The sequence below is a fragment of the Sphingomonas sp. UYEF23 genome, assembly GCF_040546165.1.
In the GTDB taxonomy this organism is placed as follows: domain Bacteria; phylum Pseudomonadota; class Alphaproteobacteria; order Sphingomonadales; family Sphingomonadaceae; genus Sphingomonas; species Sphingomonas glacialis.
Map to the genome: position 1 here is coordinate 337827 of NZ_JBEPNG010000002.1, position 53684 is coordinate 391510.

Consider the following 53684-nt stretch of genomic DNA (forward strand, 5'->3'; position numbering starts at 1 on the left):
TCGATCCGGTGCGGCTTGGCGGCGTCGAGCAGCGCCTGCCACAGTTCGGCATTCTTGACGGGCTGCTTCGCGGCGGTCTTCCAGCCGTTCTTCTGCCAGCCCTTGATCCACTTGGTCAGCCCATCCATCACGTAGCGGCTGTCGGTCGACAGCGTTACGCGGCAGGGGCGCTTGAGCGCGTTGAGCCCCTCGATCGCCGCCATCAGCTCCATTCGGTTGTTTGTGCTGGGATTTTCACCGCCCGACAGTTCCTTTTCGGTCGCGCCCGAACGAATCAGCGCACCCCAGCCGCCGGGGCCGGGATTGCCCTTGCACGCGCCATCGGTGGCGATTTCGACGCGGGTCATTTCGGCGGCAGTATCGGTCATGGGAAGAGGTCGTCCGTGGCATAGGTCTGGAAGCGCCGCAGATAGGCCAGCGGATCCTTGCGTGTCACCAGCGCATCGGCCGGGGTGTTGAGCCAATCCCACGCGCGCGACAGGAAGAAGCGCAGGCACGCGCCCTTGGCGAGCGTGCCGAGCTGGCCGCGTTCGGCATCCGACAGGCCAAAGCTCGCATCATAGCCGTCGATCAGCGCCGCGCCGACCGCGCGATCGACCGAGCGGCCCTCGGCATCGAACGACCAGGCGCTGTGCAGGATCGCGACGTCGAACGCACGGATATCGGTGCAGGCGAAATAGAAATCGATCAGCCCGCTGACCTGATCGCCGCGCATCAGCACGTTGTCGGGGAACAGATCGGCGTGGATCGTCGCGGTCGGCAAGTCGCTCGGCCAGTCGCGCAGCACCGTGTCGAGCATCGTACTTGCGTCGGCGTGGAGCCCCGGCGCGATCGAATCGAGCTCCGCGCCGCAGCGTTCGAGCAACGGCTGCCACGTTGCGACGCCCATCGAATTGGGGCGCTCGCGCGTGAAATCGGCGAGCGCGGCGTGCATCCGGCCCATCGCCTGCCCGGCGGCAAACGCTTGCGCCGGGGTCGGGTGCGTCACCGATACGCCCGGCAGGAACTGGATCAGACAGGCAGGGCGCCCCTCCAGCATCTGAATCGCGGTGCCGTCGCGGTCCTTGATCGCAGGTGGTACCGGATTGCCGCTTGCGGCGAGATGATCGAGCAGATCCATGAAATAGGGCAGGTCGCCGCCTTCGACGCGCTTTTCGTAGAGCGTCAGGATGAAGCGGTCGGTCGTCGTGTCGACGAGATAGTTGGTGTTCTCGACCCCCTCGGCGATGCCCTTGGAGGAGACCAGCTCGCCGACGGCATAGCGCGCGAGGAAGGCGGCCAGCAGTTCGGCCGAGACGGGAGTGTAGACAGCCATCGGTCAGGCAGCGGCGACGGCGTCGAGTTCGCGCGGCAGCTTGAAGATGATCGTCTCGCGCTTGGTCTCGACCTCTTGCTCGCTGACCGCATAGTGTTGGCCGAGCAGATCGACGAGTTCGCGCACCAGCAGTTCGGGGGCAGACGCACCCGCGGTGATGCCCAAAGTCTTGACGCCATCGAGGAAGCCGAAGTCGAGGTCGGCGGCGCGTTCGATCAGCCGCGCGGGCGTGCCCTCGCGCTCGGCGACTTCGACGAGCCGCACCGAATTGGACGAATTGGGCGCGCCGATCACCAGCACCGCGTCGCACGCATGCGCGATCGCCTTGACCGCGGTCTGGCGATTCGACGTGGCGTAGCAAATGTCCTCGCCGCGCGGCGAGAGCATCGACGGGAAGCGCCGCTGCAAGGTCGCCACCACTGCGGCGGTGTCGTCCATCGACAGCGTGGTCTGCGTCAGGAAGGCGAGGCTGTCGGGGTCGGCGGGGGCATAGGCCTCGGCATCGGCGACGGTCTCGATCAGCGACATCGATCCCTCGGGCACTTGGCCGAAGGTGCCGATGACTTCGGGATGCCCGGCATGGCCGATGAACACGATGTGCCGCCCCGCCTCGACCAGCCGCTCGGCCTGGCGATGCACGCGCGAGACGAGCGGGCACGTCGCATCGAGGAAGATCATGCCGCGTTCGGTCGCCTTGTCGGGGACCGCCTTGGGAACGCCGTGTGCCGAAAAAACGACGGGTACACCCTCGGGCACTTCGTCGAGTTCCTCGACGAACACCGCACCCTTGCCGCGCAGCATGTCGACGACGAAGCGGTTGTGGACGATTTCGTGGCGGACATAGACCGGCGCGCCGTATTTCTCGATCGTCAGCTCGACGATCTGGATCGCTCGGTCGACCCCGGCACAAAAGCCTCGCGGGGCGGCGATGATCAAATCGAGTCTAGGCTTGGAAGCGGGCACCATCAGGCATGGAGCCTACGCGATTGCTTGCGCGGGCGGAAGGCGGTTCCTATGGTGAAGTGCCCTCTGTGCCGAGAATTCTCATCGGCCAGCGGATTCCTTTTGCATGAATAAGGTGCGTGCCCCCGTGACACTCCGGAAATCGACCATCGCCGCTCCAGTGTTCCTGCTGTCGGCGCTTTCGCTGCTCGCGGGGTGCAAAACGACGGGCGACTTCGACGAAACCGGCGGCATCACCGCGATCCGCAGCGCGTGCCCGAGCGTCGCTGTCCCAGCGCATACCGGCGACATCACGCTGTTCGATCCCGTCACCAGCCGCGATTCGAGCGCGATCGACGTGACCGCGGTGCTGACCAATGTGCGTTCGACCTGCGACGATACCGGTGCCGACGTTGTGACCACCGTCACCTTCTCGGTCGAGGGGCGGCGCGTCCGCACCGAGGCGGCGCGCGACGTGACGCTGCCGTATTTCGTCACGGTGGTGCAGGGCGGCAACGCCGTCGTCGCCAAGCGCATCGGCCGTTCGGTGCTGCACTTCGACGCTGGCCAGGCGCGCGCCGTCGTCCAGGGGACGGGCACTGCGACGGTATCGCGCGCGGCGGCGACCCTCCCGGACGATGTCCGCAAGAAGCTGACCGAGAAGCGCAAGGCCGGCGGCGACGATGCCGCGGTCGATCCGCTGAGCCGCCCCGAAGTCCGCCAGGCGGTGCTCCGCGCGACCTTCGAGGCGCTGGTCGGATTCCAGCTGACCGACGATCAGCTGAAATATAACGCGACGCGGTGATCTGGCGCGTTGACTCGCTTGCTGCAGCGCGTCAAACCGAATTGGTCGATGCAGGGCAACCTGGATAGGCACGCGCGGGAGAGTGCCCGGGGGTCCGCAAGGATCAGCCGGGCCGCCGAAGGAGCAACCGCCCCGGAATCTCTCAGGCAACCGGACCGCGCGGGCTAACGACACTCTGGAAAGCGCTTCCGCCGCGTTGGTGGGGCCACCGAAGGGGTAAGCCTGCAATACGCAGGTCAAAGCTCTCAGGTATCCGTGACAGAGGGGGCGGTGTGGGTATCGGCGCAATCGCGTCGAGCCGCGCCGTAGTCCCAGCACGGAAGGCCCGACATGAGCGACACCGAGATTCCCGACGAGATCGCGACGCAGACGCTGCCGCTCGACGCATGGCACCGCGCGCAGGGCGGGCGGATGGTCGAATTCGCCGGCTATCACATGCCCGTCCAGTATGAAGGCATCATGGCCGAGCATCTGTGGGTGCGCGAATCAGCCGGGCTGTTCGACGTCAGCCATATGGGCCAGCTCGTCTTCCGTGCAGAAGGTGGCGCCGATGTCGTCGCCGCGCTCGAATCGCTGCTCCCGGCCGATATTGCCGGCCTTGCCGAGAACAAGCAGCGCTACTCGCTGCTGCTCGCCGAGAATGGCGGCATCCTCGACGATCTGATGGTCACGCATCTGCCGCGCGAGAGCCCGTTCGCCGCGGATGACGAAGCGGCCGAACCCGCCGAGCCCGCAGGCTGGTCGCCGCTCGACGCGTCGCCGACCGATCCCGACGCGCCGACCTTCTATATGGTCGTCAACGGCGCGACCAAGATCGACGATATCGCGCATTTGCTCGAATTCCTGCCCGATGGCATCGCGATCAACCATCTCGAGGAGCAGGCCTTGCTCGCGCTGCAGGGGCCCAAGGCGGTCGATGCGCTCGCGCGGCTGGTGCCGGGCGTCGAGCAGATGGTGTTCATGACCGCGGGCGCGTTCGAGTGGAACGGCGTGCCACTGTGGATCAGCCGCTCGGGCTATACCGGCGAGGACGGCTTCGAGATTTCGGTGCCGGGCGAGCATGTCGTCGCGCTTGCCGATGCGCTGATCGCCGAGCCCGAGGTCAAGCCGATCGGCCTTGGCGCGCGTGATTCGCTGCGGCTCGAGGCAGGGCTGCCGCTCTACGGTCACGATCTCGATCCCGAGACGACGCCGGTCCAGGCCGATCTCGGCTTCGCACTGTCGAAGCGTCGCCGCGAGGCGGGCGATTTCATGGGTGCCGAACCGATCCTCGCCGAGCGCGCCGCCGGTGCGGCGTCAAAGCGCGTCGGCCTGCTGATCGCCGGTCGCCAGCCGGTGCGCGAGGGCGCGACCGTCGTCGATGGCAGCGGCGCCGACATCGGCCGCGTCACCAGCGGCGGCTTCGCGCCGAGCGTCGGTGCTGCAATCGCGATGGCCTATGTGCCTGCCGAGCTCGCGACGCCAGGCACCACCGTTTCGCTGTCGCAGCGCGGGAAGGTCCACACCGCGACTGTCACCGCAATGCCCTTCATTCCCCACCGCTACGTTCGTGCAGGAGGCAAGTGATATGAGCCGTTATTTCACCGAAGACCATGAATGGGTCGATGTCGATGGCGATATCGGCACCGTCGGAATCTCCGAATATGCGCAGAGCCAGCTCGGCGACATCGTGTTCGTCGACGTTCCCGAAGAGGGCAAGGCATTGACCAAGGGCGACGACGCCGCCGTGGTCGAATCGGTCAAGGCCGCGTCGGACGTCTATTCGCCGGTGTCGGGCACCGTGATCGAGGGGAACCCCGCACTCACCGAAACGCCGGGCCTCGTCAACGAGGAGCCCGAGAGCGATGGCTGGTTCTTCAAGCTGACGCTGTCCGATCCGGACGAGCTGAGCGGCTTGATGGACGAGATCGCCTACGCGGCGTTCGTCAAGAAGCTTTAAGATGCGTCGCCCCGGCGAAGGCCGGGGCCGCTGGGTTGTCTTGCCCGGCGCGTGATCCAAACCTAGCGGCCCCGGCCTTCGCCGGGGCGACGGGAATTCTGATGCGCTACCTGCCCCTGACCCAAATCGATCGCGACGCGATGCTCGGCGTGATCGGCGTCGCGACGATCGACGATCTGTTCGTCGACGTGCCCGAAGCCGCTCGCCTCGAGGGCCCGATCCCCGGCCTGCCGATGCATGCGAGCGAGATGGCGGTCGAACGCCACATGACCGCGCTGTCGCGGAAAAACCTCACCGCGGGGGAGGTGCCCTTCTTCCTCGGCTGCGGCGCGTACAAGCATCATGTGCCCGCTTCGGTCGATCACCTGATCCAGCGCGGCGAGTTCCTAACCGCCTATACGCCGTACCAGCCCGAGATCGCGCAGGGCACGCTGCAGATGCTGTTCGAGTTCCAGACGCAGGTCGCGCGCCTGCTCGGTACCGATGTCGCCAATGCTTCGATGTACGACGGCTCGACCGCCTGCTGGGAGGCGATCGGCATGGCGCGGCGCATCACCAAGCGCGGCAAGGCGCTTCTCTCGTCGGGGCTCCACCCGCATTACGTCTCGGTCGCCAAGACGATGGCCAAGTTCACCGGCGATGCGCTCGAGACCTCGGCGCCGACGCTGGGCGCGGACACCGATGTCGAGGCGCTGATCGCGGCGATCGACACCGATACGTCGTGCGTCGTTGTGCAATATCCCGACATTCTCGGCCGCATCGCCGACCTGAAGCCGCTCGCCGATGCGTGCCATGCGAACAAGGCGCTGCTGATCGCCGTCGTGACCGAGCCGGTCGCTTTGGGCGCGATCAAGGCGCCGGGTGAGATGGATGCCGATATCGTGGTGGGCGAGGGACAGTCGCTCGGCGTTGGCCTGCAGTTCGGCGGGCCTTACGTTGGCCTGTTCGGCTGCAAGGAAAAGTACGTGCGCCAGATGCCGGGCCGGCTGTGCGGCGAGACGCTCGATGCCGATGGGCGCCGCGGTTTCGTGCTGACACTCAGCACGCGCGAGCAGCATATCCGCCGTGAAAAGGCGACGTCGAACATTTGCACCAATAGCGGGCTGTGCGCGCTGGCGTTCTCGATCCACATGACCCTGCTCGGCGAGGCTGGCCTGCGCCAGCTCGCGGCGATCAACCATGCGGGCGCCGTGGCGGCGGCCGAGCGGCTGTCGCAGGTGCCGGGCGTCGAGCTCGTGACGACGAGCTTCTTCAACGAATTCACGCTGAAACTGTCCAAAGAAGCACGCCCGATCGTGCGCACGCTCGCCGATCGCGGGATCCTTGCGGGCGTGTCGCTCGGGCGGCTCTATCCGGGTGAGGATTCGCTGGCGAACGGTCTCGTCGTCGCCGTCACCGAGACGACCACTGCGGAGGACGTCGAAATCCTTGCCGCTGCGCTTCAGGAGGTACTGGCATGAGCATCAACGCAAGCGGATGGCGCCCCGAAGCGCCGATCTCGGGCGGTAAGGCTGCGCCCACGACCACCGGCAACAAGGCGCTGATGCTGGAGGAAGCGCTGATCTTCGAGATCGGCGATACGACGACCACCGGCGTCGATCTTGTCGAACCCGTCGCCGCCACCTCGCGGCTGGGCGACCTGGCCCGTACCGCGCCGATCGGCCTTCCTGGTTTGTCCGAGCCCGAGACCGTCCGCCACTACACGCGCCTGTCGCGCCAGAATTACGGGATCGACCTCGGCTTCTTCCCGCTCGGCTCGTGCACGATGAAGCACAATCCGCGCCTCAACGAGAAGATGGCGCGGCTCCCCGGTTTCGCCGACATCCATCCGCTTGCACCGGTGCAGAGCGTGCAGGGCGCGCTCGAGGTGATCCAGCAGCTCGCGCACTGGCTCGTCACGCTCACCGGCATGGACTCGGTCGCGATGAGCCCCAAGGCGGGCGCGCATGGCGAGCTGTGCGGCGTACTTGCGATCCGCGCCGCGCTCGAGGCGCGCGGGGAGGGGCATCGCAAGATCATCCTCGTCCCCGAGAGCGCGCACGGCACCAATCCGGCGACCGCGGCGTTCGCGGGCTATAGCGTCGAGGACATCCCCGCGACCGCCGACGGCCGCGTCGATACCGAGAAGCTGATCGCGCGACTCGGCCCCGACGTGGCGGGCGTGATGATCACCAACCCCAACACTTGCGGCCTGTTCGAGCGCGACATGCGCGTGATCTCGGACGCGGTGCATGCGGCGGGCGGTCTGGTCTATTGCGACGGCGCCAACTTCAATGCGATCGTCGGGCGCGTGCGTCCGGGCGATCTCGGCATCGATGCGATGCACATCAACCTGCACAAGACCTTCTCGACTCCGCATGGCGGCGGCGGGCCCGGCTCGGGGCCGGTGGTGTTCTCGAAGGCGCTCAGCCCCTTCGCGCCGCTGCCGTTCGTCGAGAAGACCGACGATGGCTTCCACCTCGTCGAGGAGGAAACCGCGGGCGAGCATCATGCCGGCGCATTCGGCCGGATGGTCGCGTTCCATGGGCAGATGGGCATGTTCACCCGCGCGCTGACCTACATCCTCAGCCACGGCGCCGATGGGCTGCGGCAGGTGTCGGAAGATGCGGTGCTCAACGCGAACTATATCCTGCGCAGTCTCGACTCGACGCTCGAGGCGCCGTTCGGTGGTTCGGGGCCTTGCATGCACGAGGCCTTGTTCTCGGATAATGGCCTTGCCGACGGCTTCTCGACGATCGACGTTGCCAAGGGGCTGATCGACGAGGGCTTCCACCCGATGACGATGTATTTCCCGCTCGTCGTCCACGGCGCGATGCTGATCGAGCCGACCGAGACCGAATCGAAGGCCGCGCTCGACCAGTTCATCGTGGCGCTCCGCTCGGTCGCCGAGCGGGCGAAGGCGGGTGACGTCAGCCTCAAGTCCGCGCCGCATTTCGCGCCGCGCAGCCGGCTCGACGAAACGCTGGCGGCGCGCAAGCCGATACTGGTATGGAAGGACCCGGGACTCGCGCAAGCCGCGGAATAACGGGGGGAATATATGCAGATGCATCAGGTTCAGGCCAGCTGGCAGCAATATGCCATCATGGCCGTGGTCTTCGTCATCGTCTTTGCGATCCGCGGACGGAGCCTGATGCGCGTGCGGCCGCTCAAGATCGAGCAATTGTGGATCGTGCCGGCGGTCTATGCGCTGGTCGTCGCCTATCTGTTCGTCCGCTTCCCGCCGAGCGCGCTCGGTTGGGCCGTCTCGGCACTTGGTCTGGTGATCGGCGGGGCGATCGGCTGGCAGCGCGGCAAGACAATGCGGATCCATCTCGATCCCGCGACCGGGCTGCTGATGCAGAAGGGCTCGATCTGGGCGCTGGCGATCATCGTCGTGCTGATCGCGGTCAAGACCGTCGCGCAGGCCGAGGGCAGCGCGCTGCATTTCGACGTCAGCGTGCTGGTCGACGGGTTGGCGGCGCTGTCGCTCGGCATCTTCGCGGTGCAGCGGCTGGAGATGTACCTGCGCGCCAAACGCCTGCTCGAAGGCGCCCCCGCTTGAGCGAGCCGTGGATCCCGGCCGAGGCGGGCGTCGAAGCCCGGCGCCATGCGCCGGCAACCTTGCGCAACCGGATGACGATTGCGGACACGCTGCGCGGCGTGTTGCCGCTGTCGGGGAGCGTGCTCGAGATCGCGAGCGGATCGGGCGAGCATGCCGCCTATTTTGCGGGGGAGTTTCCCGCGCTCGACTGGCAGCCGAGCGACCCCGACGCCGCTGCGCGCGTGTCGATCGCGGCGTGGTGCGAGGGGATCGAGAACGTCCTGCCGCCGCTCGAGATCGATGCGGCCGCCGCTGCGTGGCCGGTCGATGGCGCCGATGCGGTGCTGTGCATCAACATGGTGCATATCAGCCCGTGGGAAGCGACGCTCGGGCTGATGGCGGGCGCGGCACGGCTGCTTCCGGCAGGAGCGCCGCTGATCCTGTATGGCCCGTTTCTCCAGTATGACGTGCCGACGGCGGAGAGCAATCTGGCGTTCGACGAGTCGCTCCGCGCGCGTGATCCGCGGTGGGGGATTCGCTCGGTCGATGCGGTACGCGAGGCCGCTGCGGGGTTCGTGCTCGAGCAGACGATACCGATGCCCGCGAACAATCTGTTGCTGGTGTTTCGGCGCGCCGGTTAGCTAACGCGCCCGTCCGGTCGCCCCGAGCGTGCGGAAAGCCTGCGCTCGACTCCCGCGCGCTCGCGCGGGGAGGGCAGGGCTTCGACAGGCTCAGCCCGAACGGAGGTGGGGCCGCCGGCCCGGATCGAGATCACCCGGGGGTGACGCCGCCGCTTCTCCGCGCTATCCGCGCCAGCATGATCAAGCATGCACTCCCCGTCACCCGCGAGGCCGATTTCTCGGCCTGGTACCAGTCCGTCATCGCGGAGGCCGATCTCGCCGAGGAATCGGGCGTGCGCGGCTGCATGGTGATCCGGCCGTGGGGCTATGGCATCTGGGAGCGCATCCAGCGCTTGCTCGATGACCGGATCAAGGCGACCGGTCACGAGAATTGCTATTTCCCGCTGTTCATCCCGCTCTCCTATTTCGAGAAGGAGGCTGATCACGTCGAGGGCTTCGCCAAGGAGATGGCGGTCGTCACGCATCACCGGCTGGTGAGCGACGGCAAGGGCGGGTTGATGCCCGACCCGACCGCCAAGCTCGAGGAACCGCTCGTCGTGCGCCCGACTTCGGAGACGGTGATCGGCGCAGCGTTCGCGCGCTGGGTGCAGTCGTGGCGCGACCTGCCGGTGCTGATCAACCAATGGGCCAATGTCGTCCGCTGGGAGATGCGCACGCGGATGTTCCTGCGCACCTCCGAGTTCCTCTGGCAGGAGGGGCATACCGCCCACGCGACCGCCGAAGAGGCGCGCGAAGAGACGCTCAAGATGCTCGAAGTCTATCGCAGCTTCGCCGAGGATTGCCTCGCGCTGCCGGTGGTGGCGGGCGAGAAGCCCGAGAATGAGCGCTTCCCCGGCGCAGTTTCGACCTACAGCATCGAGGCGATGATGCAGGACGGCAAGGCGCTCCAGGCGGGCACCTCGCACTTCCTCGGCACCAATTTCGCGGCTGCGCAGGATATCAAGTTCCAGAATTCGGAGGGCGTGTTCGAGCTCGCCAACACGACGAGCTGGGGCGTGTCGACGCGGATGATCGGCGGCGTGATCATGGTGCATGGCGATGACGACGGCCTGCGCGTGCCGCCGCGGATCGCGCCGTGGCAGGTGGTGATCGTGCCGATGCTGCGCGATGGGCCCGAGGATGCTGTGGTTGTCGATTATTGCAAGGCGCTACAGGCAGAGCTCGCGCAGCAATCGGCGCTGGGCGAGCCCGTGCGCGCGCTGCTCGACCTCAAGTTCGGCAAGGCGGCGACCAAGCGCTGGGGCTGGGTCAAGAAGGGCGCGCCGATCGTGATCGAAGTCGGCGGGCGCGATGTCGCGGGCGGCAACGTCTCGATGATCCGCCGCGACCGGCTGTACCGCGCCGACGGCAAGCTCGACAGCGCGATCGTCGCGCAGGGCGATTTCGTCGCTTCGGTCTCGGCGACGTTGAGTGAGATCCAGGCGTCGCTCCACAGCGAGGCGCGTGCGCGGCTCGAAGCGAGCATTGTTCCGGGTGCTGATTTTGCGGCGCTCGAGACGCATTTCGCCGAGGGCGTGAAGAACCCGGGCTGGCTCGAAGTGCATTGGTCGAAGCCGACCGGCGCAGCGCTCGACGGTGTCGTCGAGCGGCTCAAGAAGCTCAAGCTCACCATCCGCAACGCGCCGATGGCGCAGGACGCGATCGACGGCACTTGCGTCTTCACGGGCGAGCCTGCGGTCGAGCGGGTGCTGATCGGGCGCTCCTACTGAGGCTTCAGCGTCGCGAAAACGCGAAATCCGGTTCCCCGGCGAAGGCCGGGGCCCAGACGTGATGGCCAACGTCATCACGCGCAACGCCAGCGTTGACCGCCCGCGACTATGCCACGGCCTTCGCCGGGGAACCGCATGCTATCGAGTCTAGAGCTTCTCGAACGCGGCCCCGACATGCGCTTCGCCGCGGGCTTCGGCGAGCTTGACCTGGCGGTGGCGCTCGGCGGCGGAGGCGCGCTTGGTTGCGTCGATCGTCTCGGCGCAGGCGGGGCAGGCGACGCCATCCTCATAGAGCGGCGAAAGGCGGTCCTCCGGGCTGACCGGCATCCGGCAGCCGCGGCACAGTGCGTGCGTCCCTGGCGTGAGGCCATGGCCGACCGCGACGCGCTCGTCGAAGACGAAGCATTCGCCCTGCCAGCGGCTCTCGGACTCGGGCACGTCCTCGAGATATTTCAGGATGCCGCCGTCGAGGTGATAGACCTCGCCGAGACCCTCGGCCTTGAGGAAGGCGGTCGATTTCTCGCAGCGGATGCCGCCGGTGCAGAACATCGCGATCTTCTTGCCCTCGAGTTCGGCGCGGTGCGCGCGCGCCCAGGCGGGGAAATCGCTGAAGCTCGCCGTCTCGGGGTCGATCGCGCCGGCGAAGGTGCCGACCTTCACTTCATACGCGTTGCGGGTGTCGATCACGATCGTGTCGGGCGAATCGATCAACGCGTTCCAGTCGGCGGGTTTGACATAGGTGCCGACGCCGCCGAGCGGGTCGATGTCGGGTTCGCCCATCGTCACGATCTCGCGCTTCAAGCGGACCTTGAGGCGGTGGAACGGCATCGTCTCCGCGTGGCTGTATTTGGGGGTGAGCTCGGCGCAGTCGGGCAGGGTGCGGATGTGCGCGACAACCGCGGCGATGCCGGCTTCCGCGCCGGCGATCGTGCCGTTGATGCCTTCGTTCGCCAGCAGCAAGGTGCCGCGCACGCCATTGGCGGTGCAGAGATCGAGCAGCGGCTGGCGGAGCGCTTCCGGGTCGGGGAAGCGCGCGAAGCGGTACAGCGCGGCGACGGTGATGGGGGAGGGGGCAGTCATAGCACGGCCCCTCTAACGCGTTTCAGGCACTAGGTGAACAACACCCATCCGTTCGCCCTGAGCCTGTCGAAGGGCCCTCGCCACAGGCGAACGCGCGCCAGGGGAGGGCTGCCCTTCGACCAGCTCAGGGCGAACGGGTGGGGGAAGCAGGCCGGGTTACGCCGCCTTCAACGACTCCATGTCGATGACGAAGCGATACTTCACATCGCTCTTCACCATCCGGTCATAGGCGGTATCGATGTTCTGGATGTCGATCATCTCGATATCCGCCGTCAGGCCGTGCTTGACGCAGAAATCGAGCATTTCCTGCGTCTCCTGGATCCCGCCGATCAGCGAGCCAGCGATCGAGCGACGCTTGAACACCATCGCGCCGATGCTCGGCGAGGGATGCGGCGTCTCGGGGACGCCGACCAGCGTCATCGTGCCGTCGCGCTTGAGCAGGTTGAGGAACGGGTCGAGATCGTGGCTTGCCGCAACGGTGTTGAGGATGAAGTCGAAGCTGTTGCCATGTTCACCCATCGCGGCTTCATCCTTCGACACGATCAGGTCGGTCGCGCCCAGCCGCTTGGCATCCTCGCGCTTGCTCGGCGAGGTGCTGAAGACATAGACGTCGGCGCCCATCGCCTTGGCGATCTTGACACCCATGTGACCGAGCCCGCCGAGACCGACGATGCCGACCTTCTGGCCCGGACCGACCTTCCAGTGGTGCAGCGGCGAATAGGTGGTGATGCCGGCGCACAGCAGCGGGGCGACGGCAGCGAGATCGGCCTCGTCATGCCCGACCTTGAGCACGAAATCCTGCTTCACGACGATATGGTCGGAATAGCCGCCGAAGGTGTAACCGCCCGAGCGGGTGTCCGGCGCGTCATAGGTGCCGACGAAACCCGTGGTCTCGCAATATTGCTCCTCGCCGTCGGTGCACGACGGGCAATGGCCGCAGCTGTCGACCATGCAGCCGACGCCGGCGAGATCGCCGACCGCGAACTTGGTGACGTCGCTGCCGACCGCCGAGACGCGGCCGACGATCTCATGCCCGGGGACGCACGGATAGTTGACCGAGCCCCACTCGCCGCGCGCGGTGTGGAGGTCGGAATGGCAGACCCCGCAGAACAGGATGTCGATCGCGACGTCGTCGGCGAGCAGGTCGCGCCGCTCGAACGAAAAAGGCGCGAAGGGCGCGTCGGCGGATGGCGCCGCGAACGCGTGGGCGGTGGTGGTCATGGGGGAGTCCTCGGATTTGGAAACGGAATGTCGAGGCCCTCAAGATCGGGTTGTGTACCGCTCGTTACAAGGCGCCTTGCTGCACTGCGGCAGAAAAGAGCTCATCCCAATGCTCGGCAAAACGCGCCTGCGCGGCATCGGACAAGTGAAGTCCGAGCTTGCTGCGACGTTTGAGCACATCGTCGGGGGTGCGCGCCCATTCGCGGTCGTGGAGCCAGCGCGCCTCGACTTCGGTCAGGCCGCCGCCGAGGTCCGGCCCGAGCTCGTCGGCGCTCGTCACGTCGGCCAGCATCTCGGCCAGCATCGCGCCGTAAGCGTGCGCCATCCGCTCGGCGCGGGCATCGCCGAGGAACGGCCAGGTCGCGCGCACGCTCGCGAGGAATGTCTCGAAATCGGCGATCGCGCCGCCGGGGAAAACGCGCGCACGGGTCACCGGGTGCGCGGTGAAGCCCATCGGCGTCGCGAGCTTCTCCATCGCTTCCTCGGCGAGATGGCGCGCGGTGGTGATCTTGCCGCCGAAGATCGAGAGCAGGGGCGGGCCATTGGTGTCGAGCTCGAGCACGTAATCGCGCGTCACCGCCTTCGCCTCGCTCGCGCCGTCGTCGTAGAGCGGGCGCACGCCCGACCAGGTCGAGGTGACGTCGGCGGGGGTGATCTGCTTGCTGAAGTGGAGGTTCACCGCGTCGCAGAGATAGGCGATCTCGGCATCGTCGATCTGGGCGTCCTCGGGCGCATCGACCGGGATGTCGGTCGTGCCGATCTCGGTGAACTCGCCCTGATAGGGGATGGCGAAAACGATGCGGCGGTCGGGCTGCTGGAGGATGTACGAATGCGTCCCCTCGAACAACTTGGGGACGACGATATGGCTGCCCTTGACGAGTCGCACGCCCGACGCGGCGTTGACGCCGAGCTTGCCGAGCATCTGGTGGACCCACGGGCCTGCCGCGTTGACCATCGCACGGGCGCTTACCGTACTCCCATCGGAGAGCGCGGCCTGCCACAGCCCATCCTCGCGCCGCGCCGACTCGACTGCGGTGCCGACTCGCACGTCGGCGCCGTTGGCGGCGGCATCGATCGCGTTGAGCACGGTCAGCCGCGCATCGTCGACGAACGCGTCCGAATAGACGAACCCCGTCGCAGCGCCCTTGAGCGGTGCGAGATAGGCGGTGTCGGTCTTGCGCAGCCCGCGCGAGCGCGCCAGCGTCATCTTGCCGCCGAGGAAATCGTAGAGGTAGAGCCCGAGCCGAACCATCCACCACGGCCGCACCGCATTGGTCTGCGGCAGCACGAAGCGCATCGGGTGGATGATGTGCGGTGCCGCCTTCACCAGCCGCTCGCGTTCGCGCAGTGCCTCGGCGACGAGCTTGAACTCGTAATATTCCAGATAGCGCAGGCCACCATGGATCAGCTTGGTCGAGGCCGACGAGGTATGCGCGGCAAGATCGTCGCGCTCGACCAGCAGCACGCTGAGCCCTAAGAGGGATGCTTCGCGCGCGATCGCGCAGCCGTTGATCCCGCCGCCGACGATGAGCAGGTCATAGGGTGATGGTGTCATGCGACTGGCCTTACCAGCATGATCGGCCCATCGGAAGCGCCGAAGATTGCAGCCGTGTGCGGTTGACCCAAACCGAGTCGCATTGTATGCGCACCCCCGCTCGACCGGAGTTTTGCTCCGGGACGGTGCTTGAACATTGCTGGATGCATTCCAGGGCCCGGTGGCGGTTTCGCTGCCAACGGCCCTTTTTGTATTCCCCGAATTGTTCTGGGGGGGCGTCAAGGCTCCAGCAAAGTAACCAACAGTCAAGGTGAAGAGATTCAATGCCGACAATCAACCAGCTGGTCCGCAAGGGCCGCGATCCGCAGAAGGCCAAGTCCAAGGTCCCTGCAATGGAGCAGAACCCGCAGAAGCGCGGCGTTTGCACCCGCGTCTACACGACGACCCCGAAGAAGCCGAACTCGGCTCTGCGCAAGGTGGCCAAGGTTCGCCTGACCAACCAGCGCGAAGTCATCAGCTACATCCCGGGTGAGGGTCACAACCTGCAGGAGCACTCGGTCGTGCTGATCCGCGGCGGTCGCGTTCGCGATCTTCCCGGCGTGCGCTACCATGTCCTGCGCGGTGTCCTCGATACACAGGGTGTCAAGGATCGTCGCCAGTCGCGTTCCAAGTACGGCGCCAAGCGTCCGAAGTAAGCCGGTCGGCTCGATAGCCGATCATCGAATGGCTGAAGTTTAGAAGGAAATTGAAATGGCACGTCGTCGTCGCCCAGAAAAGCGTATCATCCTCCCCGATCCTAAGTACGGTGATGAGGTCCTCTCGAAGTTCATGAACTCGGTTATGCTCGACGGTAAGAAGTCGGTCGCAGAACTGATCGTGTACGGCGCGATGGAAACCGTCGAAGCCCGTGCGAAGAAGGATCCCGTCGCGGTGTTCCATGACGCGCTCACCAACGTGAAGCCCGGCATCGAAGTCCGCAGCCGCCGTGTCGGTGGTGCGACCTATCAGGTCCCGGTCGAAGTGCGCCCCGAGCGCGCCCAGGCTCTGGCGATTCGCTGGTTGATCTCGGCTGCCCGTGCGCGCAGCGAGAACACCATGTCGGCCCGCCTCTCGGGTGAGCTGATGGACGCCGCCAACAACCGCGGCAACGCGGTCAAGAAGCGCGAAGACACGCACCGCATGGCCGAGGCCAACCGCGCGTTCTCGCACTACCGCTGGTAAGCTAGCGCTCGCTGCAATCGTAACCTATATCGTGGGGAGCCGGACCATCCGGCTCCCCACATCGCTAAGGAAGCACTGACATGGCCCGCAGCCATCCGCTCGAACGCTATCGCAACATCGGCATCATGGCGCACATCGACGCCGGCAAGACGACGACGACCGAGCGTATCCTCTATTACACCGGCAAGTCCTACAAGATCGGCGAAGTGCATGAAGGCACCGCGACGATGGATTGGATGGAGCAGGAGCAGGAGCGCGGGATCACGATCACGTCGGCTGCGACGACCTGCAAGTGGCGCGCCAGCGAAGGCAAGGGCGAAGAGCACCTGATCAACATCATCGACACCCCGGGCCACGTCGACTTCACGATCGAAGTCGAGCGTTCGCTCCGCGTGCTCGATGGCGCGGTTGCGTGCTTCGACGGCGTTGCCGGCGTTGAGCCGCAGTCCGAGACCGTGTGGCGCCAGGCTGAAAAGTACAAAGTGCCGCGGATGTGCTTCGTCAACAAGCTCGACCGCACCGGCGCCGACTTCTATTTCTGCGTCCAGTCGATCATCGATCGCCTCGGTGCGCGTCCGGCCGTGCTGTATCTCCCGATCGGCATGGAAGGCGGCTTCAAGGGCCTCGTCGACCTCGTCGAGGACCGTGCGATCATCTGGCTCGAAGAGAGCCTCGGCGCGAAGTTCGAATATGCCGAGATCCCCGAGGATCTCGTCGAGAAGGCCGCCAAGTATCGCAGCGACCTGATCGAAATGGCTGTCGAGCAGGACGACGCGCTGATGGAGGCTTATCTCGAGGGCAACGAGCCGTCGACCGCCGACCTGAAGAAGCTGATCCGCAAGGGCACGCTCAACTTCTCGTTCGTGCCGGTCGTTTGCGGTTCGGCGTTCAAGAACAAGGGCGTTCAGCCCTTGCTCGACGCCGTCGTCGACTATCTGCCTTCGCCGCTCGACGTCCCGGCCATCCAGGGCCTCAAGCTCGACGGCACGACCGTCGACGAGCGTCCTTCGTCGGATGAAGCGCCGTTCTCGGCGCTCGCGTTCAAGATCATGAACGATCCGTTCGTGGGTACGCTGACCTTCGCGCGCATCTACTCGGGCAAGCTCGAGACCGCGTCGCAGGTCACGAACTCGGTCAAGGACAAGAAGGAAAAGGTCGGTCGCATGCTGCTGATGCATGCGAACGAGCGCGAGGACATCCAGGTGGCCTATGCCGGCGACATCGTCGCTCTGGCAGGCCTCAAGGACACGACGACGGGCGACACGCTCTGCGCGATGAACGCTCCGATCATCCTCGAGCGGATGGAATTCCCCGAGCCGGTGATCGAGCTCTCGGTCGAGCCCAAGACCAAGGCCGACCAGGAGAAGATGGGCGTCGCGCTCAATCGTCTCGCACGCGAAGATCCGTCGTTCCGCGTTTCGTCGGACGCCGAGTCGGGCCAGACCATCATCAAGGGCATGGGCGAGCTCCATCTCGAGATCCTGGTCGACCGCATGAAGCGCGAGTTCAAGGTCGAGGCAAACGTCGGCGCGCCGCAGGTTGCTTACCGCGAATATCTCGGCAAGCCGGTCGACGTCGACTACACGCACAAGAAGCAGTCGGGTGGTACCGGCCAGTTCGGTCGCGTGAAGGTCAAGGTCACGCCGGGCGAGCGCGGTTCGGGCATCGTCTTCAAGGACGAGATCAAGGGCGGTAATATTCCGAAGGAATATATCCCGGCGATCGAGAAGGGCTTCCGCGAGACGGCGGCTACGGGCTCGCTGGTCGGCTTCCCGATCATCGATTTCGAGATCCTCGTCTATGACGGCGCCTACCATGACGTCGACTCGTCGGCGCTGGCGTTCGAAATCTGTGCGCGTGGCGCGATGCGTGAAGTCGCGCAGAAGGCCGGCATCAAGCTGCTCGAGCCGATCATGAAGGTCGAAGTCGTGACCCCGGAAGATTATCTGGGCGACGTCATCGGCGACATGAACAGCCGTCGTGGCCAGATCCAGGGCACCGATACGCGCGGCAACGCGCAGTCGGTGGACGCGATGGTCCCGCTGGCGAACATGTTCGGCTATGTGAACGCGCTCCGCTCGTTCACCCAGGGCCGCGCGAACTACTCGATGCAGTTCTCGCATTACGAAGAAGTCCCGGCCAACGTCGCGGACGAGGTCAAGGCAAAGCTGGCGTAATTGCAAGCCCTGGCGCCCGGTTGGGCGCTAGGGCTAGCGTATCCCGAAATAGGTCGCTATGGGCCCGCGTTCGCGTGGAGCTCTGAAGGCCGCGAGCGAATCAATAAGGTAGGAAATCATGGCGAAAGCAAAGTTCGAGCGGAACAAGCCGCATCTCAACATCGGCACGATCGGCCATGTCGATCATGGCAAGACGTCGCTCACGGCTGCGATCACCAAGGTGCTCGCCGAGACCGGTGGCGCCACGTTCACCAGCTATGCCAACATCGACAAGGCTCCCGAAGAGCGCGAGCGCGGCATCACCATCTCGACCGCACACGTCGAGTATGAGACGCTGGCACGTCACTACGCGCACGTCGATTGCCCGGGTCACGCCGATTATGTGAAGAACATGATCACCGGCGCGGCACAGATGGACGGCGCGATCCTCGTCGTTTCGGCGACCGACGGCCCAATGCCGCAGACCCGCGAGCACATCCTGCTCGCACGCCAGGTCGGCGTGCCGACGATGGTCGTGTTCATGAACAAGGTCGATCTCGTCGACGACGAGGAAATCCTCGAGCTGGTCGAGATGGAAATCCGCGAGCTTCTCTCGAAGTACGATTTCGACGGCGACAACATCCCCGTCATCCGCGGTTCGGCTGTTGCAGCCCTCAACGACACCACGCCTGAGATCGGCCATGACGCCGTCCTCAAGCTGATGGAAGCTGTCGACACGTACCTGCCGCAGCCCGAGCGTCCGCTCGACAAGCCGTTCATGATGCCGATCGAGGACGTGTTCTCGATCTCGGGTCGTGGTACGGTCGTCACCGGCCGCGTCGAGACCGGCATCGTCAAGGTTGGCGAGGAAGTCGAGATCGTCGGCATCAACGACACGCGCAAGACCACGGTCACGGGCGTCGAAATGTTCCGCAAGCTGCTCGACTCGGGTCAGGCTGGCGACAACATCGGCGCGCTGATCCGCGGCGTTGGTCGTGAAGAAGTCGAGCGTGGCCAGGTCCTCTGCAAGCCCGGCTCGATCAAGCCGCACACGGCGTTCTCGTCGGAAGTCTACGTGCTGTCGAAGGACGAGGGTGGCCGTCACACGCCGTTCTTCGCCAACTACCGCCCGCAGTTCTACTTCCGCACGACCGACGTCACCGGCACCGTCGAGCTGCCTGAGGGCACCGAAATGGTCATGCCTGGTGACAACATCGCGCTCGGCGTCAAGCTGATCGCACCGATCGCCATGGACGTCGGCCAGCGCTTCACGATCCGCGAAGGCGGCCGTACCGTTGGTTCGGGCATCGTCTCGGGCATTTCGGCCTAAATTTTCTAGCAATAGAAAAAAGTGCAGCCCGCGCCTCGATGAGAGGCGCGGGCTGTTGCTTTTTATGGAAGGGCCCTGTAGTGGCCCGCCTCCAGTTTTGGTTTTAATCAGTAGAGGCGGCCATTCAGCCGTCATCCCCGGCGCGAGATGCCGGGATGACGAATGGGTGAGTTGCCCCGCTCTTTCGCATCGGTAGGGACTATGGACAGCAATATCCGCATTCGTCTGAAGGCATTCGATCATCGCGTGCTCGACCAGGCTACCGGCGACATCGCCGACACTGCCCGCCGCACCGGCGCGCTCATCCGTGGCCCCATTCCGTTGCCGACGCGCATCGAGAAGTTCACGGTCAACCGCGGCCCGCACATCGACAAAAAGTCGCGCGAGCAGTTCGAGGTCCGTACCTACAAGCGCATGCTCGACATCGTTCAGCCGACCCCGCAGACGGTCGACGCGCTGATGAAGCTCGACCTCGCCGCAGGCGTTGACGTCGAGATCAAGCTCGCGTAATAGCGCGCCTCCACGAGATTCGGTGACACCTTCGGGTGGCGCCAGATAGATGGGATACCGCCGGATTTATCCGGGTCTGCGTCCCCCGACACGCTCCACCGCCAACGCGGGGAGCACCAGCCCGGGTCGGGGCCGCAGTATAAAATGAGTTTGGGCTGAGTACGCACCCTTCGGAATGGTCCGAGGGGTGCCTCTGCATTGAATGGAGCATTGATCATGCGCACTGGCGTGATCGCGAAAAAGATGGGGATGACCCGCTGGTTCCAGGACGACGGGCGCCACGTGCCCGTGACCGTTCTGGCGCTGGAAAATCTTCAAGTTGTGGCCGTTCGCGAGGCCGATCGAGATGGGTATGTTGCAGTCCAGCTGGGCGCAGGTACCGCAAAAGCAAAGAATGTCGCCAAGCCGCAGCGTGGCCACTTCGGCAAGGCCGAAGTCGAGCCCAAGGCGAAGCTGGCGGAATTCCGCGTGAGCGATGATGCCGTGCTCGAAGTCGGCGCGACCATCTCTGCCGATCATTATGTTTCCGGCCAGATCGTCGATATCCAGGGCGTGACCCAGGGTAAGGGCTTCCAGGGCGGCATGAAGCGTTGGGGCTTCGGCGGTCTGCGCGCGACCCACGGCGTTTCGGTCTCGCACCGTTCGCTCGGTTCGACCGGTCAGCGCCAGGATCCGGGCAAGGTCTTCAAGAACAAGAAGATGGCCGGGCACATGGGCGACAAGAACCGCACCCAGCAGAACCTCGAAATCGTCTCGACCGACGTCGAGCGTGGCCTCATCTTCGTCAAGGGTTCGGTCCCTGGCTCGAAGGGCGGCTGGTTGCTGGTCAAGGATTCGGTCAAGGTCGCGCGTCACGCCGATGCGCCGTACCCCGCCGGCCTCCGCCAGGTTGCCAACACCAACGACACCGCTCCCGCCGAGACGCCTGCTGACGTCGCGACCGTGGACGCGACCGACGGCCAGGAGGGCTGATCATGAAGGTTACATCTCAGTCTTTCGACGGCGCAGCCGGCACGGAAGTCGAGCTCAACGACGAGGTCTTCGGTCTCGATCCGCGCGCCGACATCCTGCACCGCGTCGTCACCTGGCAGCTCGAGAAGCGCCGTGCGACCGCAAGCGGCACGCGTGAGCGTTCCGACGTTGCGCGTACCGGCAAGAAGTTCGGTCGCCAGAAGGGCGGCGGTACGGCACGTCACGGCGATCGCCGCGCTCCGATCTTCGTCGGTGGTGGTAAGGCGCACGGTCAGCGGACCCGCGACTTCAACCCCGGCCTGAACAAGAAGATCCGCGCGCTCGGTCTTAAGATGGCGCTGTCGACGCATGCACAGGCCGGTACGCTGGTCGTCATGGACAGCCTTGGCGTTGCCGAGAACAAGACCAAGACGCTGATCGCGGATTGGGCCAAGCTCGGCACCGGCAAGACCGCGCTCGTCATCGACGGCGACATGGTCGACACGAGCTTCGCACTGGCTGCGGGCAACCTGCACACGATCAACGTGATGCCGGCGGCTGGCGCCAATGTGTACGATATCCTGAAGCACGACACGCTGGTCCTGACCCGCGCTGCCGTCGAAATGCTGGAGGCGCGCTTCAATGGCTAAGCCAAAAACCGGGATCGACGCACGTCATTACGACGTGATCGTTGCTCCGCACATCACCGAGAAGGCGACCTTGCTCTCCGAGCATAACGCCGTCGTGTTCAAGGTCACCAACGACGCGACCAAGCCGCAGATCAAGGCTGCAGTGGAAGCGCTGTTCGACGTGACCGTTCTGGGGGTCAACACGATCGTCCAGAAGGGCAAGACCAAGAAGTGGAAGGGCGCGCCCTACACCCGCTCCGACATCAAGAAGGCGATCGTGACGTTGAAGGACGGCCAGTCCATCGACGTGACGACGGGGATCTGATCCGATGGCACTGAAGCATTATAACCCGACGAGCCCGGCACGCCGCGGACTCATCCTCGTCGACCGTTCGGCACTGCACAAGGGCGGCCCCGTCAAGGCGCTGACCGAAGGCAAGCGCAAGACCGGTGGCCGTAACAACAAGGGCCACATCACGTCGCGCGGCATCGCCGGCGGTCACAAGCAGCGCTACCGCATCATCGACTTCAAGCGCCGTAACTGGGGCGTCGATGGCGTGGTCGAGCGGATCGAATATGATCCCAACCGCACCGCGTTCATCGCGCTGATCAATTATGGTCAGACCGCCGATGGCAAGGAAAACGTGGCCTACATCATCGCGCCGCAGCGCTTGGCCGTCGGTGACAAGGTCATCGCGGACAAGAAGACCGACGTGAAGCCGGGCAACGCGATGGAGCTGGGCCAGATGCCGGTCGGCACGATCGTCCACAACGTCGAGATGAAGCCGGGCAAGGGCGGTCAGATCGCACGTTCGGCAGGCACGTATGTGCAGGTCGTCGGTCGCGACAAGGGCATGGTCATGGTCCGCCTCAACTCGGGCGAGCAGCGCTACCTCCATGCGAACTGCATGGCCACGGTCGGCGCCGTGTCGAACCCCGACAACGGCAACACCAACCTCGCCAAGGCAGGCCGCAGCCGCTGGTTGGGCATCCGCCCGCTGACGCGTGGTGTCGCCAAGAACCCGGTCGACCATCCGCACGGCGGTGGTGAAGGCCGTACCTCGGGTGGCCGTCATCCGGTTACGCCATGGGGCAAGCCGACCAAGGGTGCGCGCACCCGTCACAATAAGTCGACGGATAAGATGATCATCCGTTCGCGTCATTCGACGAAGAGGAAGGGCTAAGATGGCTCGCTCAGTCTGGAAGGGTCCCTTTGTGGACCTCCACCTGCTCAAGAAGGCAGAAACCGCGCAGGAAACCAATGCGCGCGGTGCGATCAAGACCTGGTCGCGTCGCTCGACGATCCTGCCGCAGTTCGTGGGCCTTACGTTCAGCGTCTATAACGGCCGCAAGTTCGTGCCGGTCTCGGTCAACGAGGACATGGTGGGCATGAAGCTCGGCGAGTTCGCGCCCACCCGATACTTCCCCGGCCACGCCGCGGACAAGAAGGGCAAGCGCTAATGTCTAAGGCGAAATCCCCCCGCAAGGTCGGCGAGAAGGAAGCCCTCTCGGTCGGCACGCAGATCCGTGGTTCGGCGCAGAAGCTGGGTCTCGTTGCAGCGCTCATTCGCAACAAGCCGGTTGGCCAGGCGATGAACATCCTGCAATTCTCGACCAAGGGCATGGCGATCGAAGCGCGCAAGGTGCTGGCCTCGGCCATCGCCAACGCCGAGAACAACCATAACCTCGACGTCGACTCGCTCGTCGTCTCGGAAGCCTCGGTCGGCAAGTCGATCGTCATGAAGCGGTTCGCCACGCGCGGCCGCGGCAAGTCGACCCGCATCCTCAAGCCCTTCAGCCGCCTGCGCATCGTCGTTCGCGAAATGGAAGAAGAAGCGTAATGGGTCAGAAATCGAACCCCATCGGTCTGCGCCTGCAGATCAACCGCACCTGGGACAGCCGCTGGTATGCCGAGGGCGCCGATTACGGTCGTCTTCTGCTCGAAGATCTCAAGATGCGTGCGTTCATCATGAAGACGCTGCCGCAGGCAGCGATCTCCAAGGTGGTGATCGACCGTCCGGCCAAGCTGTGCCGCGTCTCGATCTTCGCAGCACGCCCCGGCGTGATCATCGGCAAGAAGGGCGCAGACATTGAAAAGCTGCGCCGCCTGCTCGGCAAGATGACCACGTCCGACGTGAGCCTCAACATCGTCGAAATCCGCAAGCCAGAAGTCGATTCGAAGCTCGTCGCACAGGGCATTGCCGATCAGCTCGAGCGTCGTATCGCTTTCCGCCGCGCCATGAAGCGTGCGGTCCAGTCGGCGATGCGTCTCGGCGCAGAGGGCATCCGGATCAACTGCGGTGGCCGTCTCGGCGGTGCTGAAATCGCGCGTTCGGAATGGTATCGCGAAGGTCGCGTTCCGCTCCACACGCTGCGCGCCAACGTCGATTATGCCGAAGCGACTGCACACACCGCCTACGGCGTGTGCGGCGTGAAGGTCTGGATCTTCAAGGGCGAAATCCTGGGTCATGACCCGATGGCGACCGACCGGCTGATGATGGAAGCACAGACTTCCGGCGTCCGGCCTGATCCGCGCCGCTAAGGAATAGATCATGCTGCAACCGAAAAAGACCAAGTTTCGCAAGGCCTTCAAGGGCCGCATCCATGGCGACGCCAAGTCCGGCACGACCCTCAACTTCGGCTCGTACGGGCTGAAGGCGATGGAGCCGGACCGGATCACCGCTCGCCAGATCGAGGCGGCTCGCCGCGCGATCACGCGTCACATCAAGCGCCAGGGGCGTTTGTGGATCCGCGTTTTCCCGGATCTTCCCGTCTCGGGCAAGCCTGCCGAAGTCCGCATGGGTAAGGGCAAGGGTTCGCCGGAATATTGGGCAGCTCGCGTAAAGCCGGGCCGCATCCTGTTCGAACTCGATGGCGTTCCGGGTGACATCGCCGCTATGGCGTTCAGCCGCGCAGCGATGAAGCTGCCGATCAAGGTGAAGGTCGTTGCCCGTCTCGGCGACACCTCGCATCTGGGAGTTGCATAAGATGGCAAAGCTCGACACGCGTCGTTCCGACCTGGTCGCCAAGACCGAAGACCAGCTGGGCGAAGAGCTCGGCAACCTGAAGCGTGAGGCGTTCAACCTCCGTTTCCAGGCGGCGACCAACCAGCTCGAAAAGTCGAGCCGGGTGAAGGAAGTCCGTCGCGACATCGCTCGCATCAAGACCCTGCAGTCGACGCGTTCGCGCGACGCTGCGGCAAAGTAAGGATTTAGACATGCCAAAGCGCGTGCTGACGGGGCTGATCGTCTCCGACAAGGGCGACAAGACGGTGGTCGTGAACGTGGAGCGCAAGGTCAAGCACGCGCTCTACGGCAAGATCATCCGTCGTACGAAGAAGTATCATGCTCACGATGAGGGCAATGAGTTCAAGCAGGGCGAAACCGTGCGGATCGAAGAGACCGCACCGATCTCCAAGCTGAAGACCTGGAAGGTGATCGATCGGGTTAACACCCACGCGACGCCTGAGCGGGTCGACGTCGACGCCTGACACCTCCGTCGCGGTCCCCCGGTGAAAGCCGGGGCCGCATGGAAAGGGTCAGGCAATAGTCGTGCTACTCCGGTATTGGGGTGACGACTGAGTTTAGGCGGCACCGGTCGGAATCGGTGCCTGGAATGAGAAGGAAGCGGATCCAATGATCCAGATGCAATCCAATCTCGAGGTCGCTGACAACAGCGGCGCGAAGCGGGTTATGTGCATCAAGGTGCTTGGGGGTTCCAAGCGTCGTGTTGCAGGCGTGGGCGACATCATCGTCGTCAGCGTCAAGGAAGCTGCCCCCCGTGGCCGCGTGAAGAAGGGCGACGTGCACCGTGCCGTCATCGTGCGTACGGCGAAGGACATTCGCCGGGCCGATGGCACCGTGATCCGCTTCGATTCGAACGCAGCCGTGCTGGTCAACAAGAACGAAGAGCCGATCGGCACGCGTATCTTTGGCCCAGTGGTGCGCGAGCTCCGCGGCAAGAAGCACATGAAGATCATCTCGCTCGCACCGGAGGTGCTGTAAAATGGCCGCCGCTAAGATCAAGAAGGGCGATCGCGTCATCGTCCGGTCGGGCCGCGACAAGGGCAAGACCGGCGAAGTCACGATGGCCATGCCGAAGGACGGCAAGGTCGTTGTCGCCGGCGTCAACGTCGCCGTGCGCCACACCAAGCCGAGCCAGGGCGACCCCGAGGGTGGCCTGAAGCGTTCGGAAGCGCCGATGCACATTTCCAAGGTTGCGCATGTGACCGCCGACGGCAAGCCGACGCGCGTTCGCTTCGAGACCCAGGACGGCAAGAAGGTCCGCGTTGCGGTCAAGACCGGGGAGAAGATCAGTGGCTGATGCTGCAACCAAGCCCCGGATGAAGGGCATGTACGACGACAAGATCGTCGCTGCGATGACCGAGAAGTTCGGCTACAAGAACGCGATGGAAGTTCCGCGCATCGACAAGATCGTCCTGAACATGGGCGTTGGCGAAGCGACGCAGGACAAGAAGAAGGTCGATCAGGCAGCCCAGGAAATGGAGCTGATCGCCGGCCAGAAGCCCGTCGTGACCAAGGCCAAGAAGTCGATCGCGCAGTTCAAGCTGCGCGAAGGCATGCCGATCGGCGTGAAGGTTACCCTTCGCCGTGAGCGCATGTACGAATTCCTCGACCGTTTCATCACGATCGCGCTTCCGCGCGTTCGCGATTTCCGCGGGCTCAACCCCAAGTCGTTCGACGGACGCGGCAACTATGCCTGCGGCCTGAAGGAGCAGCTGGTGTTCCCGGAAATCAGCTACGACCGGATCGACAAGATTCGCGGCATGGACGTGATCGTCACGACCACGGCACGGACCGACGACGAAGCGCGCGAGCTGCTTCGCCTGTTCGGCTTCCCGTTCCCGCCGGAAGTCACTGAAGACGCGACCGAAAAGAAGGCGGCATAAGATGGCGAAGGTAAGTTCTGTCAACAAGAACGAGCGTCGCAAGATGCTCGTCAAGAAGTACGCCCCTAAGTACGCGGCGCTCAAGGCAATCGCCGGCGACAATTCGCTCAGCGACGGCGAGCGGATCGAAGCCCGTCTGAAGATGGCCGAGATTCCCCGCAACGGGAACCCGACGCGCATCCGCAACCGCTGCGAGCTGACGGGTCGTCCGCGCGCTTATTATCGCAAGTTCCGCCTCTGCCGTATTCAGCTGCGCGATCTGGCCAACAAGGGCCTGATCCCGGGCGTTACGAAGTCGAGCTGGTAAGGATCAACAGATGGCATTGACCGATCCCCTGGGTGATATGCTCACCCGCATCCGCAACGGCCAGCGCGCGCGCAAGGACTCCGTCCTGACGCCGGGCTCCAAGCTGCGGGCCCGCGTTCTCGACGTTCTCCAGCGCGAAGGCTACATCCGTGGCTATAGCGAAGAGCAGATGGGCCCTGCGGCCGGCATCCGCATCGAGCTGAAGTATTTCGAGGGCCAGCCTGCGATCAAGCACGTTGCTCGCGTTTCGAAGCCTGGCCGTCGCGTCTATTCGGCTTCGACCGAACTGCCGCGCGTCATGAACGGCCTCGGCATCACCATCGTCTCGACGCCTCGCGGCGTTCTGTCCGACGCCGAAGCGCGCGAACAGAATGTCGGCGGCGAAGTCCTCGCGGAGGTGTTCTGATATGAGCCGCATCGGTAAAAAGCCGGTCGCGATCCCCAGCGGCGTGACCGCGACGATCGAAGGCCAGCAGCTCACCGTGAAGGGCCCCAAGGGGACCCTCGCGATGCCGCTGCGCGAAGAGATCAGCTATGTGCTCGAAGAGGGTGGCGTTTCGGTCAACCCCGCAAACGAGACCAAGCGCGCTCGCGCGTTCTGGGGCATGCAGCGTACCCTCGTGCAGAACCTGATCACCGGCGTGTCGGACGGCTTCACCAAGAAGCTGCTGATCAACGGCGTTGGCTATCGTGCTGCGGCGCAGGGCAAGAACCTGAACCTCAAGCTCGGCTACAGCCACGACGTCAACATCGACGTGCCGGAGGGGATCGAAGTCAAGACCCCCGACAACACGACGATCGAGATCTCGGGTTCGGACAAGCAGAAGGTCGGCCAGCTGGCAGCTGAAATCCGTCGTTGGCGCAAGCCCGAGCCTTACAAGGGCAAGGGCATCAAGTACGACGGCGAGTTCATCTTCCGCAAGGAAGGGAAGAAGAAGTAATGTCGACCAAGGGTATGTCTCTCTTCGAGAAGCGGCGCCGCCGCAACCGCACCGCGCTTCGTGCACGGGGCTCGGGCCGTCCGCGGCTGTCGATCCACCGCTCGGGCCGCCACATCTATGCGCAGATCATCGACGACGCCAAGGGCGTGACGATCGCTGCCGCTTCGACGCTGGAAAAGGACGTGCGCGACACGTCCGGCGCCAACCTCGACGCAGCGACCGGTGTCGGCACGCGCATCGCCGAAGCCTGCAAGGCTGCTGGCGTGACGCAGGTCGTGTTCGACCGCGGTGGCTTCCTGTTCCACGGCCGGGTCAAGGCGCTGGCGACTGCCGCGCGTGAAGCCGGATTGGAGTTCTAATTATGGCTGACGACAACATTCCAAACGAAATCGCAGCGTCGCCCGACGGCGCACCGGTTCCGCAGCAGGAAGCGCCCCGTGGTCGTGGTGGTCCTGGTGGCAACCGTGGCGGCCCTGGCGGCGGTCGTGGTCCTGGCGGCGGTGCGAACCGTGGCGGCCGTGACAACCGTGGCGGTCGCGACAATCGCGGTCGTGGCGGCCCTGGCGCCGACGATGGCGGCGAAGAGCTGATCGAGAAGCTTGTTCACATCAACCGCGTCTCGAAGACGGTCAAGGGCGGCAAGCGCTTCGGCTTTGCAGCACTCGTCGTCGTCGGCGACGGCAAGGGCCGGGTCGGCTTCGGTCATGGCAAGGCGCGCGAAGTGCCGGAAGCCATCTCGAAGGCGACGGCTGCTGCCAAGAAGGCAATGGTCCGCGTTCCGCTCAAGGAAGGCCGCACGCTGCATCATGACGGCAACGGTCACTTCGGTGCCGGTCTCGTGACGCTGCGCTCGGCACCTGCCGGTACGGGCATCATCGCTGGTGGTCCGATGCGCGCCGTGTTCGAATCGCTCGGCGTCGCCGACGTCGTGACCAAGTCGGTCGGCACGTCGAACCCCTACAACATGATCCGGGCAACTTTCGAGGCGCTGACCTCGCAGGTTTCGCCGAAGTCGGTTGCACAGCGTCGCGGCAAGAAGATTGCCGACCTGCTGGGCCGTGGTGGATCCGAGACTGCCGAGGCCGATGCGGCCGCGGTTGTGGAGTAAGCGACATGGCAACCATCAAGATCACGCAGACCGGTTCGCCGATCCGCCGCGAAGCCGACCAGCGCGCAACGCTGATCGGCCTCGGCCTCAACAAGATGCACAAGACGCGCGAGCTCGAGGATACCCCCGAAGTCCGGGGCATGATCCGCAAGGTCGCGCACATGGTGAAGATCGAGGCGTAAGCCGAGATCTGAAGCCCTCTCCCGCCTTCGCGGGAGAGGGTTGTGTGAGGGCCTTCTTCGTCGGTTCTACGCGAGCAGAAAAAGAAGGCCCTCACCGACTGCGACTAGGCCCGCCTGAAGTAGGCGGACCAAGTCTCCGTTGCCTCTCCCGCAAGCGGGTGAGGGTATTGGGGCTAGTCGGATATAGACAAACGCGAGGCAGGGGGCTAACGGCCCCCTTCTCCATTTTATCAGCGCGACAAAAGCGAAAGCGAGTGCACTCATGAAACTCAATGAAATCCGCGACAATCAGGGCGCGCGTAAATCCAAGATGCGTGTCGGCCGTGGTATCGGTTCGGGCAAGGGCAAGACTGCCGGTCGTGGCCAGAAGGGCCAGAAGAGCCGTGAAGGCGTCTCGATCGCAGGCTTCGAGGGCGGCCAGATGCCGCTCCACATGCGTCTGCCTAAGCGCGGCTTCAACAACATCTTCGCCAAGGACTATGCCGAGGTGAACCTCGGTGCGATCCAGGCTGCGGTCGACGCAGGCAAGATCGAAGCCGGCGCGACGCTCGACCATGACGCGCTCAAGGCCGTTGGCCTGGCGCGTGGCGGCAAGGACGGCGTCCGTCTGCTCGCCAAGGGCGAGATGACGGCTGTGCTCAGCTTCACCGTTGCCGGCGCGTCGAAGGGCGCGATCGAAGCGGTCGAGAAGCTCGGCGGCAAGGTCGACGTGATCCACGTCGTGCCCGCAGCTGAAAAGGCTGCCGCCAAGAAGGGCGTCAAGTATCGCGAGCGCAAGGCGCACAAGGAATCGTTCAAGGCCTGAACGTTTCGGGCCTGAATTTCCCAGGCTGACACCGACCCCCGTCATTCCCGCGAAAGCGGGAATCCCGCTTCTCCTTCTGGCGACGTTAGAAGAAGAGGCGGGGCCCCAGCTTTCGCGGGGGTGACGGGCGGGGAGGGCCGCCGGCAACGGGAAATATAACCGCAAGGTTAGACAAGCCCGTACGGGCCCCTATATGAGCGGCGGGGGGCGGTAACGCTTTCCGCCGTTTTTTGTTTCCTGACACCTGAGTTACCGGGACGATACGCAGCATGGCATCCGCAGCCGACCAGATGGCTTCCAGCATCAGCCTGTCGAAATTCGCACAGGCGACCGACCTCAAGAAGCGGCTGTGGTTCACCATCGGCGCGCTGATCGTGTTCCGCCTGCTAAGCTACGTGCCGCTGCCGGGGATCGACCCGACCGCACTGACCGAGCTCGCGAATCGCACCAGCGGCGGCGTGCTCGATTTCTTCAACGCCTTCTCGGGCGGCTCGCTCAAGCGCGCCAGCCTGATCGCTTTGGGCGTCACCCCCTACATCACCGCTTCGATCGTGGTGCAGCTCGCGACCTCGCTGTCGCCGACGCTTGCCGCGATCAAGAAGGAAGGCGAGAGCGGGCGCAAGAAGCTCAACCAGTACACGCGCTACGGCACCGTCGCGCTGACGATCATCCAGGGGTATTTCCTCACGCTCGGCTTCCAGAGCCAGGGCGTGGTGGTTGATCCCGGCCCGATGTTCATCGTCGGCTCGATCGTTAGCCTGGTCGGCGGCACGATGTTCCTGATGTGGATCGGCGAGCAGATCACCGCGCGCGGGATCGGCAACGGGATGTCGCTGATCATCATGGCGGGCATCGTCGCCAACCTGCCCACCACGCTATACAATCTCGCGCAGGGCGGCCGCGCGGGTAACCTCAACGGCTTCACGATCATCGCGATCGCGGTCGCCGTCGCGGGCCTGATCCTGTTCATCTGCTTCATGGAGCGCGCGCAGCGCCGCATCCTGATCCAGTACCCCAAGCGCCAGACGCAGCGTGGCATGCAGTCGGACCGCAGCCATCTGCCGCTCAAGATCAACACCGCGGGCGTGATTCCGCCGATCTTCGCCTCGTCGCTGCTGCTGATGCCGCTGACGGTGATGCAGCTCGCGGGCAAGCAGACCGCTGGCGCCAAGGAAACCTGGTATGGTGACCTGGTCATCACGCTCAACCAGTATCTCCAGCACGGCAGCCTGGTGTACATGCTGCTGTACGGTGCCGGCATCGTGTTCTTCTCGTTCTTCTACACCGCCGTGGTGTTCAATCCGGAAGAGACCGCCGACAATCTCAAGCGGCATGGCGGGTTCATCCCCGGTATCCGTCCCGGCAAGAACACCGAGAATTATTTCGACTATGTGCTGACGCGGATCACCGTGATCGGGGCCGGCTATCTCGCGATCATCTGCCTGTTGCCCGAATATCTCGTGTCGGCGCTGGCGATCCCGTTCTACCTGGGTGGCACTAGCCTCCTGATCGTGGTCAACGTAACGATGGATACGGTGACGCAGATCCAGAGCCATTTGCTTGCGCATCAATATGGCGATCTGATCAAGAAGGCGAAGCTGAAGGGCGGGCGTCTGCGCTGAGCGCGACGCCGCCGAAGAGCGGGTCGAAGAGGGGATTGTAGCGTGAATATCATTCTGTTGGGGCCTCCGGGCGCGGGCAAGGGCACCCAGGCGAGCCATCTCGAGGCGACGCGCGGGATGATCCAGCTCTCGACCGGTGACATGCTGCGCGCGGCGGTCAAGTCGGGCAGCCCGGTAGGCTTGCAGGCAAAGGCCGTGATGGAAGCGGGCGAGCTCGTGTCCGATGCGATCGTCTCGGGGATTATCGACGAGAAGCTGGCTTCGCTTGACCCTTCGCAGGGCGTGATCTTCGACGGCTATCCGCGGACCGCGGCGCAGGCCGAACAGCTCGATACGATCCTCGAAGGCCGGGGCCGCTCGCTCGACAAGGTGATCGAGCTCGAGGTCAACGAGGACAAGCTCGTTGCGCGGATCGTCGGCCGGTACACCTGTGCGGTGTGCGGTGCGGGTTATCACGACCATTTCAAGCAGCCCAAGGTCGCCGAGACTTGCGACGTCTGCGGCAGCCACGACTTCAAGCGTCGTCCCGACGACAATGAAGACACCGTTCGCACGCGCATGGCCGAATATCGCGCCAAGACCGAGCCGATCATCCCGATCTACCAAGCACGCGGCCTGCTCGCGCGCGTCGATGGCATGGGCGAAATCGGTGCCGTGACGCAAGCGATCGAAGCGATCCTCGACGCCGCCTGACCGCGGCGACCGCTTCGGTCCCCGATTCATTCCAAATGACGATTTCGTCACCTCGCCGTCACCGCCGTGGCAGCCGCGCGGCGCCATACGGTGTGCATCGCCGAGTGCATGCGGCGGGAAGATTTGACGAGATCGGCACTCGCACTCCCGGGAGTGTCGTTGGCTGGCGGAAGGCTTGCTTTCCGCCAGCCTCATTTCATTCTAGGCACGAGGAAACCGCCCGGAATGCCACCTATGTCGCGTAAAATCCTGATCGTCGAAGACGATGCCTCGACCGCCGCCTATCTCGCCAAGGGGCTGGGGGAGGCGGGCTATGTCTTGCAGACCTGCGGCGATGGTCGCGACGGGCTGTTCCTGGCGAGCGAAGGCATTTTCGACCTGATCGTGGCGGATCGCATGCTGCCCGGCCTCAACGGGCTGGCGATGCTCGGCGCGATCCGCGCCGCAGGCGTCGCGACCCCCGCCTTGATCCTCTCTGCGCTCGGCACCGTCGATGACCGTATCGATGGGCTGAACGCCGGCGCCGACGATTATCTGGTCAAACCCTTCTCGTTCGCCGAGCTGACCGCGCGGATCGACGCGATCTTCCGGCGCGTCGACCGCAGCGGCACCGAGGGGCAGCCGACCAAGCTGTCGGTTGGGGACCTCGAGATCGACCTGCTCGCGCGCAGCGTCGTCCGGCAGGGGCGAACGATTGCGCTTGGCGCGCGCGAGTTCAACTTGCTCGAATATCTCGCGCGCCACGCCGGGCAGGTGGTGACGCGCACGATGATGCTCGAGAAGATCTGGAACTATCATTTCGACCCGGGATCGAACGTCGTCGACGTCCATATCGGGCGGTTGCGGCGAAAGCTCGAGGAAGGCTTTAGCGCACCGATCCTGCATACCGTGCGCGGCGCGGGGTATCGGTTGTCGACCGAGCCTTGATCCGGCTTTCGGTCACCGCGCGGATCGCGCTGCTCGCGATCGGGTTGGCGCTGATCTCGAACCTCGTGCTCGTCGGGTTCGTGTGGAAGCTCGTCCATGACGACGCGATCGACGCGGTGCGGCGCGACACGATCGAGGAATCGGATGCGCTGGTCGCGGTGTATCGCACGGGCGGCCTGCCGGCGCTCGTCCGCGCGATCGAGGATGCGCAGGCGCCGAGCGATCCGACCAGGATCGTGATGGTCGTCGCCGCCGACGGCCGTCGGCTGGCGCAGGTCGGTCCCGCGATCGGGCATGTCGGGCGGGCGCCTTCGATCGGTTTCCATATTGGGCAAGTCGGCGATTCGATGCCGTGGTCCGAACGCGAGGCCGGCTACGCCGTGCGCCAGATCGGGCCCAATCGGCTGGTCAGCGGGCATCTGCTCGACGATTGGGAGGCCGAACAGCGCGGCATCGAACGCGCGCTGGCCGCCGCGACGCTGCTGTCGCTCGCGCTGGGGGTCGGGGGCGGTCTCGTCGTCACGCGTTATGTCGGGCAGCGGCTCAATCGCGTCACCGACGTGATCGAGGGGGTCGCCGAGGGCGATCTGTCGCGCCGCGTCCCCAATGCGGCGAGTGGCGGGGACGCGTTCGACCGGCTCGCGCTGCGGCTCAACGCGATGCTCGACAAGACCGAACGGCTGATGACCGAATTGCGGATCGTCACCGACGGGCTCGCGCACGATCTCCGCTCGCCGCTCGCGCGGCTGCGCGCAAAGGCCGAGGCGGCGGTGTTGCAGGCCGATCCCGCGCAGCGCGAGGCAGCGATGGGCGGGCTGCTGATCGAGACCGACCTCGTGATGCGGATGCTGTCGACGATGATCGAGATCACGCGCGCCGAATCGGTGCCGCGCGACCGGCTCGCGCCGATCGATCCCGCCGCATTGATGGAAGAAATCGCCGAACTGTATGCGCCGGTCGTCGAGGATGCCGGGATGCGCTTCGAGGCAGTGATCGAGACCGGCGCGCCGCGTATCGTGCTGCACCGCGAATTGATGACGCAAGCGCTCGCCAATCTTATCGACAATGCGCTGCGCCACGCCGGGGCGGGCGGGGCGATCACCTTGCGGCTGGCGATCGCGGGGGGCGAGGCGCGCTTCCAGGTCGAGGATCGCGGGCCCGGCATCGCCGAGGCTGACCGCGCGCAAGCGCTGCGTCGGTTCGGTCGGCTCGACAGTGCGCGCAGTTTGCCGGGGGCGGGGTTGGGGATGGCGCTGGTCGAGGCGGTCGCGCGGTTGCACGACGGGCGGATCGCGCTGGGGGACAATGCGCCGGGGCTGGTCGCAGCAATCGTCGTGCCGGTGACGTTGTGATAACGGGCGGTTTTTGGTAAGAAAGGCCATGGGTGCCGAGCAAGCCATTCGAGCCGCCGATGCTTCCGTGGAGGATGGCGATCCTGTTCGTCATCTGATCACCGTCGATGAATTTCTGATCTTGGACGAGGCGGGGGCTTTCGAAAATGTCGGACGCGTGCAGCTCATCGATGGTGAGATCTTCGTCATGAACGCGGTTCATCGCCCGCACGCCAAAGCGCAGGCCGAGATCTTGATTGCCATCAGCCTCGGTGTGCGAAAGTTGAAAGCCAACCTCACGGCTTATGCACCCGTCTCGACGCACCTCGACGATCACAGCCTGCCCGAGCCGGATGTCGTCGTAGCAACGGTCGAAGACGATCGCTTCGTCTCGCGCGACTCGGTCCGGCTTGCGGTCGAAGTGTCGAGCAGTTCGCTGCAGTTCGACCTCGGACGAAAGGCCCGCCTGTATGCGCGGACGGGTGTACCCGAATATTGGGTCGTCGATGTCGTCGCTCGAAAGATTATCCGAATGGCGGGCCCGGAAAACGAAACCTACGCGCAGCGCGACGAGTTTGCATGGGGCGCTCCGGTGCCGTCCGCGACCATCCCCGATCTGCTCGTCGACACTACAGCGCTCGCTTGACAGCACCCGAGTCGGGGCTTACCGAGCCTCTATTCCGAAACACCGGTCTCCGGCGGCGCTGTTTGCGTGCGCCGGTGTCGTGCGTTACGGTATTCAACGCGTCGAGATGGGGTCTGCAGCCATGCAGCCCCGTGGAGCAGGAGAAAAAGTTCATGGCACGTATCGCCGGGGTCAACATCCCGACCAACAAGCGCGTCGTTATTGCGCTCACCTACATTCATGGCATTGGCAACACCAAGGCCAAGGAAATCGTCACCAAGCTGAACATCCCGATGACGGCGCGTGTGCAGGACCTGACCGATCAGGAAGTGCTCCACATCCGTGAGGCGATCGACGCTGACTACACCGTCGAAGGCGATCTGCGTCGCCAGGTTGCGATGAACATCAAGCGCCTGATGGATCTCGCTTGCTATCGCGGCCTGCGCCATCGCAAGGGCCTGCCGGTTCGTGGCCAGCGCACGCATACCAATGCGCGCACCCGCAAGGGCAAGGCTAAGCCGATCGCCGGTAAGAAGAAGTGAGCTTGAGCCGCGGGTGACCGCGGCTCGCTCCTCGTTCAGGATTTAGGATTTCAAAATGGCACGTGAACCACAGCGCATTAAGCGGCGCGAGCGCAAGAACATCACCTCGGGCGTCGCCCATGTGAACGCAAGCTTCAACAACACCATGATCACGATCACCGATGCCCAGGGCAACGCGATCTCGTGGTCGTCGGCCGGCGCAATGGGTTTCAAGGGCTCGCGCAAGTCGACTCCGTACGCAGCGCAGGTCGCTGCCGAAGACGCCGGCAAGAAGGCTGCCGAGCACGGCGTCCGTACGCTCGAAGTCGAAGTGAAGGGCCCGGGTTCGGGCCGTGAGTCGGCGCTTCGCGCGCTGCAGGCGGTCGGTTTCCAGATCACTTCGATCCGCGACGTGACCTCGATCCCGCACAACGGCGTGCGTCCTTCGAAGCGTCGTCGCGTCTGATTTCTCTCGGGCGTGCGCGGTTGATCGCGCTGCACGCCCGGGATTCGTAATTGGTCGGCATTGCGCAGTGCCGACCCAAAACCAAGGGATAGCCTATGTCCGTCAATGCAAAGAACTGGCAGGAACTGAAGAAGCCGTCCGGCCTCGAGAAGAAGTCCGGTGATGGCAAGCGCAAGGCAACCTTCGTCGCCGAGCCGCTGGAGCGTGGTTTCGGCCTGACGCTCGGCAACGCGCTGCGTCGCGTTCTGCTGTCGTCGCTGCAGGGGGCAGCGGTCACCTCGATCAAGATCGAGAACGTGCTGCACGAATTTTCGTCGCTTGCCGGCGTTCGCGAAGACGTGACCGATATCGTGCTCAACGTGAAGCAGATCGCTTTGCGCATGCAGGGCGAGGGGCCCAAGCGCCTCCAGCTCTCGGCAACGGGTCCGGGTGCGGTCACGGCTGGCGACATCGCGGTGACGGGCGACATCGAGGTGATGAACCCCAAGCTGGTGCTGTGCCACCTCGACGAGGGCGCGACGCTCAACATGGAATTCACCGCTGACGTCGGCAAGGGCTATGTCGCTGCCGTCGCCAACCGTCCGGCCGATGCGCCGATCGGCCTGATCCCGGTCGACGCGCTGTATTCGCCGGTCAAGCAGGTGAGCTACAAGGTCGAGAACACTCGCGTCGGGCAGGAGCTCGATTACGACAAGCTCACGTTGACGATCGAAACCGATGGCACGATCACGCCTGAGGACGCCGTTGGTTACGCAGGTCGCATCCTGCAGGACCAGCTCGCGCTGTTCGTCCACTTCGACGATTCGTCGGTCACCCGGTCGGCGCCGATCGGTCACGCTGCTCCGGCGGCTGCGGCTGGCGAAGTGTCGGGCGACACGCAGCAGATCAACCGCTATTTGCTCAAGAAGGTCGACGAGCTCGAGCTTTCGGTGCGCAGCGCCAACTGCCTTAAGAACGACAACATCATCTATATCGGCGATCTGGTCCAGAAGACCGAAGCCGAGATGCTGCGCACGCCGAACTTCGGCCGCAAGTCGCTCAACGAGATCAAGGAAGTGCTGTCTTCGATGGGGCTCCGCCTCGGGATGGAAATCCCGGGTTGGCCGCCTGAGAACATCGAAGAGATGGCGAAGAAGCTCGAGCAGGAAATCATGGGCTGAGCCGCACAGGATTAGCGCACGCTAATCCTGAGACGGCGTAAGCCCGGCCGGCGTCGCTTGCGACGTCCGACGACGCGGTTTCGCCGCGGCGGGTGCGAGTAGAAGAAGACCCTCACCCAACCCTCTCCCATGAAGAATGGGAGAGGGCTAAAGTGAACAAGCGGCGATGGGTGGCGGCCATAACGGCCACCTGGTCTGGGGTACCTCACACGGCCCCCTAACGAACGAAGGAAATCACCATGCGTCATCGCGTAGGCGGTCGTAAACTGCAGCGTACCTCGGCACATCGCATTGCGTTGTTCCGCAACATGTCCGCTGCCCTTATCAAGCACGAGCAGATCACCACCACCGTCGCCAAGGCGAAGGAACTGCGCCCGTACATCGAGAAGCTGATCACGCTCGGCAAGAAGGGTGGTCTCAGCAACCGCCGCCTGGCGCACGCACGGCTGCTCGACGATGCGCAGCTGATCAAGCTGTTCGACGTTCTGGCAACGCGCTATGCCGATCGCAACGGCGGCTACACCCGCGTCATCAAGGCCGGCATCCGCATGTCGGACGCGTCGCCGATGGCGGTCATCGAATTCGTCGACCGCGACGTGAGCGCCAAGGGCCAGGATTCGGGCCCGGTGATCGTCGACAGCGAGTATGACGAGGCCGCATAAGCCTTCGTTGCTTTGCAGGTTGAGAAAGGAGTCGCGCTCGGTAGAGTGCGGCTCCTTTTTCCGTTTCGGAGCCCTACATGCGCTTGACCCTGCCGCTGATCGCTCTCGTTCTCGCGGCCCCCGTGCAACTACAGGCCCAGACCATGCAATATCCCGAGACCCGCCGTGTGCCACAGGTCGACGAACAGTTCGGCGTCAAGGTCGCCGATCCGTATCGCTGGCTCGAGAACGATGTTCGGACCGATGCCGAGGTCGCGAAGTGGGTCGCCGACGAGAATGCCGTCACCAACGCCTATCTCGCGACGTTGCCCGGTCGCGACGTCTTTGCCGCACGGCTGAAGCAGCTGCTCGATTACGAGCGGTTCGGCGTGCCGGTGAAGAAGGGCGGTCGCTATTTCTACACGCGCAATGCCGGACTGCAGAACCAGGCGGTGCTTTATGTACGCGACAGCGTCGATGGAGCGGGCCGGGTGCTGGTCGATCCCAACGGCTGGTCGAAGGACGGCGCGACGGCGCTCGCCGAATGGACCCCGTCCGAGGACGGCCGCAAGCTGCTCTATGCGGTGCAGGACGGCGGCACCGACTGGCGTACCGTAAAGGTCCTCGACGTCGCGAGCGGCGGCATCAGCGACCAGATCGACTGGGTGAAGTTCTCGAGCCTATCATGGGCGAAGGATGGATCGGGCTTCTATTATTCGCGCTTCGCCGCACCCGCCCAGGGCGCCAAGTTTCAGGCACTCAACGAGAATCAGCAAGTCTATTTCCATAAGCTCGGCACGCCGCAGAGCGCCGACTCGCTGATCTATGCCACCCCCGATCGCCCGAAGATGGGCCATGGAGCGATCGTGACCGACGACGGCAAATGGCTCGTCATCACGACGCATCAGGGCACCGACAATCGCTACGAGATCACCGTGATCGATCTCACCGCGCCCAAGCTCGCCCCGCGCACGATCTTCAAGGGGCTGCAGAACCAGTGGACCTTCGCGGGCAATGTCGGCGGCAATTTCTACTGGCTGACCAACAAGGATGCGCCGCGGCTGCGGATCGTCGCGACCAACCTCTATGCGCGCTCGGCCGAGGTGCCCGAGCATGAGGTCGTGCCACAAGGAAAGGACGTGCTCGACGGCGCGTCGATCGTCGGCGGCAAGCTGCTGCTGTCCTATCTCGCCGACGTGAAGAGCGAAGTGCGTCGCTACACGCTCGACGGCAAGCCCGATGGCGTCGTGCCGCTGCCGGGGATCGGCGATGTCGGCGGCTTCGGCGGCGACCCCGACGATCCCGAGACCTTCTACGCCTTCACCAGCTTCGCCACGCCGACGACGATCTATCGCTACGATGTCAGCACGGGCAAGGCGACGCCGTGGGCGGCGCCCAAGGTCGCGTTCGATCCGTCGCGCTATGCGGTCGAGCAGCGTTTCTATGCGTCGAAGGACGGCACCAAGGTTCCGATGTTCATCGTCAAACGCAAGGACGTGACGGGCCCCGCGCCGACGCTGCTCTATGCGTATGGCGGCTTCAACATCTCGGTGACGCCGGCGTTTTCGGCGACGCGGATCGCGTGGCTCGAGCAGGGTGGGGTGTTCGCGGTCGCCAACATCCGCGGCGGCGGCGAATATGGCAAGCCGTGGCACGACGGCGGCCGGCTGGCCAACAAGCAGAACGTGTTCGACGATTTCATCGCGGCGGGCGAGTTCTTGAAGGCGCAGCATATCACCGGCGCGGATCAGCTCGTCATTCAGGGCGGATCGAACGGCGGTCTGCTCGTCGGGGCGGTGACCAACCAGCGGCCCGATCTGTTCGCGGCGGCGCTGCCGGCCGTGGGCGTGATGGACATGCTGCGCTTCGACCGCTTCACCGCGGGGCGCTATTGGGTCGACGATTATGGCTATCCGTCGAAGGAAGCCGATTTCAAGACGCTCTATGCCTATTCGCCGTACCACAATATCCGGCCGGGCAAGCCGTATCCGGCGATCCTCGCCGAGACGGCGGATACCGACGACCGTGTCGTGCCGGGGCATACGTTCAAATATACGGCCGCGCTGCAGGCGGCCGACCTGGGGCCGAAGCCGCGGCTGGTGCGGATCGAGACGCGCGCGGGGCATGGCTCTGGCAAGCCGACCGACAAGGTGATTGCCGAGACCGCGGATGCCTGGGCATTCGCGGCGAAGTGGACCGGGTTGCAGGTGAAGCCGGTAGAATAGCGCGCAAGCCCCTCCCCTTTAGGGGAGGGGTTGGGGTGGGGAAGTACTGGGCGCGCGGGTGCCCGTTACAGCCCCAGCCCCAGCCCCTCCCCTGAAGGGGAGGGGAGCTCTGTCGCGCCCGCGTTTTCGCGCCACACCAGCAACTGGTGCCCGTCATGCACCCCCACGACGCGCACCGCGGTCCCCGCCGCCAGCTCGAGCGGCACATCGAACGGATAGTATTGCGCCCCCCAATGCGATTTCGCATCGGGGCCAGGCCGGTTCTCGTAATCGATGACATCGTCGAGCTGCAGCCGGATCCACTGCACGATCCCGCCGATCGGCCCGCCCTGCGCGACGAGCGTCGCCGTACCGTGATGCGGCTCGCGCGCCGCCTCGCCGGTAAAGTCGAACGACAGCAACGCCGCCGGATCGCTTTGCAACGTCAGCGTCGCATCGCTCACTGCAACGTTGCGCGGCACTTGCGTCAGCGCGTTGAAGCCGCCGAGATCGAAGCCCGCCACCATCGTCATCCGGTGCTCCTCCGCCGCCGACCAGCTGCCGAGCGCGATCATCACGTCGCCGCCCGCCGGGATCATCTGCCCGCCCGGCGCGAGCAGCCGCGTCGCGGCGTCGGCAAGCGTCTTGAGCACACCCTCGGCGAGCAGATTGTTCGACACGATCTCCGAGACGATCACGTCGGCGCGGCCTTCAAGATCGGATTCAACGTCGAGCTCGGTCGAATTGCCCGTCACCACGCGCACGCGATCGGCAAATCCGTTCGTCGCGACGATCTGTCGCGCCATATCGGCGATCGCGGGATTTTCCTCGCATGCGACGACGCGCCCGGCGCCGGCGCGCGCTGCCATCATCGAGAGCAGGCCGCTCCCTGCGCCGATGTCGAGAACATGCGTGCCCGGCGTCACCGCGCGGCGGATCGCGGCGTCGAACGCGGCGTTGCGCGGTTCGTCGCGCAACATGTTGAAATGCCAGCGCGGGACGCTCTGGCCGATCAGCTGCTGGGTGCGTGCAGCGACCTCGACATCGTCGGGCTCGTGCGTGCGCGCTTGCATCGCAAGCGGGTAGACGCGCCCACGCAGGCCGATCTTCGCAGCGAGCCCGGCAAGCCCTGCGAGCTTGCGCCCGTCCTCGCCGGCGGCAACGACCATCGGCTCGAATCCGGCGCGCGCTGCGGCTTTTAAATAGGTGTCGGTCATTTCGTCCCCAAAACTCTTCCCCCACGGCGCGCATCTGCTATCTGGCGGCATGACCCATCCGACAGACTCGATCCTCATCGTCGATTTCGGCAGCCAGGTAACGCAATTGATCGCGCGACGCGTGCGGGAAGCCGGCGTCTACAGCGAGATCGCTCCCTTCACCACCGCAGAAGCGGCCTTTGCGCGAATGGCGCCCAAGGGCGTGATCCTGTCGGGCAGCCCGGCCTCGGTGCTCGACGAGGGATCCCCGCGGATCCCGCAGGCGATTCTCGACAGCGGCGTGCCGATCATGGGGATCTGCTACGGCCAGCAAGTGCTGATGCAGCAGCTCGGCGGCAACGTCACGCTCGGCGAAAGCGGCGAGTTCGGCCATGCCGTGATCGAGATTACCGACGACTGCGTCCTCTTCGACGGCGTGTGGAAGACGGGCGAGAAGCACACCGTCTGGATGAGCCACGGCGACAAGGTCAGCGCGCTCGCCCCCGGCTTCCGCCCGGTCGCGGTCAGCCCCGGCTCGCCGATCGCAGTCGTCGCCGACGATTCGCGCAAATATTACGCGACGCAGTTCCACATGGAAGTCGCGCACACTCCCGACGGCGCCAAGCTGATCGCCAATTTCGCGCGCCACGTCTGTGGCCTCACCGGCGACTGGACGATGGCCGAGTTCCGCGCCGCCAAGGTCGCCGAGATCCGCGCGCAGGTCGGCAGCGGCCGCGTGATCTGCGGCCTGTCGGGCGGTGTCGACTCGGCGGTTGCTGCCGTCCTGATCCACGAAGCGATCGGCGAGCAGCTGACGTGCGTGTTCGTCGACCACGGCTTGATGCGCACCGGCGAGGCCGAGCAGGTCGTCAGCCTGTTCCGCAATAGCTACAATATCCCGCTCGTCCATGTGAACGCGGAAGAGACGTTCCTCGCCGGCCTTGCGGGCGAGACCGACCCCGAGAAGAAGCGCAAGTTCATCGGCGGCGCGTTCATCGACCTGTTCGAGGAAGAAGCGCGCAAGGTCGGCGGCGCCGATTTCCTCGCGCAGGGCACGCTCTATCCCGACGTGATCGAGAGCGTCAGCTTCACCGGCGGCCCATCGGTGACGATCAAGAGCCACCACAATGTCGGCGGGCTGCCCGAGCGGATGAACATGCAGCTCGTCGAACCCTTGCGCGAGCTGTTCAAGGACGAAGTCCGCGCGCTCGGCATGGAGCTCGGTCTCCCGCAGGCGTTCGTCGGGCGGCATCCCTTCCCGGGGCCGGGTCTCGCGATCCGCATTCCGGGCGAAGTGACCAAGGAACGCTGCGACATCCTGCGCAAGGCCGACGCGATCTATCTCGAGGAGATCCGTGCGGCGGGACTGTACGACACGATCTGGCAGGCGTTCGCGGTACTGCTGCCGGTGCGCAGCGTCGGCGTGATGGGCGATGGGCGCACCTACGACAACGTACTGGCTCTCCGCGCCGTCACCTCGACCGACGGCATGACCGCCGAGGCGTTCCAGTTCCACGGCGACTTCCTGCCGCGCGTCGCGACGCGGATCGTCAACGAGGTCAAGGGCATCAACCGCGTGACCTACGACTATACGAGCAAGCCGCCCGGCACGATCGAGTGGGAATAAGTCCCCGCAGCTGAGGGGTTTTGACCGCGCGATCGTGTCGCGGTCCGGGGGGGAAGCATTTTGACCGGTCTGTTTCGCAAGAAGATCATCCTCCACGGCGAAGACCAGCCGGTCGAGGAGCGCATGGCGCGCACGCTGTCGTGGCCGCATCTCGTCGCGCTGGGCGTTGGCGCGATCGTCGGCACCGGAATCCTGACGCTGATCGGCGTGGGCGCCGATCGCGCCGGGCCTGCCGTGCTTCTGAGCTTCGCGATCGCGGGCGCGATCTGCGCGTGTGCCGCGCTCTGCTATGCCGAGATGGCGACGATGATCCCCGCCTCGGGCAGCGCGTACACCTACAGCTATGCCGTGCTCGGCGAGGTGATCGCCTGGGTCGTCGGGTGGAGCCTAATCCTCGAATATTCGCTTGTTGTGTCGACCGTTGCGGTCGGCTGGTCGGGCTATGCGGTCGGCTTTCTGCATGGTCTGGGCATCGACCTGCCGGACTGGGCGACGCACGGGCCGAGCATCGGCGGCGCGTTCGGGATCAACCTGCCCGCGGTGTTCATCATCGCCGTCGTCGCCGGGTTGCTGACGCTCGGCACGCGCGAGAGTGCGCGGATCAATACCGTGCTCGTGCTGGTCAAGATCGTCACGCTCGCTTTGTTCGTCGCGGTTGCGCTGCCGCATTTCGATCCGGCGAACCTGCATCCGTTCGCGCCCTATGGCTATGGTAGCGTCGCGGGCGATGGCGGCGTGAAGTATGGCGTGATGGGGGCCGCGGCGATCATCTTCTTCGCCTTTTACGGCTTCGACGCGATCTCGACCGCCGCCGAGGAAACGCGCAACCCCGAGCGCGATCTGGCGATCGGCATCATCGGATCGATGGTCGCGTGTACCGCGATCTACATGATCGTCGCCGCGGTCGCGGTCGGCGCGGTGCATTTTTCGGTGTTTGGCAAGAGCAGCGAACCGCTCGCTTTGATCCTGCGCCAGATCGGGCAGGGCGGCGTCGCGACGATCGTCGCCGCCGCCGCGGCGATCGCGCTGCCGACGGTGCTGCTCGGCTTCCTCTATGGCCAGAGCCGGATCTTCCTGGTGATGGCGCGCGACGGCTTCCTGCCGCCCGCACTCGCACGGCTTTCGACGCGCGGCACGCCGGCGCGGATCACGCTCGTCACCGCGGTGTTCGTCAGCATCATCGCGGCGCTGACCCCGCTCGACGTGATCGCCAGCCTCGCCAACGCGGGCACGCTGTGCGCGTTCGTCGCAGTCGCGGCGTGTGTGCTCGTGCTGCGCCGGCGTGACCCCGCAGCACGACGGCCGTTCCGCACCCCGCTCGTCTGGGTGGTTGCGCCGCTTGCGATCCTCGGCTGCGTCTATCTGTTCACCAGCCTGCAGGTGGTGACGCAAATCTCGTTCCTCGCGTGGAATGCGGTCGGGCTCGCGGTCTATTTCGCTTATGGTCGTGCGCGCGCTACCGTTGCGCAATAAGGCATAGTCAGCGCCGGGCGGCGCGTTTATGTCGCCGCCAAAGGGAGCTTCCACTATGTCCGCGACCAAGCAAGGCGGCTCGAACTTCGTCGTCATCGCGGCGCTTGCCGCCAATCTCGGCATCGCGGTGGCGAAATTCGTCGCAGCGGCGTTCACCGGATCGTCGTCGATGCTGACCGAGGGCTTCCACTCGGTCGTCGACAGCTTCAACCAAGTGCTGCTGCTCTACGGCCAGCACCGCGGCAAGCGCCCACCCGACGAGGCGCATCCGTTCGGCTATGGCCGCGAACTCTATTTCTGGAGCTTCGTCGTCGCGATCCTGATCTTCGGGGTCGGTGCGGGCGTCTCGATCTATGAAGGCTGGGAGCATTACAAGCATCCTGAACCGCTGCGCGATCCGCTGGTCAATTACATCGTGCTCGGCGTGTCGTTCGCGCTCGAGGGCGGGTCCTGGTTCTTCGCGATCCGCGAATTCGCCGCAGCCAATCGCGGCGTGAACTGGTGGAAGGCGGTGCGCCGGTCGAAGGATCCGGCAGGCTTCATCGTGCTGTTCGAGGATTCGGCGGCGATTGGCGGGCTGATCGTCGCTGGTGCCGGCGTGTTCCTGAGCCATGCCTATGGCGATCCGCGGATCGATGGCATTGCCTCGATCGTCATCGGCGTGCTGCTCGGCGTGGTCGCGGCCTTGCTGGCGCGCGAGGCCAAGGGCCTGCTGATCGGCGAGGGCGCCGACCCCGAGATCGTCGCCAAGGTGCACGCGATCGTCGATCGCCGGCCGCAGATCACCGCGGTCAACCATGTCCGCTCGATCCATACCGCGCCCGAAAGCATCTTCCTCGCGATCAGCGCCGACTTCGAGGATTCGCTGACGATGGGCGAGGCGGAGTTGCTGATCGAGGACATCGAGACCGAATTGAAGGCGGCCGAGCCCAAATTGTCGTCGATCTATATCCGGCCCGAGCGCAAGGAAGACGCTGCGCGGCTGCCGGCGGCGCCGACGGACTGAGGACTCAGCGCGGCGCCGGGACGATCTCGACTACGTCGAGCAGCGATTCGAAGCGGGGGCGTGGCAGCACGAGGCGCCAGCGCTGCTCGCCGATCCGTTCGACATACCCGGCGAGATCGCGATTGACGTCCTGGCCGTAATTGAGCGGCCGGGTTTCGTCGCCGATCACCATCGTGCCGAGGAACACCGCGCGCGACGAGGAGTCCGGAAAGAGCAGGCCGACCGGGCGCTGTGGCCCGGACACCTTGTAGAGGCTCGACACCGCGCCATCGCGGGTGACGTGGCAATCGACCTCGGGATAGATCGTGATGTTGTGCATCGCGGTGCCGTTGGCGCCGAGTTTGTAGACGCGGCAGTGATACGCGCCGGGCGGTGGCGTCGCGCCGGGTAATGCGCGGTCTGGGTCGAACAGCAAGGGATCGGCCGTCAGCGTCCCGGCATTGACGCTCGCCGAGGCCTTGGCGAGCGCGGCGATCCACGCCTGGCGCCAGCCGCGCAGCCGCTCGCGATCGTTGGGGGTGGCGACGCGGCGCCAATCGGTGGTGTCGTGCGAGACGCCGATCAACGAGCGGGGCTCGATCCGCACTTCGATCGTCTTGTGCGCCCCGGCGCCGCATTGGCCGAACAGCGCGAACGGCAGCGTACACAACGTCGATCCCAAACCCCGGGCAAATCTCTTCAAGGCGACCATTCTTTCATTGCGACCGGTATAGCGCGCACAACTAACCACGGCGGTGCTAGGTTGCCAACCACGCGCCGCCGCGGCCGAAAAGCCCGATCAGGCGGCGGTCCAGCCGCCGTCGACCGAGAGATTGGCACCGGTGATCGATTTTGCCTCTTCGCGGCAGAGGAACAGCGCGAGCGCTGCGACTTGATCGACGGTCACGAACTCCTTGGTCGGCTGCGCCTCGAGCAGGACATCGTTCATCACCTGCTCCTTGGTCATGCCGCGCGCCTTCATCGTGTCGGGAATCTGCGCCTCGACGAGCGGCGTCCAGACATAGCCGGGCGAGATGCAGTTCACGGTGATCCCATAGGTCGCGGTTTCCAGCGCGATCGTCTTGGTCAAGCCGGCAAGGCCGTGCTTGGCCATGACATAGGCCGATTTGTTGGGGCTCGCGACGAGACTGTGCGCCGACGCGGTCGAGATGATGCGGCCCCATTTCTTGGCCTTCATCAGCGGGACCGCGGCCTGCATCATGTACCAGGCCGAGTTGAGGTTGATCTTGATGATCGCCTCGAACTTATCCGCCGGGAAATCCTCGATTTTGGCGACGTGCTGGATGCCGGCATTGTTGACTATGATGTCGGGCCCGCCGAGCTCGGCATGGCAGCGCGCGACCATTGCGGCGATCTCTTCGGGCTTGGTCATGTCGGCGGCGTCGTACAGCGCCTTCGCACCACTCGCCGCCTCGAGCTTGGCGCGCTCGGTCTCGATCGCGGCGGCATCGCCGAAGCCGTTGATGACGACGCTCGCGCCCTCGGCGGCGAACAGCTTGGCATATTCAAGGCCAATGCCCGAGGTCGAGCCGGTGACGATGGCGGTCTTGCCCTTGAGGAACATGCGTATCTCCGTTTCGGTCAGGGTAGGGGCGTGGGGTGAACGGTCAAATCGAACGCGGCGCTCTTGCCGGTCTCGATATTCTCGGCGACGAGCTGGGCATGCGCCATCGTCTCGGCGACGGCTTCCTGCCCCGCCTCCCAATGTTCGCGCATCGTGCGGGCGGAAAACTCGAAATCGCGGCTGCCGCCCTCCCAAGCATTGGCGCGGTAGATCAGGTGGACGAGATTGACCGGGTCCTCGTTCGATCGGTTGCGCAGCGCGACGACGTCGGGATCGTCGGCGAGCTCGGGCGGCAGCTTGGCGAGCACCTTGCGCGCGAGTTCGCGGTCCTTGCGGACCTTCATCACTTGATCGGACACTTGCCGCGTCCGGCTCGAGAAGCGGATTTCCTTCTCGCGCGCCATCACGTCCATGATCGTGCGCGGGCGCTCGGTCGCGGCGGAGAAGAGATCGACCTGGAAGGCGAGCAATGCGCCGTCCTGATGATCGAGCACGTGCGTCAGCGGCGTGTTCGAGACGAGCCCGCCGTCCCACCACAGCCGCCCGTCGATTTCGACTGGCGGCAGGCCAGGCGGGAGCGCCCCCGACGCCATGATATGGCGCGCGTCGATCACGGTCTCGGTCGTGTCGAAATAGCTGAAATTGCCGCTCTCGACATCGACCGCGCCGACCGAGAGGCGGACCGGGCCATGGTTGAGCAGATCCCAATCGACCAGCGCGTCGAGCAAATCCTTGAGCGGCGCGGTGTCGTAGAAGCTCATCGCACCGGGCGTGCCGGGCGCCGCGAACATCGGCGAGACGAGCCGCGGCTTGAAGAAGCCCGGCACGCCCGCCGCAAGCACGAAGCCCGCCGACCATTCGTGGAGGAATTCGCGTATCCGGTCGTCGGGGAAGATCGGAAAACTGGGCAAGGCCGAGGTGACCGTGTCCCAGAAGATATTCAGCCGCTCGACCCGCCGCTCGGGCGGATTGCCCGCGACGATCGCGGCGTTGATCGCGCCGATCGAGATGCCGGCAACCCAGTCGATCTCGATCCCGCTCGCCGCCAGGCCCTCGATCACGCCCGCCTGATAACTGCCCAGCGCGCCGCCGCCCTGCAGCACCAGCGCGACGCAATCGGGCAAGGGAAGGGCCTTCGCGCGACGTTTCGGCCGGGTCGGAGCTGCATCTGCCATGCCCTCGACATGCGCGTGTTGCCGGAGCGGATCAACGACAGTTTGATGAAAGCCGCGTCATGTGGCGGTCGATCGGGAGCAAGTGCTCCTTGCAACAAGCGCGCGCGCGAAGCATTCAGCATCGAGCGGCAACGACCCCGGGACTGATCCAATGCGCCTCGACGATTTCGACCCCAACATCAACGTCGAGGACCAGCGCGGTCAAGGCGGCAGCGGATTTGGCGGATTTGGCGGCGGCGGCGGTGGGGGTGGCTTGCTGCTCGGGCTGCTGCCGATGGTGTTCAGCCGCTTCGGCTGCGGCGGCGTCGCGATCCTGCTTGCCGTGCTGTTGTTCTTCGGCGGCGGGATGGGCATGCTCGGTGGTGGGGGGACGAGCCAGCGATCGGCGCCGACCGAGCAGGTCGGGCAGCCGAGCTCCGGCAAGAGCGCGACCGCGAGCTGCACCACCGATGCGGCAAGCAAGGTTGCATGCAACGCCTTCAGTTCGGCCGACAAGACCTGGGCGTCGATCTTCCAGCGTGAAGGCAAGACCTTCCAGCAGCCGAAGCTGGTCTTCTTTGCCGGCAACGGACGCTCGGGCTGCGGTGCGGCGCAAAGCGCGATGGGGCCCTTCTATTGCCCGCGCGACCAGGGCGTGTATCTCGACACCAGCTTCTTCGACGAACTGGCCAATCGCTTCGGCGCGAAGGGCGATTTTGCGCAGGACTATGTCGTCGCGCATGAATTCGGCCATCACATCCAGAATTTGCTCGGTACGTCGGATCAAGTCGCGTCGATCCAGCAGCGTGGTAGCGCGCTCGAGGGTAACCAGGCCTCGGTCAAGCTCGAGCTCCAGGCCGATTGCTATGCCGGCGTGTGGGCGGCGCAAAACAAGGATCGGCTCGACGCGGGCGATGTCGAGGAAGGCATGACGGCGGCGCAGGCGATTGGCGACGATACGCTCCAGAAGCAGTCGCAGGGCCGCGTCGTGCCCGACAGCTTCACGCACGGCACCTCGGCGCAGCGCATGGCGTGGCTGCGCAAGGGCATGGATAGCGGCGACCCCGCGCAGTGCGACACCTTCTCGGGCGCGCTGTAACCGGACCAACAAAAAGCCCCTCTCCACTGGGGAGAGGGGCCGAGGAGCGGCGCGACGGAAGGGGGGCGGCTTCCGTGTCGTGCGCCACCTTTCGCGCGGCTGGCCCCGCTCCCGACCGGGAGCGGGGCGCCTCGCGTTAATAGGTCCGCGTGGTCTGGCCGAAGCCGTGCGTGCCCGTGGTGGTCTTGTCGTCGCTCTTTTCAGCGCGATGCGTGCCGTGTTCGTTGAAGAACGCCTGGTTGCGTTCTTCGTCACGCCAATGTGCCTTGGCGTCCTCGGCGGTCTTTGAGATCGTCACCTTGTCGGCGACCGACTGAAGCCAGCGCGACGGGATCGAGTGATGCCGGCCGCCGGCATCGGCGTCGTTCTTCGTCAGGATGATCCGGTCGCCGCGCACCTTGTCGACCGTGCCGACATGCGCGCCGTCCGAACCGACGACTTCCATATGCTCGGTGACCTGTGCGAGCGAGCCGCGCTGCGTCTGGCGCTGGGTGCGCCACGTGCCGAATTCGCTGTCGAACTTGGTGCGGTTTTCCTGGCGATATTCGTGATAGTCGCGGTCGAGCGCGTCGATCTGCGAGCGGCGCCAGTCGCTGTAATGGTCATCACTGGGATGGCCGGAGCGCTGCTCGTCATAGCGTGCGTCGAGATCGCGGCGGCGATTGGCTTCCTCGTCGCCGAACCACGAGCGGACTTCGTCACCGGCGCGGTCGAAGAAGCCGCGATCGTCATAGTCATAGCCCTGCGGCTGGCGGCCATAGCCCGACTGGGTGCGACCCTGCTGGCCACGATCCTGCTGGAAGCGATCGTTGGTGGTGCCGCGGTACATGTCGGGACGGCCATAGTCGCGTGCGCCGTAGCGGTCGCCCTGATTGCCGTTCTGTCCGTAGCCGCTGCGGCCATCATTGTCCCGGCGGTATCCGCCCTGGCCCTGATAGCCCTGACCTTGATAGCCATAGTCGCGCCCGGACTGCGGCTGGGGGTCACGGCGGGCGTCGTCGTTATAGCGGTCGCGCTGGCCGAATTCGTCATAGGCGCCCCAGGGCTGGGCGTCGCGGCTGCCATAGCGATCGCGGTCGGCGCCGTAGGAATCGCGGTTGTTGGATTCGCGGCCATACCCTTGGCCCTGGTCGCGATCGTCATATCCACCCGAAGTGCTGCGGGGATAGCGTTCATAACCCATGATATCGTCCTCCTGAGACGGTGAACGCCGCGCCGCATGATCTGCTCGTGTCGGCGGGGCTGTTCAATACAGCGCAGGAGATCGCCATCCGTTCCGGGACTTAGCCGCGTTCGGGCCACATGCGTCGCAGCCTGCATTCGCTTCGTCGCAAGGAAATTTCTGCCGGCGAAGGCGGGCAGTTGCGTCGCTCAAAAAGCCTCGTTAAGGCGGCGTACCGCCCGGAATTACGGCGCGGGCGTGGTGCGGGGCTGTAGCTCAGATGGGAGAGCGCTGCAATCGCACTGCAGAGGCCAGCGGTTCGATTCCGCTCAGCTCCACCACGCCACGTCTTAGGCTATAGCTATCTAAGCCTTGGCATAGTTGCGATAAGCAGTGACGCTTCCATAAAAGCGTTGCGCCCAATTGCTACCATACACCTTAACGGTTGGAAGGCGAAAATTAGGGCCCTAACTCGAAAGTCCTTTGCCTTCGGCATCCGTATAAAAGCCACACAGCATGTCCGCCAATGAACTAGCTACGCTGCCACCTTTCAAAACAAACTCTGTGTCGAATTTGAACGTACCGTCCATATCTGTAGTTACCAGCTTTCCCGAACCGTTGCGGCAGGCTGATACTAAAACGTACCATCGTTCAAAAGTAATTCGCTTGTATTTTGTATCGGTAGCCCGCCCGTTGGCAACTGATATATCTTGTTGCGAGTTGTTCTTCGAAAGATGCAATGTACCTGCTCGCCCTTCCCAAACCATCGTGTCTGTAGAAGCGAGCAGAATCCAATCGCTTGCTGCATTCGCTTGTGCGGAGAAGGAAAGCAGCACTCCGATCGTAGCAATGAGTTTAGCACTGAATCGCATTTCCATCCCCCGGAAGAGCCGCCCTCGTGAGGAGAGCTCATTTTGATTGTAGCGATACGCGTTGGTTAGTCTATCCCCAACCGGCGACCACATACTTGCTCCTGCGAGGTCGATCTAGCTTCGCGCGTTCGTTCATTGTCGATGGCAATCGGACCGCTTTCAATTTGCGCTCGGCAGCGGGGCGAGGTCAACACGGACCCTATCGGCGTTCCATCTATTCAGGCACGATGCACAACATGTCTCCCGCCGATCGCCTGACTCGTCCGCTCAAGGGCTTGATCGTCGGGCAAGTGCGCGCCGTGTTCAATGATGCGGCGCGGGGCGAAAAGCCCGTGCAGCGCCACGCGGACGCACTGTTTCCGCCCGATTCGGTGGCGTGGCGCGTCCATGGCGACGTCACCTCGATGATGGTCGGCGGGATCGCTGCGCTGCTGCTCCAGATGCTCCATCCCAAGGTGCTGGCCGGGGTGTGGGACCATTCGGGCTTTCGCGACGACATGCAGGGGCGGTTGCGCCGGACCGCGCGCTTCATCGCGGTCACCACCTTCGGCGCGCCCGAAGATGCGCGCGCGCTGATCGCGCGCGTGCGGCAGATCCACGATCATATCGGCGGTAGGTTGCCCGATGGTACGCCGTATCGCGCCGGTGATCCCGCATTGCTCGCCTGGGTGCATGTCTGCGAGGTGCTGAGCTTCCTCGATGGCTGGATCCGCTACGGCGAGCCAACCATGTCGCGCGCCGACCAGGACCGCTACGTCGCCGAGATGGCGCGGATCGCCGCGCCGCTCGGCGTCGATCCCGTGCCGCACAGCCGCGCGGAGGCCGAGGCGATCATGGCCGCGATGCGGCCCGAGCTGTTGGTCGATGCGCGCACGCGCGACGTGGCGGGCGTGCTGTTCGACCAGCCTGCGCCCTCGGTCGCGGCGGGCCCGTTCGCGTCGATCACCTTGCAGGCCGGGGTCGATCTGCTCCCCCGCTGGGCACGCGCGATGCATGGCCTCGCGCAGCCGAGCCTTGGCGTGCCGTTCCTGCGCGCCGGCACGTTCGGCGTCGCGAGCACGCTGCGCTGGGCATTCCGCGCATGAGCACGCCGATCCCCGCCGCCACGCTGGTGCTGTTTCGCGAAACGGGTGGCCCGGCGCCCGAACTTCTGTTCGTCGAGCGATCGCGCGCGATGGTGTTCGCTGGTGGGGCATTGGTGTTCCCGGGCGGGCGCGTCGATCCGGGCGATCGCGCGCTCGCGCTCGAGCTTGGCGGCGACCCCGACGATATGGCGGCGCGGATCGCCGCGATCCGCGAGACGATCGAGGAAGTCGGCGTTGCCGTCGGCATGTCGCCGATGGCGGGGGCGACGCTCCAGCGGCTGCGCGCTGCGCTGCATGACGGTGTCGCGTTCGGCGCAGTGCTCCACGAGCTGTCGTTGACGCTCGATCCGTCGGCGCTGACCGGCTTTGCGCGGTGGCTGCCGGCGCACGCGGCGAGCCGGATCTTCGACACGCGCTTCTATCTCGCACGGCTGCCCGCGGAGTCGGCGGCCGCGGTGGTCGATGCGACCGAGAATGTCCGCACCTTCTGGGCGACCGCGCAGGATGTGCTCGACGATGCCGATGCGGGCCGCGCGACGATCATCTTCCCGACGCGGCGCAATCTCGAGCGGCTCGCGCAATTCGCGGATTTCGATGCCGCGGTGGCGGATGCCCATGCGCATGAAATCCGTACCGTGACGCCGTGGAGCGAAACGCGCGATGGGCGCGAATATCTCTGCATTCCCGACGATCTCGGCTATCCCGTCACCGCCGAGCCGATGAGCGCGGCGGTTCGGGGGTAGCGTCGCGCCTCAGTGCGGAAGCGCGGTCGATTCGACCTTTTCGACCCATTTCGGATAGAAGGCCGGCTGGCGGTTCGACCAGCCCGATGCGGTCGCCGCTGCTTCGCTGATCGACTGGAGCAGCTTGCGCCGAAGGTCGGGATGGAGATGCGGAAGCGCCGCCGCCGAGCAGAACGCGGCGGGCAGCCACGGCCGCACTTCGGCGCCGATCAGACGTTCGTACAGGAAGCGATACGCTGCGAAAGTGGTGAGCCGGCCCTGGCCGAGATCGAACGCGGTGACCGTCATCAACGGCGTCAGGAACGGTTCGATCGCGTCGAGCCCGGTATCGTCGGGAAGCAGCGCCCTGATCGCGGGGAGGCGGGTGTAGAGGCGGGCTTGCGCGCGAATGCTCGCGGTTTCGACACCATCGCGCGACCAGCGTTCGATCGCGTCGTCGCGGTCGAGGCCAATGTCGAGCGAGCGACGCACGTAGCGCTGCGTCGCCGAGGCAAAGGTCGCAAATTCCTGCATTTCCGACAGCGTCATCGCGCCATTGGCCGGTTTCATTCGAGAGCCCATTTCCGTCACCCCACTCTAAAGTGCAGTCGAGTAACGTTGCGCCTCAAGGCCTTTCGCCATGGTTAACGCTGCACCGTCCCCGCCCATCAAGCGACCACGTTTCGTGATGCGACGCAACATATCTTATGATAGAAATGACCTATCAAAAGGATAAGTTCGCGATCTGCGGCGATCGCGCAACATCTGCGCGACCGCCGCTGGAGTTCAGTCGGCGTCGCTCGCGCGCTTGGCTTCGG

The 53684-nt window shown here is 64.9% G+C and carries 63 protein-coding genes, 1 tRNA gene and 1 riboswitch (2 of these 65 cut by a window edge); of the genes, 50 read left to right on the top strand and 14 right to left on the bottom strand.

Annotation, left to right across the window (positions count from 1 at the left end; translation table 11 throughout):
- The 3 genes in view from rnhA to ispH are tightly spaced (at most 3 nt apart) and all read right to left on the bottom strand, a layout consistent with a single transcriptional unit that may run on beyond the window.
- A protein-coding gene (gene rnhA / locus ABIB28_RS04825; RefSeq protein WP_133189665.1) for a ribonuclease HI crosses the window boundary here: on the bottom strand, positions 1–368 show its 5' portion. Its footprint begins 97 nt before the window's first position; only the first 368 of its 465 coding nucleotides appear in the window; it begins with the start codon at positions 366–368; its stop codon lies off the left edge, out of view.
- The gene (gene thrB / locus ABIB28_RS04830; protein ID WP_354286769.1) at positions 365–1315 is read right to left on the bottom strand and encodes a homoserine kinase; all 951 of its coding nucleotides are present in this window, start codon (positions 1313–1315) and stop codon (positions 365–367) included. Before thrB ends, rnhA begins: the two co-directional genes overlap by 4 nt.
- A gap of 3 nt (positions 1316–1318) precedes the next feature.
- Positions 1319–2281: a 4-hydroxy-3-methylbut-2-enyl diphosphate reductase gene (gene ispH, locus ABIB28_RS04835; protein WP_354286771.1), complete on the bottom strand. Its 963-nt coding sequence runs from the start codon at positions 2279–2281 to the stop codon at positions 1319–1321.
- A 103-nt stretch (positions 2282–2384) separates the two neighbouring features.
- Between ispH and ABIB28_RS04840 the strand changes: the two genes are divergently transcribed.
- The 8 genes from ABIB28_RS04840 (at position 2385) to ABIB28_RS04875 (ending at position 10871) form a co-directional block, all read left to right on the top strand.
- The gene (locus ABIB28_RS04840) at positions 2385–3062 is read left to right on the top strand and encodes a hypothetical protein (protein WP_229839234.1); all 678 of its coding nucleotides are present in this window, start codon (positions 2385–2387) and stop codon (positions 3060–3062) included.
- Between the two features lie 65 nt (positions 3063–3127).
- A riboswitch (glycine riboswitch) is annotated at positions 3128–3230 on the top strand.
- A 162-nt stretch (positions 3231–3392) separates the two neighbouring features.
- The gene (gcvT, locus tag ABIB28_RS04845) at positions 3393–4628 is read left to right on the top strand and encodes a glycine cleavage system aminomethyltransferase GcvT (RefSeq protein WP_354286774.1); all 1236 of its coding nucleotides are present in this window, start codon (positions 3393–3395) and stop codon (positions 4626–4628) included.
- Between the two features lies 1 nt (position 4629).
- Positions 4630–5001 (top strand): glycine cleavage system protein GcvH, encoded by a 372-nt coding sequence (gcvH, locus tag ABIB28_RS04850; RefSeq protein ID WP_354286776.1) that lies wholly within the window; start codon positions 4630–4632, stop codon positions 4999–5001.
- Positions 5002–5102: 101 nt separating this feature from the next.
- A complete protein-coding gene (gcvPA, locus tag ABIB28_RS04855) occupies positions 5103–6461 on the top strand; it encodes an aminomethyl-transferring glycine dehydrogenase subunit GcvPA (RefSeq protein WP_354286778.1) in 1359 nt (452 codons plus the stop codon).
- Positions 6458–8026 carry an aminomethyl-transferring glycine dehydrogenase subunit GcvPB gene (gcvPB, locus tag ABIB28_RS04860; RefSeq protein ID WP_133189653.1) on the top strand — a complete coding sequence of 523 codons (1569 nt, stop codon included), beginning with the start codon at positions 6458–6460 and terminating at the stop codon, positions 8024–8026. The genes gcvPA and gcvPB overlap by 4 nt, the downstream gene beginning before the upstream one ends.
- Positions 8027–8038: 12 nt before the next feature.
- Positions 8039–8542 (top strand): CcdC protein domain-containing protein, encoded by a 504-nt coding sequence (locus ABIB28_RS04865; protein ID WP_354286780.1) that lies wholly within the window; start codon positions 8039–8041, stop codon positions 8540–8542.
- Entirely contained in the window at positions 8539–9162 is a 624-nt protein-coding gene (locus ABIB28_RS04870) for a DUF938 domain-containing protein (RefSeq protein WP_354286782.1), read from the top strand. Before ABIB28_RS04865 ends, ABIB28_RS04870 begins: the two co-directional genes overlap by 4 nt.
- Before the next feature lie 176 nt (positions 9163–9338).
- A complete protein-coding gene (locus tag ABIB28_RS04875; RefSeq protein ID WP_354286784.1) occupies positions 9339–10871 on the top strand; it encodes an aminoacyl--tRNA ligase-related protein in 1533 nt (510 codons plus the stop codon).
- A 147-nt stretch (positions 10872–11018) separates the two neighbouring features.
- On the opposite strand, the gene trhO is transcribed toward ABIB28_RS04875, so the two are convergent.
- The 3 genes from trhO to glpD form a co-directional block, all read right to left on the bottom strand.
- Complete coding sequence (trhO, locus tag ABIB28_RS04880) at positions 11019–11951, bottom strand: oxygen-dependent tRNA uridine(34) hydroxylase TrhO (RefSeq protein ID WP_354286786.1); 933 nt, start codon at positions 11949–11951, stop codon at positions 11019–11021.
- A 156-nt stretch (positions 11952–12107) separates the two neighbouring features.
- Positions 12108–13172 (bottom strand): NAD(P)-dependent alcohol dehydrogenase, encoded by a 1065-nt coding sequence (locus ABIB28_RS04885; protein ID WP_354286788.1) that lies wholly within the window; start codon positions 13170–13172, stop codon positions 12108–12110.
- Between the two features lie 64 nt (positions 13173–13236).
- Positions 13237–14727, bottom strand: coding sequence for a glycerol-3-phosphate dehydrogenase (glpD, locus tag ABIB28_RS04890; protein WP_354286790.1), 1491 nt, complete (start codon positions 14725–14727; stop codon positions 13237–13239).
- 263 nt (positions 14728–14990) lie between these two features.
- Between glpD and rpsL the strand changes: the two genes are divergently transcribed.
- From rpsL to ABIB28_RS05065, 35 genes are all read left to right on the top strand, one after another.
- Positions 14991–15362, top strand: coding sequence for a 30S ribosomal protein S12 (gene rpsL, locus ABIB28_RS04895; protein WP_019516007.1), 372 nt, complete (start codon positions 14991–14993; stop codon positions 15360–15362).
- 55 nt (positions 15363–15417) lie between these two features.
- A complete protein-coding gene (gene rpsG / locus ABIB28_RS04900; RefSeq protein ID WP_133189639.1) occupies positions 15418–15888 on the top strand; it encodes a 30S ribosomal protein S7 in 471 nt (156 codons plus the stop codon).
- A gap of 80 nt (positions 15889–15968) precedes the next feature.
- The gene (fusA, locus tag ABIB28_RS04905; protein WP_354286793.1) at positions 15969–18065 is read left to right on the top strand and encodes an elongation factor G; all 2097 of its coding nucleotides are present in this window, start codon (positions 15969–15971) and stop codon (positions 18063–18065) included.
- A 118-nt stretch (positions 18066–18183) separates the two neighbouring features.
- Positions 18184–19374, top strand: coding sequence for an elongation factor Tu (tuf, locus tag ABIB28_RS04910; protein WP_010185493.1), 1191 nt, complete (start codon positions 18184–18186; stop codon positions 19372–19374).
- Positions 19375–19575: 201 nt separating this feature from the next.
- Positions 19576–19884 carry a 30S ribosomal protein S10 gene (rpsJ, locus tag ABIB28_RS04915; RefSeq protein ID WP_007406109.1) on the top strand — a complete coding sequence of 103 codons (309 nt, stop codon included), beginning with the start codon at positions 19576–19578 and terminating at the stop codon, positions 19882–19884.
- Between the two features lie 216 nt (positions 19885–20100).
- Positions 20101–20856: a 50S ribosomal protein L3 gene (rplC, locus tag ABIB28_RS04920; RefSeq protein WP_010185494.1), complete on the top strand. Its 756-nt coding sequence runs from the start codon at positions 20101–20103 to the stop codon at positions 20854–20856.
- A 2-nt stretch (positions 20857–20858) separates the two neighbouring features.
- On the top strand, positions 20859–21485 hold the full coding sequence (gene rplD / locus ABIB28_RS04925) for a 50S ribosomal protein L4 (RefSeq protein WP_133189635.1): 627 nt from the start codon (positions 20859–20861) through the stop codon (positions 21483–21485).
- Positions 21478–21789, top strand: coding sequence for a 50S ribosomal protein L23 (locus ABIB28_RS04930; RefSeq protein ID WP_010185496.1), 312 nt, complete (start codon positions 21478–21480; stop codon positions 21787–21789). Before rplD ends, ABIB28_RS04930 begins: the two co-directional genes overlap by 8 nt.
- Positions 21790–21793: 4 nt before the next feature.
- The gene (gene rplB / locus ABIB28_RS04935) at positions 21794–22648 is read left to right on the top strand and encodes a 50S ribosomal protein L2 (RefSeq protein WP_133189631.1); all 855 of its coding nucleotides are present in this window, start codon (positions 21794–21796) and stop codon (positions 22646–22648) included.
- 1 nt (position 22649) lies between these two features.
- Entirely contained in the window at positions 22650–22925 is a 276-nt protein-coding gene (gene rpsS / locus ABIB28_RS04940; protein WP_010164582.1) for a 30S ribosomal protein S19, read from the top strand.
- Entirely contained in the window at positions 22925–23305 is a 381-nt protein-coding gene (gene rplV, locus ABIB28_RS04945) for a 50S ribosomal protein L22 (RefSeq protein WP_010185498.1), read from the top strand. Before rpsS ends, rplV begins: the two co-directional genes overlap by 1 nt.
- A complete protein-coding gene (gene rpsC, locus ABIB28_RS04950; RefSeq protein WP_010185499.1) occupies positions 23305–24006 on the top strand; it encodes a 30S ribosomal protein S3 in 702 nt (233 codons plus the stop codon). Before rplV ends, rpsC begins: the two co-directional genes overlap by 1 nt.
- 10 nt (positions 24007–24016) lie before the next feature.
- Entirely contained in the window at positions 24017–24451 is a 435-nt protein-coding gene (rplP, locus tag ABIB28_RS04955; RefSeq protein ID WP_010185500.1) for a 50S ribosomal protein L16, read from the top strand.
- 1 nt (position 24452) lies between these two features.
- Positions 24453–24671, top strand: a complete 219-nt coding sequence (gene rpmC / locus ABIB28_RS04960) for a 50S ribosomal protein L29 (RefSeq protein ID WP_133189629.1) — start codon at positions 24453–24455, stop codon at positions 24669–24671.
- Positions 24672–24681: 10 nt separating this feature from the next.
- Entirely contained in the window at positions 24682–24954 is a 273-nt protein-coding gene (rpsQ, locus tag ABIB28_RS04965) for a 30S ribosomal protein S17 (RefSeq protein WP_010185503.1), read from the top strand.
- Positions 24955–25099: 145 nt separating this feature from the next.
- Positions 25100–25468, top strand: a complete 369-nt coding sequence (rplN, locus tag ABIB28_RS04970; protein ID WP_010164574.1) for a 50S ribosomal protein L14 — start codon at positions 25100–25102, stop codon at positions 25466–25468.
- A 1-nt stretch (position 25469) separates the two neighbouring features.
- The gene (gene rplX, locus ABIB28_RS04975) at positions 25470–25787 is read left to right on the top strand and encodes a 50S ribosomal protein L24 (RefSeq protein ID WP_354286799.1); all 318 of its coding nucleotides are present in this window, start codon (positions 25470–25472) and stop codon (positions 25785–25787) included.
- Complete coding sequence (gene rplE, locus ABIB28_RS04980; protein ID WP_029625217.1) at positions 25780–26373, top strand: 50S ribosomal protein L5; 594 nt, start codon at positions 25780–25782, stop codon at positions 26371–26373. Before rplX ends, rplE begins: the two co-directional genes overlap by 8 nt.
- Before the next feature lies 1 nt (position 26374).
- Positions 26375–26680 (top strand): 30S ribosomal protein S14, encoded by a 306-nt coding sequence (gene rpsN, locus ABIB28_RS04985; protein WP_010185506.1) that lies wholly within the window; start codon positions 26375–26377, stop codon positions 26678–26680.
- A 10-nt stretch (positions 26681–26690) separates the two neighbouring features.
- Positions 26691–27086 (top strand): 30S ribosomal protein S8, encoded by a 396-nt coding sequence (rpsH, locus tag ABIB28_RS04990; protein ID WP_010185507.1) that lies wholly within the window; start codon positions 26691–26693, stop codon positions 27084–27086.
- Between the two features lies 1 nt (position 27087).
- Entirely contained in the window at positions 27088–27621 is a 534-nt protein-coding gene (gene rplF / locus ABIB28_RS04995) for a 50S ribosomal protein L6 (RefSeq protein WP_010185508.1), read from the top strand.
- Positions 27621–27980 (top strand): 50S ribosomal protein L18, encoded by a 360-nt coding sequence (gene rplR / locus ABIB28_RS05000; RefSeq protein ID WP_010185509.1) that lies wholly within the window; start codon positions 27621–27623, stop codon positions 27978–27980. The genes rplF and rplR overlap by 1 nt, the downstream gene beginning before the upstream one ends.
- A gap of 2 nt (positions 27981–27982) precedes the next feature.
- On the top strand, positions 27983–28729 hold the full coding sequence (rpsE, locus tag ABIB28_RS05005; RefSeq protein WP_133189625.1) for a 30S ribosomal protein S5: 747 nt from the start codon (positions 27983–27985) through the stop codon (positions 28727–28729).
- 5 nt (positions 28730–28734) lie between these two features.
- Positions 28735–28911: a 50S ribosomal protein L30 gene (gene rpmD / locus ABIB28_RS05010; protein WP_010164564.1), complete on the top strand. Its 177-nt coding sequence runs from the start codon at positions 28735–28737 to the stop codon at positions 28909–28911.
- Positions 28912–29173: 262 nt separating this feature from the next.
- Positions 29174–29716 carry a 50S ribosomal protein L15 gene (gene rplO / locus ABIB28_RS05015; RefSeq protein ID WP_189675330.1) on the top strand — a complete coding sequence of 181 codons (543 nt, stop codon included), beginning with the start codon at positions 29174–29176 and terminating at the stop codon, positions 29714–29716.
- Between the two features lie 269 nt (positions 29717–29985).
- Entirely contained in the window at positions 29986–31338 is a 1353-nt protein-coding gene (secY, locus tag ABIB28_RS05020) for a preprotein translocase subunit SecY (RefSeq protein ID WP_133189623.1), read from the top strand.
- Positions 31339–31380: 42 nt separating this feature from the next.
- The gene (locus ABIB28_RS05025; protein ID WP_354286804.1) at positions 31381–32031 is read left to right on the top strand and encodes an adenylate kinase; all 651 of its coding nucleotides are present in this window, start codon (positions 31381–31383) and stop codon (positions 32029–32031) included.
- A 234-nt stretch (positions 32032–32265) separates the two neighbouring features.
- Positions 32266–32958: a response regulator transcription factor gene (locus tag ABIB28_RS05030; protein ID WP_354286806.1), complete on the top strand. Its 693-nt coding sequence runs from the start codon at positions 32266–32268 to the stop codon at positions 32956–32958.
- Complete coding sequence (locus tag ABIB28_RS05035; protein WP_354286808.1) at positions 32955–34310, top strand: sensor histidine kinase; 1356 nt, start codon at positions 32955–32957, stop codon at positions 34308–34310. The genes ABIB28_RS05030 and ABIB28_RS05035 overlap by 4 nt, the downstream gene beginning before the upstream one ends.
- Positions 34311–34338: 28 nt before the next feature.
- Positions 34339–34935, top strand: coding sequence for a Uma2 family endonuclease (locus ABIB28_RS05040; protein ID WP_354286810.1), 597 nt, complete (start codon positions 34339–34341; stop codon positions 34933–34935).
- A gap of 152 nt (positions 34936–35087) precedes the next feature.
- Positions 35088–35456, top strand: coding sequence for a 30S ribosomal protein S13 (rpsM, locus tag ABIB28_RS05045; protein WP_010185518.1), 369 nt, complete (start codon positions 35088–35090; stop codon positions 35454–35456).
- A 55-nt stretch (positions 35457–35511) separates the two neighbouring features.
- Positions 35512–35901, top strand: coding sequence for a 30S ribosomal protein S11 (rpsK, locus tag ABIB28_RS05050; protein ID WP_010164557.1), 390 nt, complete (start codon positions 35512–35514; stop codon positions 35899–35901).
- Positions 35902–35996: 95 nt separating this feature from the next.
- A complete protein-coding gene (locus tag ABIB28_RS05055) occupies positions 35997–37061 on the top strand; it encodes a DNA-directed RNA polymerase subunit alpha (RefSeq protein ID WP_133189613.1) in 1065 nt (354 codons plus the stop codon).
- 239 nt (positions 37062–37300) lie between these two features.
- Positions 37301–37723 (top strand): 50S ribosomal protein L17, encoded by a 423-nt coding sequence (gene rplQ, locus ABIB28_RS05060; protein ID WP_354286812.1) that lies wholly within the window; start codon positions 37301–37303, stop codon positions 37721–37723.
- Positions 37724–37800: 77 nt separating this feature from the next.
- Positions 37801–39927, top strand: a complete 2127-nt coding sequence (locus tag ABIB28_RS05065) for a prolyl oligopeptidase family serine peptidase (RefSeq protein WP_354286814.1) — start codon at positions 37801–37803, stop codon at positions 39925–39927.
- Positions 39928–39992: 65 nt separating this feature from the next.
- Here ABIB28_RS05065 and ABIB28_RS05070 read toward each other — a convergent pair whose 3' ends face one another.
- Positions 39993–41123, bottom strand: a complete 1131-nt coding sequence (locus ABIB28_RS05070; RefSeq protein WP_354286815.1) for a class I SAM-dependent methyltransferase — start codon at positions 41121–41123, stop codon at positions 39993–39995.
- 49 nt (positions 41124–41172) lie between these two features.
- Here ABIB28_RS05070 and guaA point away from each other — a divergent pair, with 49 nt between their 5' ends.
- From guaA to ABIB28_RS05085, 3 genes are all read left to right on the top strand, one after another.
- Positions 41173–42729: a glutamine-hydrolyzing GMP synthase gene (gene guaA, locus ABIB28_RS05075; protein WP_354286817.1), complete on the top strand. Its 1557-nt coding sequence runs from the start codon at positions 41173–41175 to the stop codon at positions 42727–42729.
- Between the two features lie 123 nt (positions 42730–42852).
- Complete coding sequence (locus ABIB28_RS05080; RefSeq protein ID WP_354287125.1) at positions 42853–44202, top strand: amino acid permease; 1350 nt, start codon at positions 42853–42855, stop codon at positions 44200–44202.
- Positions 44203–44257: 55 nt separating this feature from the next.
- Complete coding sequence (locus ABIB28_RS05085; protein WP_133189601.1) at positions 44258–45208, top strand: cation diffusion facilitator family transporter; 951 nt, start codon at positions 44258–44260, stop codon at positions 45206–45208.
- Positions 45209–45212: 4 nt separating this feature from the next.
- On the opposite strand, the gene ABIB28_RS05090 is transcribed toward ABIB28_RS05085, so the two are convergent.
- From ABIB28_RS05090 to ABIB28_RS05100, 3 genes are all read right to left on the bottom strand, one after another.
- Complete coding sequence (locus tag ABIB28_RS05090) at positions 45213–45857, bottom strand: DUF4893 domain-containing protein (protein WP_354286820.1); 645 nt, start codon at positions 45855–45857, stop codon at positions 45213–45215.
- 129 nt (positions 45858–45986) lie between these two features.
- Positions 45987–46772 (bottom strand): 3-hydroxybutyrate dehydrogenase, encoded by a 786-nt coding sequence (locus ABIB28_RS05095; RefSeq protein ID WP_354286822.1) that lies wholly within the window; start codon positions 46770–46772, stop codon positions 45987–45989.
- Between the two features lie 17 nt (positions 46773–46789).
- On the bottom strand, positions 46790–47947 hold the full coding sequence (locus ABIB28_RS05100) for a patatin-like phospholipase family protein (RefSeq protein ID WP_354286824.1): 1158 nt from the start codon (positions 47945–47947) through the stop codon (positions 46790–46792).
- A gap of 151 nt (positions 47948–48098) precedes the next feature.
- On the opposite strand from ABIB28_RS05100, the gene ypfJ reads away from it, so the two are divergent.
- Positions 48099–49025 (top strand): KPN_02809 family neutral zinc metallopeptidase, encoded by a 927-nt coding sequence (gene ypfJ / locus ABIB28_RS05105; RefSeq protein ID WP_354286826.1) that lies wholly within the window; start codon positions 48099–48101, stop codon positions 49023–49025.
- Positions 49026–49161: 136 nt separating this feature from the next.
- Here the strand turns inward: ypfJ and ABIB28_RS05110 are convergent, their stop codons facing one another.
- Positions 49162–50208: a DUF2171 domain-containing protein gene (locus ABIB28_RS05110; protein ID WP_354286828.1), complete on the bottom strand. Its 1047-nt coding sequence runs from the start codon at positions 50206–50208 to the stop codon at positions 49162–49164.
- A gap of 244 nt (positions 50209–50452) precedes the next feature.
- Between ABIB28_RS05110 and ABIB28_RS05115 the strand changes: the two genes are divergently transcribed.
- Positions 50453–50528: transfer RNA gene (locus tag ABIB28_RS05115), tRNA-Ala, on the top strand.
- Between the two features lie 126 nt (positions 50529–50654).
- Here ABIB28_RS05115 and ABIB28_RS05120 read toward each other — a convergent pair.
- Entirely contained in the window at positions 50655–51065 is a 411-nt protein-coding gene (locus ABIB28_RS05120) for a hypothetical protein (protein ID WP_354286830.1), read from the bottom strand.
- A 230-nt stretch (positions 51066–51295) separates the two neighbouring features.
- On the opposite strand from ABIB28_RS05120, the gene ABIB28_RS05125 reads away from it, so the two are divergent.
- Positions 51296–52144, top strand: coding sequence for an oxygenase MpaB family protein (locus ABIB28_RS05125; protein ID WP_354287126.1), 849 nt, complete (start codon positions 51296–51298; stop codon positions 52142–52144).
- Positions 52141–52887 (top strand): NUDIX hydrolase, encoded by a 747-nt coding sequence (locus ABIB28_RS05130; protein WP_354286832.1) that lies wholly within the window; start codon positions 52141–52143, stop codon positions 52885–52887. Before ABIB28_RS05125 ends, ABIB28_RS05130 begins: the two co-directional genes overlap by 4 nt.
- A 9-nt stretch (positions 52888–52896) precedes the next feature.
- Here ABIB28_RS05130 and ABIB28_RS05135 read toward each other — a convergent pair whose 3' ends face one another.
- Both ABIB28_RS05135 and ABIB28_RS05140 read right to left on the bottom strand, forming a co-directional pair.
- Positions 52897–53436: a hypothetical protein gene (locus ABIB28_RS05135; RefSeq protein WP_416194491.1), complete on the bottom strand. Its 540-nt coding sequence runs from the start codon at positions 53434–53436 to the stop codon at positions 52897–52899.
- A 216-nt stretch (positions 53437–53652) separates the two neighbouring features.
- Positions 53653–53684, bottom strand: the 3' end of a protein-coding gene (locus ABIB28_RS05140) for a hypothetical protein (RefSeq protein WP_133189583.1). It continues 274 nt past the right edge of the window; the window shows 32 of its 306 coding nt (coding positions 275–306); the start codon falls outside the window, past its right edge — the gene reads right to left on this strand; the stop codon is at positions 53653–53655.

Excerpts from the sequence above, each read along its gene's own strand:
- thrB (WP_354286769.1), bottom strand. The coding sequence starts at position 1,315 with ATGGCTGTCTACACTCCCGTCTCGGCCGAACTGCTGGCCGCCTTCCTC.
- ispH (WP_354286771.1), bottom strand. The coding sequence starts at position 2,281 with ATGGTGCCCGCTTCCAAGCCTAGACTCGATTTGATCATCGCCGCCCCG.
- ABIB28_RS04840 (WP_229839234.1), top strand. The coding sequence starts at position 2,385 with ATGAATAAGGTGCGTGCCCCCGTGACACTCCGGAAATCGACCATCGCC.
- gcvT (WP_354286774.1), top strand. The coding sequence starts at position 3,393 with ATGAGCGACACCGAGATTCCCGACGAGATCGCGACGCAGACGCTGCCG.
- gcvH (WP_354286776.1), top strand. The coding sequence starts at position 4,630 with ATGAGCCGTTATTTCACCGAAGACCATGAATGGGTCGATGTCGATGGC.
- gcvPA (WP_354286778.1), top strand. The coding sequence starts at position 5,103 with ATGCGCTACCTGCCCCTGACCCAAATCGATCGCGACGCGATGCTCGGC.
- gcvPB (WP_133189653.1), top strand. The coding sequence starts at position 6,458 with ATGAGCATCAACGCAAGCGGATGGCGCCCCGAAGCGCCGATCTCGGGC.
- ABIB28_RS04865 (WP_354286780.1), top strand. The coding sequence starts at position 8,039 with ATGCAGATGCATCAGGTTCAGGCCAGCTGGCAGCAATATGCCATCATG.
- ABIB28_RS04875 (WP_354286784.1), top strand. The coding sequence starts at position 9,339 with ATGATCAAGCATGCACTCCCCGTCACCCGCGAGGCCGATTTCTCGGCC.
- trhO (WP_354286786.1), bottom strand. The coding sequence starts at position 11,951 with ATGACTGCCCCCTCCCCCATCACCGTCGCCGCGCTGTACCGCTTCGCG.
- ABIB28_RS04885 (WP_354286788.1), bottom strand. The coding sequence starts at position 13,172 with ATGACCACCACCGCCCACGCGTTCGCGGCGCCATCCGCCGACGCGCCC.
- glpD (WP_354286790.1), bottom strand. The coding sequence starts at position 14,727 with ATGACACCATCACCCTATGACCTGCTCATCGTCGGCGGCGGGATCAAC.
- rpsL (WP_019516007.1), top strand. The coding sequence starts at position 14,991 with ATGCCGACAATCAACCAGCTGGTCCGCAAGGGCCGCGATCCGCAGAAG.
- rpsG (WP_133189639.1), top strand. The coding sequence starts at position 15,418 with ATGGCACGTCGTCGTCGCCCAGAAAAGCGTATCATCCTCCCCGATCCT.
- fusA (WP_354286793.1), top strand. The coding sequence starts at position 15,969 with ATGGCCCGCAGCCATCCGCTCGAACGCTATCGCAACATCGGCATCATG.
- tuf (WP_010185493.1), top strand. The coding sequence starts at position 18,184 with ATGGCGAAAGCAAAGTTCGAGCGGAACAAGCCGCATCTCAACATCGGC.
- rpsJ (WP_007406109.1), top strand. The coding sequence starts at position 19,576 with ATGGACAGCAATATCCGCATTCGTCTGAAGGCATTCGATCATCGCGTG.
- rplC (WP_010185494.1), top strand. The coding sequence starts at position 20,101 with ATGCGCACTGGCGTGATCGCGAAAAAGATGGGGATGACCCGCTGGTTC.
- rplD (WP_133189635.1), top strand. The coding sequence starts at position 20,859 with ATGAAGGTTACATCTCAGTCTTTCGACGGCGCAGCCGGCACGGAAGTC.
- ABIB28_RS04930 (WP_010185496.1), top strand. The coding sequence starts at position 21,478 with ATGGCTAAGCCAAAAACCGGGATCGACGCACGTCATTACGACGTGATC.
- rplB (WP_133189631.1), top strand. The coding sequence starts at position 21,794 with ATGGCACTGAAGCATTATAACCCGACGAGCCCGGCACGCCGCGGACTC.
- rpsS (WP_010164582.1), top strand. The coding sequence starts at position 22,650 with ATGGCTCGCTCAGTCTGGAAGGGTCCCTTTGTGGACCTCCACCTGCTC.
- rplV (WP_010185498.1), top strand. The coding sequence starts at position 22,925 with ATGTCTAAGGCGAAATCCCCCCGCAAGGTCGGCGAGAAGGAAGCCCTC.
- rpsC (WP_010185499.1), top strand. The coding sequence starts at position 23,305 with ATGGGTCAGAAATCGAACCCCATCGGTCTGCGCCTGCAGATCAACCGC.
- rplP (WP_010185500.1), top strand. The coding sequence starts at position 24,017 with ATGCTGCAACCGAAAAAGACCAAGTTTCGCAAGGCCTTCAAGGGCCGC.
- rpmC (WP_133189629.1), top strand. The coding sequence starts at position 24,453 with ATGGCAAAGCTCGACACGCGTCGTTCCGACCTGGTCGCCAAGACCGAA.
- rpsQ (WP_010185503.1), top strand. The coding sequence starts at position 24,682 with ATGCCAAAGCGCGTGCTGACGGGGCTGATCGTCTCCGACAAGGGCGAC.
- rplN (WP_010164574.1), top strand. The coding sequence starts at position 25,100 with ATGATCCAGATGCAATCCAATCTCGAGGTCGCTGACAACAGCGGCGCG.
- rplX (WP_354286799.1), top strand. The coding sequence starts at position 25,470 with ATGGCCGCCGCTAAGATCAAGAAGGGCGATCGCGTCATCGTCCGGTCG.
- rpsN (WP_010185506.1), top strand. The coding sequence starts at position 26,375 with ATGGCGAAGGTAAGTTCTGTCAACAAGAACGAGCGTCGCAAGATGCTC.
- rpsH (WP_010185507.1), top strand. The coding sequence starts at position 26,691 with ATGGCATTGACCGATCCCCTGGGTGATATGCTCACCCGCATCCGCAAC.
- rplF (WP_010185508.1), top strand. The coding sequence starts at position 27,088 with ATGAGCCGCATCGGTAAAAAGCCGGTCGCGATCCCCAGCGGCGTGACC.
- rplR (WP_010185509.1), top strand. The coding sequence starts at position 27,621 with ATGTCGACCAAGGGTATGTCTCTCTTCGAGAAGCGGCGCCGCCGCAAC.
- rpsE (WP_133189625.1), top strand. The coding sequence starts at position 27,983 with ATGGCTGACGACAACATTCCAAACGAAATCGCAGCGTCGCCCGACGGC.
- rpmD (WP_010164564.1), top strand. The coding sequence starts at position 28,735 with ATGGCAACCATCAAGATCACGCAGACCGGTTCGCCGATCCGCCGCGAA.
- rplO (WP_189675330.1), top strand. The coding sequence starts at position 29,174 with ATGAAACTCAATGAAATCCGCGACAATCAGGGCGCGCGTAAATCCAAG.
- secY (WP_133189623.1), top strand. The coding sequence starts at position 29,986 with ATGGCATCCGCAGCCGACCAGATGGCTTCCAGCATCAGCCTGTCGAAA.
- ABIB28_RS05030 (WP_354286806.1), top strand. The coding sequence starts at position 32,266 with ATGTCGCGTAAAATCCTGATCGTCGAAGACGATGCCTCGACCGCCGCC.
- ABIB28_RS05040 (WP_354286810.1), top strand. The coding sequence starts at position 34,339 with ATGGGTGCCGAGCAAGCCATTCGAGCCGCCGATGCTTCCGTGGAGGAT.
- rpsM (WP_010185518.1), top strand. The coding sequence starts at position 35,088 with ATGGCACGTATCGCCGGGGTCAACATCCCGACCAACAAGCGCGTCGTT.
- rpsK (WP_010164557.1), top strand. The coding sequence starts at position 35,512 with ATGGCACGTGAACCACAGCGCATTAAGCGGCGCGAGCGCAAGAACATC.
- ABIB28_RS05055 (WP_133189613.1), top strand. The coding sequence starts at position 35,997 with ATGTCCGTCAATGCAAAGAACTGGCAGGAACTGAAGAAGCCGTCCGGC.
- rplQ (WP_354286812.1), top strand. The coding sequence starts at position 37,301 with ATGCGTCATCGCGTAGGCGGTCGTAAACTGCAGCGTACCTCGGCACAT.
- ABIB28_RS05065 (WP_354286814.1), top strand. The coding sequence starts at position 37,801 with ATGCGCTTGACCCTGCCGCTGATCGCTCTCGTTCTCGCGGCCCCCGTG.
- ABIB28_RS05070 (WP_354286815.1), bottom strand. The coding sequence starts at position 41,123 with ATGACCGACACCTATTTAAAAGCCGCAGCGCGCGCCGGATTCGAGCCG.
- guaA (WP_354286817.1), top strand. The coding sequence starts at position 41,173 with ATGACCCATCCGACAGACTCGATCCTCATCGTCGATTTCGGCAGCCAG.
- ABIB28_RS05080 (WP_354287125.1), top strand. The coding sequence starts at position 42,853 with ATGGCGCGCACGCTGTCGTGGCCGCATCTCGTCGCGCTGGGCGTTGGC.
- ABIB28_RS05085 (WP_133189601.1), top strand. The coding sequence starts at position 44,258 with ATGTCCGCGACCAAGCAAGGCGGCTCGAACTTCGTCGTCATCGCGGCG.
- ABIB28_RS05095 (WP_354286822.1), bottom strand. The coding sequence starts at position 46,772 with ATGTTCCTCAAGGGCAAGACCGCCATCGTCACCGGCTCGACCTCGGGC.
- ABIB28_RS05100 (WP_354286824.1), bottom strand. The coding sequence starts at position 47,947 with ATGGCAGATGCAGCTCCGACCCGGCCGAAACGTCGCGCGAAGGCCCTT.
- ypfJ (WP_354286826.1), top strand. The coding sequence starts at position 48,099 with ATGCGCCTCGACGATTTCGACCCCAACATCAACGTCGAGGACCAGCGC.
- ABIB28_RS05110 (WP_354286828.1), bottom strand. The coding sequence starts at position 50,208 with ATGGGTTATGAACGCTATCCCCGCAGCACTTCGGGTGGATATGACGAT.
- ABIB28_RS05120 (WP_354286830.1), bottom strand. The coding sequence starts at position 51,065 with ATGGAAATGCGATTCAGTGCTAAACTCATTGCTACGATCGGAGTGCTG.
- ABIB28_RS05125 (WP_354287126.1), top strand. The coding sequence starts at position 51,296 with ATGTCTCCCGCCGATCGCCTGACTCGTCCGCTCAAGGGCTTGATCGTC.
- ABIB28_RS05130 (WP_354286832.1), top strand. The coding sequence starts at position 52,141 with ATGAGCACGCCGATCCCCGCCGCCACGCTGGTGCTGTTTCGCGAAACG.
- ABIB28_RS05135 (WP_416194491.1), bottom strand. The coding sequence starts at position 53,436 with ATGAAACCGGCCAATGGCGCGATGACGCTGTCGGAAATGCAGGAATTT.